This is a genomic window from Enterobacter genomosp. S (assembly GCF_001631805.1).
Taxonomy (GTDB): domain Bacteria; phylum Pseudomonadota; class Gammaproteobacteria; order Enterobacterales; family Enterobacteriaceae; genus Enterobacter; species Enterobacter quasihormaechei.
This window is the reverse complement of the sequence record NZ_LVVA01000022.1, coordinates 228756-284995: the sequence shown is the minus strand read 5'-3', so window position 1 is coordinate 284995 and position 56240 is coordinate 228756. Positions and strand designations below refer to the sequence as shown.

Genomic DNA, 56240 nt, shown 5'->3' with positions numbered 1-56240 from the left:
ACTATCCCGACGGGGAGATTTTCTCTTACCGCTGCGACGTGCTGAATGCCGACGAGGTGCAGGCCTTCGCGGATGCGGTGCAGGCGCGCTTTGGCGCGGCGGATATGCTGATCAACAACGCCGGTCAGGGCTACGTGGCGCACTTCAGCGACACGCCGCGCGAGGCGTGGCTGCACGAAGCCGAACTTAAACTGTTTGGCGTCATTAACCCGGTACAGGCGTTTCAGCCGCTGCTGGAACGGTCCGATATCGCCTCCATCACCTGCGTGAACTCCCTGCTGGCGCTTCAGCCGGAAGAGCACATGATCGCCACGTCGGCAGCCCGCGCCGCGCTGCTGAACATGACGCTGACGCTCTCGAAAGAGCTGGTAGGCAAAGGCATTCGCGTCAATTCCATACTGCTCGGTATGGTCGAGTCCGGCCAGTGGCAGCGCCGCTTTGAAAGCCGGGCGGATAAAAGCCAGAGCTGGCCGGATTGGACGGCGGAGATCGCGCGCAAGCGCGGCATTCCGATGGCGCGCCTCGGCAAGCCGCAGGAGCCCGCGCAGGCGCTGCTGTTTCTCGCCTCGCCGCTTGCCTCGTTTACCACCGGCGCGGCGCTGGACGTTTCCGGCGGCTTTTGCCGTCATCTGTAAGGACGCATCATGAAAAAGGTCATGTTAATTGGTTACGGCGCGATGGCGCAGGCGGTGATCGAACGCCTGCCTGCCGGGGTGACGATCGGCTGGATCGTCGCGCGCGAGTCTCACCACGCGGCGATCGCGGAACGGTTTAGCGATACGGCGGTGGCGCTGGGCTCGCCGATGGACTGCACGGAAACGCCCGATCTGGTGCTGGAGTGCGCCAGCCAGCAGGCGGTGGCGCAGTACGGTGAAGCGATTCTGCGTCGCGGCTGGCATCTGGCGGTCATTTCTACCGGCGCGCTGGCGGACAGCGCGCTGGAGCAGCGCCTGCTCGCGGCGGGCGGAAAACTGACGCTGCTTTCCGGGGCGGTGGCGGGCATCGACGGGCTGGCGGCGGCGAAGGAGGGCGGGCTTGAGCGCGTCACCTATCAGTCGCGTAAAAGCCCGGCCAGCTGGCGCGGCAGCTATGCCGAGCAGCTTATCGACCTTAACGCAGTGTCAGAAGCGAAAGTCTTCTTCGAAGGGAGCGCCCGCGAGGCGGCGCGGCTGTTTCCGGCGAATGCCAACGTGGCGGCGACCGTGGCGCTCGGCGGCGTCGGGATGGATGAAACCCGCGTGCAGCTGATGGTTGACCCGGCAACGAAACGTAACACCCACACGCTGCACGTAGAAGGGCTGTTTGGCGAATTCCATCTGGAGCTGAGCGGGCTGCCGCTGGCGTCTAACCCTAAAACCTCCACCCTGGCGGCACTCAGCGCGGTGCGCGCCTGCCGCGAGCTGGCCCTGAGCTGAGGAGTGACGATGGACGATCTGAATATTTTTATCGGCGGCCAGTGGCGACGCGGCGGTGGCAACCCGATGCAGAGCCACTTCCCGGCTGACGGGTCGATCAATGCGACGCTGAACGCGGCAAACCTTGACGATCTGCACGACGCGATCGAGGCCGGCGAGCGCGCGTGGCGCGATCCCGCCTGGCGCAACAGCCTGCCGCACGTGCGGGCGAAGATCCTGCACAAGGTGGCGGATCTGATTGAGTCCCGCGCTGACGAGCTGGCGCAGATGCAGAGCCGGGATAACGGCAAGCCGCTGGCGGAGGCGCGCGGGCTGGTGATGAGCGCGGCGGGAACGGCCCGCTACTTCGCCGCCGCCTGCGAGCTGCTGGAAGGGGAGTTGCCCACGCCGCGCCAGCCGGATCTGCTGACGCTAAGCCGCTATGAGCCGCTCGGCGTGGTGGCGGCCATCACGCCGTGGAACTCGCCCATTGCCAGCGAGATGCAGAAGGTCGCCCCGGCCATCGCCGCCGGGAACGCGGTGATCCTCAAGCCTGCCGAAGCCACGCCGCTGATGGCGCTTGAGCTGGCGCGCATTTTTGAACAGGCCGGGCTGCCCGCCGGGCTGCTGAGCGTGCTGCCGGGCAAAGGCTCGGTGATTGGCGACGCGCTGGCGCGCCATCCCCGCGTGCGAAAAATTTCCTTTACCGGCGGCACCAATACGGGCCGCCATCTGGCGCACGTGGCCGCGGAAAAGCTGATCCCGGCGTCGCTGGAGCTGGGCGGTAAATCCCCGACCATCGTGCTGGAGGATGCCGACGTTGAGCAGGCCGCGCGCGGGATCTGCTACGGCATTTTCAGCTCAGCAGGGCAGGCGTGCATCGCCGGGTCCCGGCTGTTTATCCACGAAAGCCTGTACGCGCCGCTGATGGCGCGGCTGCTGGAATTAACTCGCGGGCTGCGCGTTGGGCACCCCTTCACCGACGGCGTTCACGTTGGGCCGCTGATCAATGAGAAACATCGCCAGAGCGTGCAGGAATACGTCGAGCTGGCGAAGCGCGAGGGGGGCCGGGTGCTGTGCGGCGGGGAGATCCCGGCAGATCCGGCGCTCGCAAACGGCAGCTTCTTCCAGCCGACCATTATTGAAGGGCTGTCGAACGGCGCCCGCGCCTGCCAGGAGGAAATTTTCGGCCCGGTGCTGGTGGCGATGCCGTTTGGCGATGAAGCGGCGTTGATCCGCGAGGCGAACGACTCGGTCTACGGCCTGGCGGCAGGGATCTGGACCCGCGACACCGGGCGGGCGCTGCGCCTGAGCGAGCAGCTGGAGGCCGGTACGGTGTGGATCAACACCTACAAAGTTTTTGCGATTTCGACCCCGTTCGGGGGCTTTAAAGAGAGCGGTCTGGGCCGCGAAAAGGGCATTCAGGGGCTGAAAGCCTGGATGCAGCAAAAGAGCATTTATCTGGCGACGGGTAACAGCGTCAACCACTGGTGCGACTGAGAAAGGGTGAGCAATGAGCGAAATGATAACCGTCGGCGACGCCATCGCCAGAACGCTGGAGCAGTATCAGGTAGAGGCCATCTACGGCGTCATCTCCATTCACAACCTGCCGATCGCGGATGCGGTAGGGCAGCGGGGCAAAATCCGCTTTGTGCCCGCGCGCGGCGAAGCAGGTTCCGTCACCATGGCCGACGCCCACGGGCGGTTTTCCGGTCTCGGCGTGGCGCTGACCAGCACCGGCGCGGGGGCGGGGAACGGGGTAGGCGCGCTGGTGGAGGCGATGAACGCCTGCACGCCGCTGCTGCATTTAACCGGACAGGTTGAAAAGGCCTGGCTGGACGCTGACACCGGGTTTATCCATGAAACCCGCGACCAGCTGACCTTCCTGAAGGCCAGTTCAAAACGGGCGTACCGCATCAGCAATGCCAGCCAGGCGATAGCCATCCTGCATAAAGCGATTCAGGAGGCGCAGGCCCCGCCGTGCGGACCGGTCTCCGTAGAAATCCCGATTGATATTCAGGGGGCTAAAATTCCTCTGTCTCTGGTGACCACACCGGTGAAACCGGCTCCGGGTGTGAGCGTAGATGCGAGCGCTGTCGATACGCTGTGGGCGCAGCTTAAGCAGGTTAAACAGCCGCTGCTGTGGCTGGGCGGCGGGGCGCTGGGAAGCGCTGACGCGGTGAAAAAACTGGCGGATGCGGGCGTAACGGTGATCTCCAGCACCCACGCGCGCGGCGTGCTGCCGGACGGCCATCGTGCCAGCCTGCGCGCGTTCCACAACTCGCCGTCGGTTGAGGCGCTGATTGCGCAATGTGATTTTACGCTGGTGGCCGGTTCTCGCCTGCGCAGCAACGAAACCCGCTCCTGGACGCTGGAGTTGCCGTCTCCGCGTGTGCAGATAGATATCGACCCGGCGGCGGCGAGCCGTAACTACCTGATGGATAATACGCTGATAGCCGACTGTTCAGCGCTGCTTGGCGCGCTGGCTGAAAAAGCGCAGGGCCGCGAGTGGGGCAACGCCCTGTGGGACGCGCAGGTGCAGCAGGCGGTGTTGCAGGCTGAACAGGGCCTGCGCGAGCAGTGCGGCGCCTATGCGAAGCTCAACGACGCCATAGAAAAAGCCCTGCCGAAGGACGGCCTGCTGGTGCGCGATATCACCGTGTCCGGCAGCCTGTGGGGCAGCCGCCTGTTCAGGGCTAACGGCCCGTTGATGAACATTCACTCTCTGGCCGGGGCGATTGGCATGGGGCTGCCGATGGCCATCGGTACCGCCATTGCCAATCCGCAGCGTAAAGTCGTGGGGCTGGTGGGCGACGGCGGCCTGAGCCTGAATTTAGGCGAGCTGGCGACGCTGGCGCAGGAGAAAGCCAACGTGACGCTGCTGATCATGAACGACGGGGGCTACGGCGTCATGCGCGGCATTCAGGATAAGTATTTCGGTGGGCGACAGTATTACAACGAATTGCACACGCCGGACTTTACCCTGCTGGCGCAGGCGATTGGCTTACAGGCCTGGCGCGTTGAGCGGGCCGAGGACTTTGATGCGGTCATGACGGAGGCGCTGGCTATGCCGGGGCCGTCGGTGGTGGAAGTGCGGATGGAGCAGATAGGCGCCCTGAAGTTTGCCGGGCCGCCGCAGAAAACGCTGTACTGATTTGGTCTTGTTGCCCGGCGGCGCAGCGCGCACCGGGCAGATGTGCCGTTATTTAATACCGTCAGCCGCCATGCGGTCGCGGATATGCTGCGCGCGTTCAACGGAGGCCGGGTGGTCGTCAAACATGGAGCTCTGACGGCCTTCTTCCAGCTTCGCCAATTTTTCGAAGCTGGTGGCTAAACCCGATGGATTGATGCCGCGTTTGCGCAACAGATCGTAAGAGTAGTCATCCGCTTCAGACTCCTGACGCTGGGAGAATTGCGAGTTCACCAGTTTCTCGCCCACGTCGCCAAGCTGGGATTGAGACAGGCTGCCGACAATACCGCCCGCAGAGGCTGCCGCGGCGCGCACGGCGTTGGTGCCCAGCGCAACCTGCATCCCTTTCTTCACGTGGCCCAGTGCTACGTGGCCCATTTCATGGCCGATCACCGCTTCCACTTCGTTGTCGGTCATCATGTCCATCAGGCCGCTGTAAACGCGGATACAGCCGTTGGCCATCGCGAAGGCGTTCACGTCTTTCGCCATGTACACCTTGTAGTTCACCGGCTGGCCATTAATGTTGTCGCCCAGCGCGGAAGCAATCTTGTTTAGACGCTGCGTGTAGGTGCTGTTTGCCGGGGCAAGCGTAGCTTTTCCATCCATATCCTTACAGGCCTCGTCGCTCAGCGCTTTGACCTGCGCATCGCTCAGAGAGTAGGCCTGAAAAGCTTCTGCGCCTGAGGTCATCAGGCCGTTAGAATCCATATTCTGACAGCCGCTTAGCAGGAGCGTTGTTCCCACAGCCAGCCCAATTGCACGCATTTTCATGATGTCGCTTCCGTACTCGTTAATCTGAATTAATTCTGAAAAATGCACCGTCAAGGAAGCCGGTGTCGGGCTAAGTATAAGGAATATCTACAGGGGCGGGCGAGCAGATTGCGCAACATGCGAGCATGATCCAGAGATTTCTTAAGCTGCAAAAGAATGGTCCATGTACATGCCCTGCGGCTTGGGTTACATTGTTGGCACTTTTTTCCGGCGTAGCCCAAAACGCGCTGTCGTCAAGGGCATGGCCTTTAACAGTCCGATCTGGAGTTAAAATGTCCTCACGTAAAGAGCTTGCTAATGCTATTCGTGCGCTGAGCATGGACGCAGTACAGAAAGCCAAATCCGGCCACCCGGGTGCCCCAATGGGCATGGCTGACATCGCCGAAGTCCTGTGGCGTGATTTCCTTAACCACAACCCACAGAATCCGGCATGGGCAGACCGCGACCGTTTCGTGCTGTCTAACGGCCATGGCTCTATGCTGATCTACAGCCTGCTGCACCTCACCGGCTACGATCTGCCAATCGAAGAGCTGAAAAACTTCCGTCAGCTGCACTCTAAAACTCCAGGTCACCCGGAAGTGGGCTACACCGCAGGCGTTGAAACCACCACCGGCCCGCTGGGTCAGGGCATTGCGAACGCAGTGGGTATGGCTATTGCTGAGAAGACCCTGGCGGCACAGTTCAACCGTCCTGGCCACGACATCGTTGACCACTTCACCTACGCGTTCCTGGGTGACGGCTGCATGATGGAAGGCATTTCTCACGAAGTGTGCTCCCTGGCAGGTACCCTGAAACTGGGTAAACTGGTTGCGTTCTACGACGACAACGGTATCTCCATCGACGGTCACGTTGAAGGCTGGTTCACTGACGACACTGCTGCACGTTTCGAAGCCTACGGCTGGCACGTTGTGCGTGGCGTTGATGGCCACGATGCTGACTCGATTAAACGTGCAGTAGAAGAAGCGCGCGCCGTGACCGACAAACCGTCCCTGCTGATGTGCAAAACCATCATCGGCTTCGGCTCTCCGAACAAAGCGGGCACCCATGACTCCCACGGCGCACCGCTGGGCGACGCGGAAATCGCACTGACCCGTGAAGCGCTTGGCTGGAAACACCCTGCCTTCGAAATCCCGTCTGAGATCTATGCTCAGTGGGATGCGAAAGAAGTGGGCCAGGCGAAAGAAGCGGCCTGGAACGAGAAGTTTGCGGCTTACGCAAAAGCCTTCCCGCAGGAAGCAGCCGAGTTCACCCGTCGTATGAAAGGCGACATGCCGTCTGACTTCGACGCGAAAGCGAACGAATTCATTGCGAAATTGCAGGCGAACCCGTCTAAAATCGCCAGCCGTAAAGCGTCTCAGAATGCGATCGAAGCGTTTGGTCCATGGCTTCCAGAATTCCTCGGCGGTTCCGCTGACCTGGCGCCATCTAACCTGACCCTGTGGTCTGGATCCAAGCCAATCAACGAAGATGCTGCCGGTAACTACATCCATTACGGTGTACGTGAATTCGGTATGACCGCTATCGCGAACGGTATCGCTCTGCACGGTGGTTTCCTGCCGTACACCTCTACCTTCCTGATGTTCGTGGAATATGCACGTAACGCCGTGCGTATGGCAGCGCTGATGAAACAGCGTCAGGTGATGGTCTATACCCACGACTCCATTGGTCTGGGCGAAGATGGTCCAACTCACCAGCCGGTAGAGCAGGTAGCTTCCCTGCGCGTGACCCCGAACATGAGCACATGGCGTCCATGTGACCAGGTTGAATCTGCGGTGGCGTGGAAATACGGCGTTGAACGTCAGGACGGCCCGACCGCGCTGATCCTCTCCCGTCAGAACCTGGCGCAGCAGGAGCGTTCCCCTGAGCAGCTGGCAAACATCGCCCGCGGTGGCTACGTGCTGAAAGATTGCGCAGGTCAGCCTGAGCTGATCTTCATCGCGACCGGTTCTGAAGTTGAACTGGCTGTAGCAGCATGGGAAAAACTCACTGCCGAAGGCGTGAAGGCGCGCGTGGTTTCTATGCCGTCTACCGATACGTTCGACAAGCAGGATGCCGCTTACCGTGAATCCGTACTGCCTAAAGCGGTTTCCGCTCGCGTGGCGGTGGAAGCGGGTATCGCTGACTACTGGTTCAAATACGTGGGCCTGAACGGCGCTATCGTCGGTATGACCACCTTCGGTGAGTCTGCTCCGGCAGAACAGCTGTTCGAAGAGTTCGGCTTCACCGTTGAGAACGTTGTCGCGAAGGCGAAAGAACTGCTGTAATTGCTGTTTTGCCCGGTGGCGCTTACGCTTACCGGGCCTACAAATGGCACAAAACGTAGGCCGGGTACGCGTAAGCATCACCCGGCTTTTTTGTAGGCATTATTCCACCAGAAATGTGACGCAAGTCATATAGCTCGCTTATTCATCTGGACAACCATTCCTTTTATTCCGCGATTCGCTTATTCTTGCTGAAGCGTTTCAGTCGATTAAATGTTCGACAATTAACCAATCAATCGCAGTTTGTGACAGCAAGGATTCCCCTTCGGGCGTCGCTGGATTACTCTTTCAGCCACCTCAAACTCAGGGATAGCTTTGCAGGAGATTTATGACCGTACGCGTAGCGATTAATGGCTTCGGTCGCATCGGGCGCAACGTGGTTCGTGCATTATATGAATCCGGGCGTCGTGCGGAAATCACCGTGGTGGCAATCAATGAACTGGCGGATGCTGCGGGCATGGCGCATTTATTGAAATATGACACCAGCCACGGCCGCTTTGCCTGGGACGTTCGCCAGGAAAGGGAACAGCTATTCGTCGGTGACGATGCGATCCGCGTGCTGCATGAGAACAGTATTGAAGGGCTGCCCTGGCGCGAACTGGGTGTGGATGTGGTTCTGGACTGTACCGGCGTGTACGGTAACCGCGAACATGGCGAAGCGCATCTGAAGGCCGGTGCGAAAAAAGTCCTGTTCTCCCATCCCGGCAGTCACGACCTCGACGCCACCGTCGTGTTTGGCGTCAACCAGCACGAGCTGCACGCTGAACACCGTATTGTCTCCAACGCCTCCTGCACCACCAACTGCATAATTCCGGTCATTAAACTGTTAGACGATGCGTACGGCATTGAATCCGGCACCGTGACCACGATTCACTCCGCCATGCACGATCAGCAGGTTATCGACGCCTATCATCCGGATTTACGACGCACTCGCGCGGCGAGCCAGTCCATTATTCCGGTGGATACGAAACTGGCTGCGGGGATCACCCGTATTTTCCCGCAGTTTAATGACCGTTTCGAAGCGATTGCCGTGCGTGTTCCGACGATAAACGTCACCGCAATCGATCTTAGCGTGACGGTAAAAAAACCGGTAAAAGCCTGTGAAGTCAACCTGTTGCTGCAAAAAGCGGCACAGGGAGCATTTCATGGTATAGTTGACTATACGGAATTACCGTTGGTCTCAGTAGATTTTAACCACGACCCGCACAGCGCCATCGTGGATGGCACGCAGACGCGAGTCAGTGGTGCGCACCTTATCAAGACGCTGGTCTGGTGTGATAACGAATGGGGCTTTGCTAACCGAATGCTCGACACCACGTTAGCCATGGCCGCAAAAGGTTTCAGGTAGAGCGCACCTTGCGCTTGCAAAACTTTAAGAATCAACGAGAGGATTCACCATGTCTGTAATTAAGATGACCGATCTGGATCTGGCAGGTAAACGCGTTTTCATCCGTGCCGATCTGAACGTACCGGTTAAAGATGGCAAAGTGACCAGCGACGCGCGTATCCGTGCATCTCTGCCAACCATTGAACTGGCTCTGAAGCAGGGCGCTAAAGTGATGGTCACCTCCCACCTGGGCCGTCCAACTGAAGGCGAGTACAACGAAGAGTTCTCTCTGCTGCCGGTTGTTAATTACCTGAAAGACAAACTGTCCAACCCGGTTCGCCTGGTAAAAGATTACCTGGACGGCGTAGACGTTGCCGAAGGTGAGCTGGTTGTTCTGGAAAACGTTCGCTTCAACAAAGGCGAAAAGAAAGACGACGAAACCCTGTCCAAAAAATACGCTGCACTGTGCGACGTGTTCGTGATGGATGCATTCGGTACGGCTCACCGTGCGCAGGCATCTACCCACGGTATCGGTAAATTTGCAGACGTTGCGTGTGCAGGTCCGCTGCTGGCTGACGAACTGGAAGCACTGGGTAAAGCACTGAAAGAACCTGCTCGTCCAATGGTTGCTATCGTTGGTGGTTCTAAAGTGTCTACCAAACTGACCGTACTGGACTCCCTGTCCAAAATCGCTGACCAGCTGATCGTTGGCGGTGGTATCGCGAACACCTTCGTTGCCGCTCAGGGCCACAACGTGGGTAAATCCCTGTACGAAGCAGACCTGGTTGACGAAGCCAAACGCCTGCTGGGCACCTGCGATATCCCGGTTCCAACTGACGTTCGCGTGGCAACCGAGTTCTCCGAAACCGCTACCGCGACCCTGAAATCTGTTAACGACATCAAAGATGAAGAGCAGATTCTGGATCTGGGCGACGTTTCTGCACAGAAACTGGCTGAAATCCTGAAAAACGCAAAAACTATCCTGTGGAACGGTCCAGTCGGCGTGTTCGAATTCCCGAACTTCCGCAAAGGGACTGAAATCGTTGCTAACGCTATCGCAGACAGCGAAGCGTTCTCTATCGCAGGCGGTGGTGACACCCTGGCAGCTATCGACCTGTTCGGTATCGCTGACAAGATCTCCTACATCTCCACTGGTGGCGGCGCATTCCTCGAATTCGTGGAAGGCAAAGTACTGCCAGCAGTAGCAATGCTCGAAGAGCGCGCTAAGAAGTAAGCCATTCAGGGGCAGGGAAACCTGCCCAATTTTCAGCGCGCTTATCAGAGCTCGCACCTTTTCTAACGGCCGAAGATACAGGACTAAGCAACATGTCTAAAATTTTTGATTTCGTAAAACCTGGCGTTATCACTGGTGATGACGTACAGAAAGTGTTCCAGGTAGCTAAAGAAAACAACTTCGCTCTGCCAGCAGTTAACTGCGTAGGTACCGACTCCATCAACGCCGTACTGGAAACTGCTGCAAAAGTTAAAGCACCGGTTATCGTTCAGTTCTCCAACGGCGGCGCTGCCTTCATCGCGGGTAAAGGCGTGAAAACTGACGTTCCTCAGGGTGCTGCTATCCTGGGCGCTATCTCTGGTGCGCACCACGTTCACCAGATGGCTGAGCACTACGGTGTTCCAGTTATCCTGCACACTGACCACTGCGCGAAGAAACTGCTGCCGTGGATCGACGGTCTGCTGGACGCAGGTGAAAAACACTTCGCGGCAACCGGTAAGCCACTGTTCTCTTCTCACATGATCGACCTGTCCGAAGAGTCTCTGGAAGAAAACATCGAGATCTGCTCTAAGTACCTGGCGCGTATGTCCAAAATGGGCATGACCCTGGAAATCGAACTGGGCTGCACCGGCGGTGAAGAAGACGGCGTGGACAACAGCCACATGGACGCTTCTGCCCTGTACACCCAGCCAGAAGACGTTGATTACGCTTACACCGAGCTGAGCAAAATCAGCCCGCGCTTCACCATCGCGGCGTCCTTCGGTAACGTGCACGGCGTTTATAAGCCAGGTAACGTGGTTCTGACCCCGACCATCCTGCGCGATTCTCAGGAATACGTTTCCAGGAAACACAACCTGCCGCACAACAGCCTGAACTTCGTCTTCCACGGCGGTTCCGGTTCTTCTGCTCAGGAAATCAAAGATTCCGTAAGCTACGGCGTAGTGAAAATGAACATCGATACTGACACCCAATGGGCAACCTGGGACGGTATCCTGCAATACTACAAAACCAACGAAGCTTACCTGCAAGGCCAGCTGGGCAACCCGAAAGGCGAAGACCAGCCGAACAAGAAATACTACGATCCACGCGTATGGCTGCGCGCTGCGCAGACGTCCATGGTGACGCGTCTGGAGCAGGCATTCAAAGAACTGAACGCGATCGACGTTCTGTAATTTGACCCGCTAACAGCATCAGAAGGCCCGCAAACGCGGGCCTTTTTTTATGTTTTTTCAATATCCTGCAATACCTGTTTTTGTGATCTGCTTGGCAATACCTGCGCTTTTTGTTTACCCTTTACTGACCTGCCTGTCCCCTCAAGGGATAGATTTTGTGTTTTGGTTTAGCAAAAGGAAGAATAAATGGAACAACTTGATGTTGTAGACAGCATCAATAACGCGGGTAACTGGCTGGTGCGTAACCAGGCGCTACTGCTGAGCTACGCCGTGAATATTGTTGCCGCTATTGCCATTATCATCGTCGGGATGATCGTGGCGCGTATCGTCTCGAACGCTGTCAACCGGGTGATGGTCTCTCGACACATTGACGCCACGGTCGCCGATTTCCTCTCCGCGCTGGTGCGCTACGGCATCATCGCCTTTACGCTGATTGCCGCGCTGGGGCGCGTAGGCGTGCAGACGGCATCCGTCATCGCCGTACTCGGTGCTGCCGGTCTGGCCATTGGTCTGGCATTGCAGGGTTCGCTTTCAAACCTGGCGGCGGGCGTACTGCTGGTGACCTTCCGTCCGTTCCGTTCCGGTGAATATGTAGATTTAGGCGGCATCGCCGGTACCGTGTTGCAGGTACAGATTTTCTCTACCACCCTGCGTACCGTCGACGGTCGTATTGTGGTGGTACCGAACGGGAAAATCATTGCGGGCAATATCATTAACTTTTCCCGCGAGCCGGTGCGTCGTAACGAGCTGATCATCAGCGTGGCGTACGATTCTGATATCGACCAGGTGAAATCGCTGATCGCTAACATCATTGATTCTGACGACCGCATTCTGAAGGACCGCGAGCAGACCGTTCGTCTGAACGAGCTGGGCGCGTCATCCATTAATTTTGTGGTACGCATCTGGAGCAAAAGCAGCGATCTGCAAAACGTTTACTGGGACGTGCTGGAGCGCATCAAGCGCGATTTCGATGCCAACGGCATCAGCTTCCCGTACCCGCAGATGGACGTAAACGTCAAAAAAGTTAAAGAAGCAGAATAACGTCACCGTAGGCCCGGTAAGCGCTAGCGCCACCGGGCTTTACTTTTATAAGCTCCGCTAATACCCAATTAATATTATCCATTTCCGCTAATGTAATTCACGCAGTATAGTCAGCCTCCAGAACAACACTGCGAGAAAGTCATCATGCTATCTTATTATTTTCAAGGGCTTGCCCTAGGTGCGGCCATGATCCTCCCCCTCGGCCCGCAAAATGCGTTCGTGATGAACCAGGGCATCCGCCGCCAGTACCACCTTATGATTGCACTGCTGTGCGCGGTGAGCGATCTGCTGCTGATTTGCGCCGGAATTTTTGGCGGCAGCGCGCTGCTGATGCAGTCGCCGTGGCTGCTGGCGCTGGTCACCTGGGGCGGCGTAGCGTTTCTGCTGTGGTACGGGTTGGGTGCCCTGAAAACGGCGATGAGCAGCAACATTGAGCTGGCAAGCGCCGAAATGATGAAGCAGGGCCGCTGGAAGATTATCGTCACCATGCTGGCGGTCACCTGGCTAAATCCGCATGTCTACCTCGACACCTTCGTAGTGCTGGGCAGCCTGGGCGGACAGCTGGACGTTGAGCCGAAACGCTGGTTTGCGCTCGGCACGGTCAGCGCCTCTTTCCTCTGGTTCTTCGGTCTTGCGATCCTGGCGGCGTGGCTGGCGCCAAGACTGCGTACCGCCAAAGCGCAGCGCATTATTAACACGCTGGTGGGGCTGGTGATGTGGTTTATTGCCTTCCAGCTGGCGAAAGAGGGCATTCATCATGTACAGGGATTGTTCAACTAAGCGTTTGTCTTATGGACATCTGAGCAGGAGCCGCTAAGCTTGCTGGCATGAGCCCTGTTGATAGGGCGCTCTTCGCAACATGGAGGAATGACAGTGAAGTTTAAGGTGATGGCCCTGGCGGCATTAGTAAGTTTAGGTTCGGTGTCGGTGCAGGCGAATGAACTGCCAAACGGCCCGCACATTGTCACTTCAGGCACCGCAAGCGTGGATGCGGTTCCGGATGTTGCAACCCTGGCAATTGAAGTGAACGTCGCGGCGAAGGATGCGGCTTCCGCCAAGAAACAGGCAGACGATCGTGTTGCGCAATACCTCTCTTTCCTGGAACAGAGCGGTATCGCGAAAAAAGATATCAGCTCTGCGAACCTGCGTACTCAACCGGATTACGACTATCAGAACGGTAAAAGCATCCTGAAAGGCTATCGCGCCGTGCGTACTGTGGAAGTGACGTTGCGCCAGCTCGATAAGCTCAACTCGCTGCTGGATGGTGCGCTGAAGGCAGGCCTGAACGAAATTCGTTCCGTCTCGCTGGGCGTTGCGCAACCGGAGAAATATAAAGACGAAGCGCGTAAAGCGGCAATTAATGATGCCATTCATCAGGCGGAACAGCTGGCATCTGGCTTCAAGACCAAGCTCGGCCCGGTTTACAGCGTGCGTTACCACGTCTCTAACTACCAGCCAAGCCCGATGGTGCGGATGATGAAGGCAGACGCCGCGCCGGTTTCTGCTCAGGAAACCTACGAGCAGCCAACCATTCAGTTCGACGATCAGGTTGATGTGGTGTTCCAGCTGGAACCCGTTGCAGCACAGCCGAAACCTGCACAATAATCAATAGGCCGGGTAAGGCGTAGCCGCCACCCGGCTTTTCATTTTAATCCTGTCTCAACACCTTATGTCCAAACGCCAGCAGCGCATCAGTCACGTTGCGCATCATGCGGCTTTCCGGCGCAAAACGGTGCCAGTAGAGCATCCGGCGCTGATACAGTCCCGGCGTCAGGTCAATCAGCTCACCGCTTTTCAACTCTTTCTCAATCTGTAAATGCGGGATCATGCAGCAGGTGGTGCCCTGACGCGCCAGCTGCACAAAGGCTTCGGACGAGTTAACGATATGACACGGCACGCTGCCCGGCGGCAGGTCGAAGTTTTGTTGCAGGAAGGCCTGATGCATATCATCCAGATGGTCGAACGCCACGGCAGGGGCTTTCAGCAGCGCGGCGCGAGTCACACCGTTTGGGAAGTAGCGCTCCGCGAAGGCTTTTGAACCGACAAACAGGTAGTCGAGCGCGCCCAGCTGATCCACCAGACAGCTTGGCAGGGCCTGAGGCTGGATACTGACCGCCCCAACCACTTCGCCACGGCGCAGGCGTTCCTGAGTGCGGGTCTCGTCTTCAACCTGAAGGTTCAGGCGGATTGGGGAGTCGGCCAGCACCGGCGCAAGGGCCGGCAGCAGCCACGTTGCCAGACTGTCGGCGTTCACTGCCAGTGACAGCAGCAGCGGCGTAGAGCCGGTCTGTTCATCGCCCAGCCACTCATCTTCCAGCAGTTCAACCTGGCGCAGCAGGGCGAGAAGCTTTTGCCCTTGCTCCGTGGGGCGCGGCGGCACGGTACGCACCAGCAGCGGCTGCCCGAACATGTTTTCAAGCTGTTTGATACGTTGTGATACGGCGGACTGGGTGATGCACAGCTTTTGCGCCGCGCGTTCAAAACCGCGTTCACGAATAACTGCATCAAGTGCCTGTAGTGTTCTGTAGTCCGGACGTTTCATTGCTCTGGCTGACTCCTTAATTTTGCTTAATCTGCACTATGACACAATTTTCCCTTCGTGGCAGACGAAATCCATTCGACGTGTTCTATAATGCGCCCTGAGTTTTCACACCACAGGCAAAACGATCATGACGCAGGATGAACTGAAAAAAGCAGTAGGATGGGCCGCTCTCCAGTACGTACAGCCAGGGACCATTGTCGGTGTTGGTACGGGGTCAACGGCGGCGCACTTTATCGATGCACTGGGCACGATGAAGGGGCAGATCGAGGGCGCGGTTTCCAGCTCCGATGCGTCCACGGAAAAGCTGAAAAGCCTCGGCATTACCGTTTTCGATCTCAACGAAGTGGATCGTCTGGGCATTTACGTTGATGGCGCGGATGAAATCAACGGCCATATGCAGATGATCAAAGGCGGCGGCGCGGCGCTGACGCGTGAAAAGATCATCGCCTCCGTGGCGGACAAGTTTATCTGCATCGCGGACGCCTCCAAGCAGGTCGACATTCTGGGGAATTTCCCGCTGCCGGTTGAAGTGATCCCGATGGCGCGCAGCGCCGTAGCGCGTCAGCTGGTTAAGCTGGGTGGTCGTCCGGAATACCGTCAGGGTGTGGTGACCGATAACGGCAACGTCATCCTCGACGTTCACGGTCTCGAAATCCTCGACGCGGTTGCGCTGGAAAATGCGATTAACGGCATTCCGGGCGTCGTGACCGTAGGGTTGTTTGCCAACCGCGGCGCGGACGTGGCGCTGATCGGTACGGCTGACGGCGTGAAAACCATCGTAAAATGATCTGACGGGGGGAGCGCTCCCCCCGCTAAAAAATTTTGAAGCGCTAAATTCGGTGACTTGTGTCACGTTTTTACCGCTCATTTGCCGATCCTTCCGCGTTCACAATCATCCGCAGTATTTTCCTCTGTCATTTTGCCCTGTATGACTTTTCTTCAGAGTGCCGACGCAAACGTTCATATTGCTGCAATAGTTTTTTTTGATATGTTGGCTGCACGGGATTTATATCCAGCACAACATCAGTTCAGATAAAAAACAGGGTCGGGTAAATGGCAAAGGTATCACTGGAGAAAGACAAGATTAAATTCCTGCTGGTCGAGGGCGTGCACCAGAAAGCGCTTGATAGCCTTCGTGCGGCAGGTTACACCAACATCGAATTTCACAAAGGCGCGCTGGACTCCGAAGAGCTGAAAGCGTCCATCCGTGATGCCCATTTTATAGGCCTGCGATCCCGTACCCAACTCACTGAAGACGTTATTGCTGCGGCGGAAAAGCTGGTGGCGATCGGTTGTTTCTGCATCGGCACCAACCAGGTTGATTTGAACGCTGCCGCTAAGCGCGGTATTCCGGTCTTTAACGCGCCGTTCTCGAACACCCGTTCCGTAGCGGAGCTGGTGATCGGCGAGCTGCTGCTGCTCCTTCGCGGCATTCCGGAAGCCAACGCCAAAGCGCACCGCGGCGTGTGGAACAAGCTGGCCGCGGGCTCCTTCGAAGCGCGTGGTAAAAAGCTGGGGATTATCGGTTACGGCCATATCGGTACGCAGCTCGGTATTCTGGCGGAATCCCTCGGTATGCACGTATTTTTCTACGATATCGAAAGCAAGCTGCCGCTGGGTAACGCGACGCAGGTGCAGCATCTTTCTGACCTGCTGAACATGAGCGACGTGGTCAGCCTGCACGTGCCGGAAAACGCCTCGACTAAAAACATGATGGGCGCGGAAGAGCTGGCGCTGATGAAGCCGGGCTCGCTGCTGATCAACGCCGCGCGCGGTACGGTGGTCGATATCCCTGCGCTGTGCGACGCGCTGAAGCGTAAGCATCTGGCGGGGGCGGCTATCGACGTATTCCCGACGGAGCCGGCCACCAACAGCGATCCGTTTACCTCTCCGCTGTGCGAGTTCGACAACGTGATCCTGACGCCGCACATCGGCGGCTCGACCCAGGAAGCGCAGGAGAACATCGGCCTCGAAGTGGCGGGTAAGCTGAGCAAATACTCCGACAACGGTTCCACGCTCTCTGCGGTGAACTTCCCGGAAGTCTCGCTGCCGCTGCACGGCGGTCGCCGTCTGCTGCACATCCACGAGAACCGTCCGGGCGTGCTGACTGCCATCAACCAGATCTTTGCCGAACAGGGCGTTAACATCGCCGCGCAGTACCTGCAAACTAACTCGCAGATGGGCTACGTGGTGATTGATATTGAAGCGGATGAAGACATCGCCGAGAAAGCGTTGCAGAGCATGAAGACCATTCCGGGGACGATTCGCGCGCGTCTGCTGTACTGATTGTGCGGTCTGTGGTGTCGGGTGGCGCTTACGCTTACCCGACCGACAATGTCCGAGGTTTTATGTAGGCCGGGTAAGGCGTAGCCGCCACCCGGCTTTATGCTACCAAAGCCACGTTTTGCTGGGCGTCACTACCGCCGGCAGCGGAATATCCCATTTCTCTACAGGCAACGCTTCTACCGCCTGGCAATCATGCGCATACCCTACCGGCTGCAACCCGTAGCGCTGCCAGTTTTGCAACGTTCTGTCGTAGAAACCCCCGCCCATGCCTAATCGCTGGCCCTGTTCATCAAACGCCACCAGCGGCGTAATCAGCACATCCAGCTCAGAAAGCGGCAGCACGTCGCGCACGTCGAGTTTAGGTTCGGTGATTTTCAGACGATTCACCACCAGCTCGCTGTGCGGATGGTAGTGCAGAAACAGCAGATTGCCCCGGCTGAACGGATGCAGTACCGGCAGGTACACTTTTTTCCCGGCGCGCCAGAGCTGGTCGATAAGCGGCTGGGTGTCCAGCTCGCCGTCAAACGAGAGAAACAGCGCGACGGTGTTTGCCATCACCACGGGCGGATAGGCCATCATACGGGCGGCGGCCTGCTGGGCAAAGTGTGCCTGTTGTTCGGCGCTTAAGGCGCGACGACGCTGGCGAATGAGCTGACGGATGTCCTGGCGTGAGGCAGAAACTTCAGGGAATTGAGTCATGGTAGTCGGTAGAAGAAGAGAGAGGGAATCTCCGAGATGCCGCCGCAGGCTGTAACCCTTGAACCCTTGGTTCAAGGTGAATGTGTCGTCATAGTTTTAAGGCTTCTCGGACGAACCGAGCATGCTCACCAACCATGGAGCGCCACATTCTTGTGGTATGAAATATCGGCTCAGGGGACTGGCCCGCTTGCAAACATCTCAGAGAAATTTTGTCTTCACAGTTACTCTACCATAGTCAACTGCGAAGTGTTATTCAAACTTTGGTCCCGGTCTTTCGGGATTGCGACCTTGATCAAGCAACGCCTGTTCTATGGTCTGCTGGAGCATTTTAATGCGCTGCTCCATGCTGGCCGCGTAATCGCGGGTCTTCGCTTTTTCCTGAGTCAGTTCATAGCTGATGTTCAACGCGGCGATGAAAACCAGCTGCTCAGTATTTGTGACTCTAGTGCGTTCTTTTAGATCTTGCAACCGCTGATTCAAATCGTCCGCAGCCTGATTCAGGGCATCCCTTTGTTCAGGTGGACAATTCACTCGCAGTGAACGGCCAAAAATCTGGAGATCGACGGGTTGTGCAGACATGCCACCTTCCTGCTGATTGACTGCGCTGCCTTCGCTTACTGCCCCGGGGGCTGCGAAGGGGCGACACTATAGCTACCCTGATGTGAAGATACAAGCCCTTTTCTGGTATCACCAGGGTCCAAAGTGGTAGCATATCATGAATATCCTCCCTTTGATGATGAATGCGTATGTCTATACAGAACGAAATGCCTGGTTACAAGGATTTAAACCAGTTACTGAACCAGCAGGGAGTCGGTTTAACCCCTGCCGAAATGCACGGTCTGATCAGCGGCATACTGTGCGGCGGAAACAGCGACAGCTCCTGGCAGCCGCTGATCCACGACCTCACCAACGAAGGGCTGGCGTTTGGCCACGAGCTGGCGGAAGCGCTGCGCAAAATGCATGCGGCAACCAGCGATTCCCTGGAAGACGATGGCTTTCTTTTTCAGCTTTATCTGCCTGAAGGCGATGATGTCAGCGTCTTCGATCGCGCCGACGCGCTCGCGGGCTGGGTAAATCACTATCTGCTCGGCCTCGGCGTCACTCAGCCTAAACTGGATAAAGTGACCGGCGAAGCGGGTGAAGCGATCGACGATCTGCGTAACATTGCGCAGCTTGGCTACGACGAAGACGAAGATCAGGAAGAGCTGGAGATGTCTCTCGAAGAGATCATCGAATACGTTCGCGTGGCGTCTCTGCTGTGTCACGACAACTTCACGCGTTCGCAGCCGACCGCGCCGGAAGTTCGCAAGCCAACCTTACATTAAGAAAAATAACGCACAGGAGGGTGTCATGGTTATCTCGAATCAAGAGTATTCTCGCCGTCGTCAGGCGCTGCTGGCAAAAATGCAGCCGGGAAGCGCTGCCCTGATTTTTGCCGCGCCGGAAGTGACGCGCAGCGCTGACAGCGAATACCCCTATCGACAGAGCAGCGATTTCTGGTACTTCACCGGCTTCAACGAGCCGGAAGCGGTGCTGGTGCTGATTAAAAGCGATGACACCCACAACCACAGCGTGATCTTCAACCGCGTGCGCGATTTAACCGCGGAAACTTGGTTTGGCCGCCGCCTGGGGCAAGAGGCAGCGCCGGAAAAGCTGGGCGTAGACCGCGCGCTGGCCTTCAGCGAAATCAACCAGCAGCTTTACCAGCTGCTTAACGGTCTCGACGTGCTCTACCACGCGCAGGGCGAATACGCCTATGCGGATGAGATTGTGTTTACCGCGCTGGACAAGCTGCGCAAAGGCTCCAGGCAGAACCTCTCCGCGCCCGCCACGCTAACGGACTGGCGTCCGGTGGTGCACGAGATGCGTCTGTTCAAGTCAGAAGAAGAACTCAACGTGATGCGCCGCGCGGGCGAAATCAGCGCCCTGGCGCATACTCGCGCCATGGAAAAGTGCCGTCCCGGTATGTTCGAGTACCAGCTGGAAGGCGAAATTCACCATGAATTTAATCGCCACGGCGCGCGCTTCCCGTCCTACAACACCATCGTTGGCGGCGGGGAAAACGGCTGCATTCTGCACTACACCGAAAACGAAAGTGAGCTGCGCGATGGCGATCTGGTGCTGATTGACGCCGGCTGTGAATATCAGGGATATGCGGGCGACATCACGCGCACCTTCCCGGTGAACGGCAAATTCACGCCCGCGCAGCGTGAAATCTATGACATCGTGCTGGAGTCGCTTGAAACCGCGCTGACGCTGTTCCGTCCGGGCACCTCTATCCAGGACGTGACGGGCGAGGTGGTGCGCATCATGATCAGCGGGCTGGTTAAGCTTGGTATTCTGAAAGGCGAAGTGGACACCCTTATCGCTGAAAATGCCCATCGCCCGTACTTTATGCACGGTCTGAGTCACTGGCTGGGGCTCGACGTACATGACGTGGGCGCATACGGTACGGATCGTTCGCGCGTGCTGGAGCCTGGCATGGTGCTGACCGTTGAGCCGGGGCTGTACATCGCGCCGGATGCGGACGTGCCGGACCAGTACCGCGGAATCGGCATTCGTATTGAAGACGACATCGTCATCACCGAAACCGGCAACGAAAACCTCACCGCGACCGTGGTGAAAAACGCCGACGATATCGAGGCGCTGATGGCGGCGGCACGCGTATGAGCGTGATCATCGTTGGCGGAGGCATGACCGGCGCTACCCTGGCGCTGGCCATTTCGCAGTTAACCAAAGGTCAGCTTCCGGTGCATCTTGTTGAGGCGGTTGCGCCGCAGGCGGCCGATCATCCCGGCTTCGACGCCCGCGCCATCGCGCTGGCCCAGGGAACCTGCCAGCAGCTTGCGCGCATTGGCATCTGGCAGGCGATAGCGGACTGCGCGACGGCCATCGGCACCGTTCATGTCAGCGATCGCGGCCACGCCGGGTTTGTGACGCTGGATGCCCACGATTACCGAATTGAGGCGCTGGGGCAGGTCGTCGAGCTGCATGACGTAGGGCTGCGGCTGTTCCGTCTGTTACAGGATGCCCCTGGCGTCACGCTGCACTGTCCGGCGCGCGTCGCCAGCTTTAGCCGCAGCGACGAGGCCGTCAGCGTGACGCTGGACAATGGCACCACGCTGGAGGGTCAGTTGCTGGTGGCGGCGGATGGTTCACGCTCGTCGATCGCCACGCAGTGCGGCGTAGAGTGGCACACTCAACCCTATGGTCAGGTGGCGGTTATCGCTAACGTTTCCACGGCAGGCGCGCATAACGGCAGGGCATTTGAGCGCTTCACCGAGCACGGCCCGCTGGCCATGCTGCCGATGACGAAAGGGCGCTGCTCGCTGGTGTGGTGCCATGCGCAGGATCGCGCCGACGAGGTGCTCTCCTGGTCCGATGAACGTTTTTGTTCCGAGCTGCAAAAGGCCTTCGGCTGGCGGCTTGGACGTATCACCCACGCCGGTAAGCGCGTGGCCTATCCGCTCTCGCTGACGACCGCATCGCAGACGGTTTCCCACCGCGTCGCGCTGGTCGGTAACGCCGCGCAGACGCTGCACCCCATCGCCGGGCAAGGCTTCAACCTTGGCCTGCGCGACGTGATGAGTCTGGCCGAGCTCCTGGCCCGGACGTGGAGCGAACAACAGGATTGTGGCGCATACTCAGTGCTGAGCCATTACCAGAAACGACGTCAGGCGGACAAGGCGGCGACCATTGGCGTTACCGACGGTTTAGTCCACCTGTTTGCCAATCGCTGGGCGCCGCTGGTTGCGGGTCGCAACCTCGGGCTGATGGCGATGGAACTGTTCATTCCGGCACGTGACGTGCTGGCGCAGCGGACCCTGGGTTGGGTCGCGCGTTAAGGAGTAATCACCGTGCAAAATGTTGATGTCGCCATTGTCGGCGGCGGAATGGTAGGACTGGCGCTGGCCTGTGGTTTACAGGGCAGCGGCCTGCGCGTGGCCGTGCTTGAGCAAAACGCGCCGCAGCCCGTGGCGCAGGATGCCCCGCCGGAGCTGCGCGTCTCAGCTATCAACGCAGCCAGCGAAAAATTACTGACGCACCTCGGCGTCTGGTCAGAGATCGTGGCGCAGCGCGCAAGCTGCTACCACGGAATGGAGGTGTGGGATAAAGACAGCTTTGGCCATATCGCCTTTGACGATGAAAGCATGGGCTACAGCCACCTTGGACACATCGTTGAAAACGCGGTGATCCATTACGCGCTGTGGCAGAAAGCACAGCAGTGCAGCGACGTCACCCTCATCGCGCCGGCGAAACTTCAGCAGGTGGCATGGGGCGAGAACGACGCGTTTATCACCCTTGAAAGCGGCGACATGCTGACCGCGCGTCTGGTGGTGGGTGCCGACGGCGCGAATTCCTGGCTGCGTAACAAAGCGGATATTCCGCTGACCTTCTGGGATTACCGTCATCACGCCCTGGTTGCCACAATCCGCACCGAAGAGCCGCACGGCGGCGTCGCACGCCAGATTTTCCACAACGACGGCATTCTGGCCTTCCTGCCGCTTGCCGATCCGCATCTGTGCTCCATCGTCTGGTCCTTAGAGCCGGAGAAAGCGCAGCAGATGCAGGAGGCGACGCCGGACGCCTTCAGTCAGGCGCTGTGCGTGGCGTTTGATAACCGTCTGGGCCTGTGCACGCTTGAAAGCGAGCGCCGGGCGTTTCCGTTAACGGGCCGCTACGCGCGGCAGTTCGCGGCGCACCGTCTGGCGCTGGTGGGGGATGCGGCGCATACCATTCATCCGCTGGCCGGGCAGGGGGTTAACCTCGGCTTTATGGATGCGGCTGAGCTGGTTGAAGAGCTGCGTCGTCTGCATCGTGAAGGCAAAGACATTGGTCAGCATCTCTATCTGCGTCGCTACGAGCGCAGCCGCAAACACAGCGCGGCGATGATGCTGGCGGGCATGCAGGGCTTCCGCGAGCTGTTTGCCGGGACGAACCCGGCGAAAAAGCTGCTGCGCGATATCGGTCTCAAGCTTGCCGATACCCTTCCCGGCGTGAAGCCTCAGCTTCTCCGTCAGGCAATGGGCCTCAACGATCTTCCCGACTGGTTACGTTAATCTCGATCCCCGTCACACTTTATTTTCCCGGCCTCTGCGCCGGGGAAAATTCCTCGTTTGAAATAATCTAATTTCACGCCATTTTTCGCATTAGAAAATCTAATCTTACAATTTTTATGTTACGGAAATTCGGCCCGTTTTTCCGCACGAAATATCATCATCCGCTAAATCCTGTTAGATTATTGTTAATATTATGCGGGCTTAATCGCATTTTCCCAGTCAAATACTCTGTACGCTTTCCTTCGTTTTTTAACCATAAGCTAATGTGATGACCCGCTTTATCTTATGGTTAACCGCCGGTTTCGGTGGTAAGTTCAGGTAAAAGAGAACGTTTGCGTCGGCTACCGATTGCGAGGCCGACACCGGGTTTCACGGTGAATTTTCAACGAGGAAAAGATGGCTCAACAGACTCCTTTGTACGAACAGCACGTGTTATGCGGCGCCCGCATGGTGGACTTCCACGGCTGGATGATGCCGCTGCACTACGGCTCGCAAATTGATGAGCACCACGCGGTGCGCACCGATGCCGGTATGTTCGACGTGTCACACATGACGATTGTCGACCTGCGCGGAAGCCGCACCCGGGAGTTTTTGCGTTATCTGCTGGCAAACGACGTCGCCAAACTCAAGACGCCGGGCAAAGCGCTTTATACCGGCATGCTGAATGCCTCGGGCGGCGTGATTGACGACCTCATCGTCTACTACTTCACCGAAGATTTCTTCCGCCTCGTTGTAAACTCCGCCACCCGCGAAAAAGACCTCTCCTGGATTTCCCAACACGCTGAACCTTACGCCATCGATATCACCGTTCGTGACGATCTGTCGCTGATTGCCGTGCAGGGACCCCATGCCCAGGCGAAAGCCGCGTCTCTGTTCAGCGACGAGCAGCGCAACGCCACCGAAGGGATGAAGCCGTTCTTCGGCGTGCAGGCGGGGGATCTCTTTATCGCGACCACCGGCTACACCGGTGAAGCGGGCTATGAAATTGCCATGCCGAACGAGAAAGCCGCCGATTTCTGGCGTGCCCTGGTCGAGGCGGGCGTGAAGCCTGCGGGTCTGGGCGCGCGCGATACGCTGCGTCTGGAAGCGGGCATGAACCTCTACGGCCAGGAGATGGACGAAGGCGTCTCTCCGCTGGCGGCCAACATGGGCTGGACCATCGCGTGGGAACCGGCTGACCGCGATTTTATAGGTCGCGAAGCGCTGGAGATGCAGCGTGAGAAGGGCACTGAACAGCTAGTGGGCCTGGTGATGAAGGAAAAAGGCGTTCTGCGCGGCGAGCTGCCGGTGCGCTTCACCGATGCTGACGGCAATCATCGCGAAGGCGTGATCACCAGCGGAACCTTCTCCCCGACGCTCGGCTACAGTATTGCCCAGGCGCGCGTGCCGGCGGGCATTGGCGAAACGGCGGTGGTGCAGATCCGCAACCGCGAAATGCCGGTCAACGTGACCAAACCGATTTTTGTTCGCGCCGGTAAGCCGGTCGCCTAATTATTTTTATCAGGAGAACTTCAATGAGCAATGTGCCAGCAGAACTGAAATACAGCAAAGAACACGAGTGGCTGCGCAAAGAGGCGGACGGCACTTACACCGTTGGGATCACCGAGCACGCGCAGGAGCTGCTGGGCGACATGGTGTTTGTTGACCTGCCGGAAGTGGGCGCAACCGTGAGCGCAGGCGACGACTGTGCGGTGGCGGAATCCGTCAAAGCGGCGTCTGACATCTACGCGCCTGTGAGCGGTGAAATTGTTGCCGTGAACGACGCGCTGAGCGACTCCCCGGAGCTGGTTAACAGCGAGCCGTATGAAGGCGGCTGGATCTTCAAGATCAAAGCCAGCGACGAAGCGCAGGTTGCCGCGCTGCTGGATGCGACCGCGTACGAAGCATTACTGGAAGACGAATAACGTTGTGCCGGATGGCGCTGCGAATCCGGCCTACAGATCTGCGTAGGCCCGGTAAGCGTTAGCGCCACCGGGCAACAGCGTTACAGATAACTACGATTCACTGCACGTTTCAGGAACCATCGCTCATGACACAGACTTTAAGCCAGCTTGAAAACCGTGGCGCCTTCATTGAACGTCACATTGGGCCGGATGCTCAGCAACAGCAGGAGATGCTGAAGACAGTTGGCGCGGATTCATTAAACGCACTGATCGGCCAGATCGTGCCAAAAGATATCCAGCTTGCCACGCCGCCGCAGGTTGGCGAGTCCACAACGGAGTTCGCCGCGCTGGCGGAGCTGAAGGCCATCGCTGGCCTCAACAAGCGCTATAAGTCTTACATCGGCATGGGCTACACCAACGTGCAGTTACCGCCGGTTATCCTGCGCAACATGCTGGAAAACCCGGGCTGGTACACCGCTTATACCCCCTATCAGCCAGAAGTCTCCCAGGGCCGTCTGGAAGCGCTTCTGAACTTCCAGCAGGTGACCCTGGATCTGACCGGTATGGATATCGCTTCCGCCTCTCTGCTGGATGAAGCCACCGCCGCCGCCGAAGCGATGGCGATGGCGAAGCGCGTGAGCAAGCTGAAAAACGCTAACCGCTTCTTCGTAGCGGCAGATGTGCATCCCCAGACGCTGGACGTGGTGCGCACCCGTGCGGAAACCTTCGGCTTTGAGGTGATTGTCGACGACGCTGACAAAGTGCTGGATCACCAGGACGTCTTCGGCGTGCTGTTACAGCAGGTGGGCACCACCGGCGAAGTGCATGATTACAGCGCGCTGATCGCTGAGCTCAAATCCCGTAAGGTGATTGTGAGCGTCGCCGCTGATTTTATGGCGCTGGTGCTGCTGACCGCACCGGGCAAACAGGGCGCAGACATTGTCTTTGGCTCGGCGCAACGCTTCGGCGTGCCGATGGGCTATGGTGGTCCGCACGCTGCATTCTTTGGCGCAAAAGATGAATTTAAACGCTCCATGCCGGGCCGTATTATCGGCGTATCGAAAGATGCCGCCGGTAACACCGCGCTGCGCATGGCGATGCAGACCCGCGAGCAGCATATCCGCCGCGAGAAAGCGAACTCCAACATCTGTACCTCGCAGGTGCTGCTGGCAAACATTGCCAGCCTGTACGCGGTGTTCCACGGTCCGGCTGGGCTGAAACGTATTGCCAGCCGCATCCACCGTCTGGCCGACATTCTGGCCTGCGGCCTGCAACAGAAAGGCCTCAGGCTGCGTCATGAGCACTATTTCGACACCCTGTGCGTCGACGTGGCAGACAAAGCCGCCGTGCTGGCGCGCGCCGAGGCCGCGCAAATCAACCTGCGCAGCGATATTCATCACGCGGTAGGGATCACCCTTGATGAATCGACGACTCGTGACGATATCGCAACGCTGTTTGACGTGCTGCTGGGCGACGCACACGGTCTTGACGTTGATACGCTCGACAAAGAGGTCGCGCTCGACAGCCGCTCCATTCAGGAAAGCATGCTGCGCGACGACGCGATCCTGACTCACCCGGTGTTTAACCGCTACCACAGCGAAACCGAGATGATGCGCTACATGCACTCTCTGGAGCGCAAGGATCTGGCGCTGAACCAGGCGATGATCCCGCTGGGCTCCTGCACCATGAAGCTGAACGCTGCGGCAGAGATGATCCCTATTACCTGGCCTGAGTTCTCCGAGCTGCACCCGTTCTGCCCGGCCGAGCAGGCGGAAGGTTATCACATGATGATCAACCAGCTTTCCGACTGGCTGGTGAAGCTGACCGGGTACGACGCGCTCTGCATGCAGCCGAACTCCGGCGCGCAGGGTGAATACGCCGGTCTGCTGGCGATCCGTCACTATCACGAGAGCCGCAATGAAGGCCACCGTGATATCTGCCTGATCCCAAGCTCTGCCCACGGCACCAACCCGGCCTCAGCACAGATGGCGGGCATGGAAGTGGTGGTCGTGGCGTGTGACAAAAACGGCAACATCGATTTGGCCGACCTGCGCGCGAAAGCCGGGCAGGCGGGCGACAAACTTTCGTGCATCATGGTGACCTACCCGTCTACCCACGGCGTGTACGAAGAGACCATCCGTGAAGTGTGCGAAGTGGTGCACCAGTTTGGCGGTCAGGTTTACCTCGACGGCGCGAACATGAACGCCCAGGTGGGCATCACCTCTCCGGGCTTCATTGGCGCGGACGTGTCGCACCTGAACCTGCACAAAACGTTCTGCATTCCACACGGCGGTGGCGGCCCAGGCATGGGGCCAATTGGCGTCAAAGCGCACCTGGCGCCGTTTGTGCCAGGGCACAGCGTGGTGCAGATTGAAGGCATGCTGACCCGTCAGGGCGCGGTCTCTGCGGCCCCGTTCGGCAGCGCCTCTATCCTGCCTATCAGCTGGATGTACATCCGCATGATGGGCGCGGAAGGGCTGAAGCAGGCCAGCCAGGTGGCGATCCTGAACGCCAACTATATCGCAACGCGCCTGAAGGACGCCTATCCGGTGCTCTACACCGGCCGCGACGGTCGCGTGGCGCACGAATGCATCCTCGATATTCGTCCTTTGAAGGAAGAGACGGGCATCAGCGAGCTGGATATCGCCAAGCGCCTGATCGACTACGGTTTCCACGCGCCAACCATGTCCTTCCCGGTGGCGGGTACGCTGATGGTTGAGCCGACCGAGTCTGAAAGCAAGGTGGAGCTGGACCGCTTTATCGATGCGATGCTGGCCATTCGTAGCGAAATCGACCGCGTGAAGGGCGGAGAGTGGACGCTGGAAGATAACCCGCTGGTTAACGCGCCGCATACCCAGAACGAACTGGTGGCAGAGTGGAATCACGGTTACACCCGCGAGCTGGCCGTCTTCCCGGCGGGCGTGGCAAACAAATACTGGCCGACCGTGAAGCGTCTTGATGACGTCTACGGCGACCGTAACCTGTTCTGCTCCTGCGTACCGATGAGCGAATACCAGTAATTATTTGCCATACTGTAGGCCGGGTAAGCGTAAGCGCCACCCGGTTTTTTTTATCTGGAGGTTGTGAATGGCAATTGCACTGGTCACCGGCGCCAGCCGCGGCATTGGTAAAGCCACCGCGCTACAGCTGGCAAGCGAAGGCTACACCGTAGCGGTGAATTTTCATCACAACATCACCGCTGCGACGGACGTTATTAATCAGATCGTGGACGCGGGCGGTCAGGCCTTTGCCGTGCGCGCGGATATCAGCGATGAAGCGCAGGTGATGGCGATGTTCGACAGCATCGATCGCGAAGGTGAGCCGCTCGCCGCGCTGGTGAACAACGCCGGCATTCTGTTTGAACAATCCACCCTCGAAAACCTCTCCGCTGAGCGTATTAACCGCGTGCTGGCCACCAACGTCACCGGCTATTTTCTCTGCTGCCGTGAGGCGGTAAAGCGTATGTCGCATAAACACGGCGGCAAGGGCGGCGCGATTGTGAACGTCTCTTCGGCGGCGTCACGCTTGGGCGCGCCGGGGGAATATGTGGATTATGCCGCCTCTAAAGGGGCAGTGGATTCCCTGACGACCGGCCTCGCGCTGGAGGTAGCGGCGCAGGGCATTCGCGTGAACTGCGTGCGGCCTGGCCTGATTTATACCGATATTCACGCCTCCGGCGGTGAGCCGGGGCGTGTGGATCGGGTGAAGTCTCTGTTACCCATGCAGCGTGGCGGACAGCCGGAGGAGGTCGCCCAGGCCATTGCCTGGCTGCTGAGCGACAAAGCCTCCTATGTCACCGGCAGCTTCCTGGAGCTGGCCGGCGGGAAGTAACGCTACGACGCCAGCCACAGCCGCAGGCGCATCCCCCAGCTGCTGGTCCAGCCGGTGGTGATCGACGTCACTTCACCGTGAGAGATCACCACCAGCGTGGGCGTCACCTGAACGTCCCACTGACTTGCCAGCTCTCCGCTGGCGTCGTTGACCGTGGGCATCGTCGCCTTCTTCTTCCTCATCCATGTTTCGAGTGTCGCGTTATCGCCTGAGCGCAGCGCAACCGACATCACGTTACCCCCGTCCGCGGCCAGCGCCGCTACCGACGGCGTGGTGTAGCGGCAGAAGCCGCACCACGTCGCCCAGACGTAGACCAGCAGCGGACGCTCCTCACTCATGGCGATAAGATCGGCGGTCTCGCCGTTGAGGGTTTGCAGCGTGGTGGATGCGAAGTTCTGCGGCAGGGCGGGCTGGCGGAAATAGTCCACCGCCAGGGTCACGGCTACGCCAATCAGCAGCCACACGGCCAGCTCGCGCAGCAGGCGCGGAAGCTTACCTGCCACGGGCGTTTGCCAGCTGTTCTTTGACCAGCCCCTCCAGATCGTCATAAGGAATGGCGCCCGCGACCATCTGGTCACCGATGATGGTTGCCGGCGTACCCTGAATATTCAGTACCTGCGCCAGGATCAGGTTCATCTTTAGGCTGTCCATGGTTTTATCATCCGTTTTAATGCCGTCCGTTCCGGTTTTGGCCCGCGCGGCGGCGATGCTGGCGTCATCGTGATAGCCTTTTTTCATCATCAGCCGCTGGTGGAGCGCCCAGAATTTGTCCGGCGCCTGCTGCCACGTCGAAAGCGCCGCCTTAGCGGCATTCACCGAGCTTTGCCCCTTAAACGGCAGCAGTTTAACGATGAGCTGTACGTCGGGATTATCACGTACGATTTTCTCCAGCATCGGGTCGAACTGCTTGCAGTAAGGGCAGTTGTAGTCCGTGAAGGAGACGATGGTGAGCTTCGGCGATGTCGCGCCGGTTCGCGGGCTGGCCGGATCGTTGAACAGCAGCGCCGCCAGCTGGTCATCGGAAGCGTCCTCTGTCGGCGCGGCAAAACTGAACGCCGATAAAGAGAGCAACAGTAAGGCGATAAACGAGCGCATATTATTTTCCTTTCGCATCGGACAGGGTACTCAGCACCGCGTCACGGCTTAACAGCGGGGGCAGCACGTGGCCCTGCGGTAACCCTGGTCCGTAAATCTGGTTAAACGGTACGGCGGCGCTGCCGCGCGTGGTTAAGAACTGGCTGATGGTATCGGAGGGGCGACTCCAGTCGCCGCGCAGGGCAACCACGTCCGGGGCGGAGAGCGCATCCTGTACGTCGTCGCGCAGCAGCACGTTGTATTTATTGGCTTTACAGGTCACGCACCAGTCAGCGGTCACGTCGATGAACACCCGTTTGTTCTCCGCCAGCGCCTGGGTGATGGCCTGCTCGCTGAGCGGCTGCCAGTGAATGCGATCGCGTCGGGCCCCCTCGCTGCCAGAGCCGGAAACAAACGCAACCGCCCCGGCCACGACGATGGCAAACGCTCCGGCGCGCAGCGCCGTTTGCCAGCGGTAGCGCCAGGCGGTGACCAGCAGCAGCGCAAGGATGAGGAGCACGCCCAGCGTGATAACGGGCTGGGTGCCAATATGCACCGTCAGCAGGCTCAGCAGCCACAGCGATGAGCCGAGCATCATCATCCCCAGCACGACGCGCACGACGTTCATCCAGCGTCCCGGACGCGGCAACCGCTGGGCCAGCCCCGGCCAGGCCGCCACCAGCAGCCACGGCAGGCTCATGCCGATGCCCATTGCCAGGAAGATCCCCCACAGCAGAGGAAGCGGCGACGCCAGCGCGACCGATACCGCTGTGCCAAGGAACGGAGCGGTGCAGGGCGTTGCCAGCAGCGTCGCAAACGCGCCCTGCCAGAAATGGCCTGCCAGACCGTTTCCTCCGCGCGTGGCGAGGAACGTGCTGGCCCCGGAAGGGAGGCGGATTTCAAACAGCCCCAGCAGGCTGGCGCTGAAAAGCACCATCACCAGCGCCATCGCGCCAATAAACCACGGATTCTGGAACTGGATCCCCCAGCCAAGCGCCTGATTGCCTAAGCGTAAAACCGTCATCATCAGCGCCAGCGCGAGGAACGACATCACGATCCCGGACACCGAAGCAAGAAACTGCCTGCGCACCTGACCGCGCGCCTGCCGTTCGGTTTGCATCAGCGTGCCCAGCTTCATGGCCAGCACCGGCAGCACGCAGGGCATAACGTTGAGGATCAGGCCACCAGCCAGCGCCATCAGCAGCACCCAGCCTAACGAGAACGCGAGGGCGGCGCTGCCCGGCTGGATCTCCACGCGGGACTCCTGCGCCTGGCCGCTGTCGGCGAGCACCAGCGACAGCGTTTTCCCGCTGAGGCTGGGCGCGGCCTCGCCCCAGCTGTCCGTCACGGGCACGGTGGCCACCAGCGAATCACCGCGCACGGCGAGGGTCGGCTTGCCGAAATCTACGTCGTCCATGCCGTCAATAAACAGCGACGGCGCCTGCCAGCCAGCCTCACGCTGCGCTGTTACGGTCAGCTTGCCGGGGGCGTAGGTGGCGTTAAGCGTTGAGGTCAACCCGCCGCTGAGCGGAAGGGTGCCCATGGCCCGACTGAAATCGTAATCAAAACCGGCGCCTGCGGATGCGGTCATGTTCAGCGAGAACGGGTAGTCAGTAAGAATACAGACGTTGCTACAGGTGGAGAGCGTCAGCACGCCGCTCAGGATCTTCGGGACGTCGCCCCGCAGGGTGATGGGAAAGCTCACATCGCCGTGATAGCCCTGCGTGGTGATGCCCGCGACGTCGAAACGCTGCGGCGTAGGCCAGCGCCAGATCGCCTCAACGGGTTGATGCCAGATAATGGCGGGTGCGACGCCGCCTTCGCCCGGCGAGCGCCAGTAGGTTTTCCACCCTTTTTGCAGGGCGACGTCCAGCAGCAGGCGGGTTTCGCCAGTGCTTTCGGGTTGCGCACGCAGCCTGACGCTGGCGTGCTGATTATCGGCGGCGCGCAGCCAGCCGCTGTCGGCAGCCTGGCTGAGGGGCAGCCATAGCCAAAGCAGGCAGACCAGCAGTCGCCTGAATACAGTAAACATAAATTTTCTCCGTAAATGATAAATTAACCTGAAGTGACAGGCGAAGACTCATTCACGGAAGACGCATAATCGCAGATGCACCCGTAACCGGGGCGGGGAGATAACGCGGGGAGGCCACTGCCGCTCGCGGCGCGGCGGAATGGCTGCCAGTAACGCCAGCAGCAGGGTAACGGCAAACAGGGCGCCTTCAAACAACACCGGCGGGACCGACATCAGCGATTTGGCGCTAAGCTCACACGGGGTGACCGGTGCGTCGGAACTTTCCTGCCCCTGCTGGACAGACTGGCTTACGGCGGTGACGTTCATGACAAGCGCGTGCATCCCGGCCATCCGCTGGGCGGTGCATATCAGCACCACCAGGCAGGCCAGGGCTACAAGCAGGATAGCGTTGCGTTGTCGCTTAATCATGTTCGCCTCTAATATTCAGGACGCCTATATTATCGGGCGAACATCTTTTGGCAACGCAAATGCTGTAAAGAAGTGTCTGGAAGATAAGCGGTTTGCCCTCTCCGGTTGCAGAGAGGGCGAGCGATTACAGCGTTTCGCCGTTGCTGGCAATGACGGTTTTATACCACTCGAAGCTCTTTTTGCGGGAGCGGGACATGTCGCCTGTGCCGTCGTCGTGCTTGTTAACGTAGATAAAGCCGTAGCGCTTGCTGTACTGGCCGGTGGTGAAGGAGACGCAGTCGATGCAGCCCCACGGGGTGTAGCCCATCAGATCCACGCCGTCCCAGGTCACGGCCTTCATCATCTCTTCCACGTGAGCGCGCAGGTAGTCGATGCGGTAGTCATCGTTGATGCTGCCGTCCGCTTCCACTTTGTCGTAGGCACCGAAACCATTTTCCACGATAAACAGCGGCTTCTGGTAGCGCTCGTACAGCTCGCACAGCGAATAGCGCAGGCCCACAGGGTCAATCTGCCAGCCCCAGTCGGACGCCTTCACGTGCGGGTTCGGCACGCTGCCCTCGAAGCCTGAAATGGCGTCGCCGGTGCCGCCTTCCGCTTTCACCGCGTTGGTCATGTAGTAGCTGAAACCCAGGTAGTCGCAGGTGCCTTCACGCAGGATTTGTTCGTCGCCCGCTTCCATTTTGATGGAGAAGCCACGGCGCTCCCACTCGTTCAGCACGTAAGACGGGTAGTAGCCGCGCAGCTGAACGTCGGTAAAGACGTAGCGCTCGCGCATGGATTCCTGAGCGAACATCACATCTTCTGGCTTGCAGGAGTAAGGATAGAGCGCCACCATCGCCAGCATGCAGCCGACCTTCATCTCCGGGTTGATGCGGCGTGCGGCCTTCACCGCCATCGCGCTGGCCACGAACTGGTGGTGCAGCACCTGGTACATGGTCTCTTCAGGGTTATCATGCTCGGTATACACCACGCCGGAGCAGCAGTAGCCGAACAGCGGCGCGCGCCAGTTGCGCTGGTTGTTGATTTCGTTGAAGGTCATCCAGTATTTGACCTTATTTTTGTAGCGCTCAAACACCACTTCCGAGAAGCGCACGAAGAAATCCACCACTTTACGGTTGGTCCAGCCGCCGTATTCCTGAACGAGGTGCAGCGGCATTTCAAAGTGGGAGAGGGTGATCACCGGCTCGATGTTGTACTTCAGCAGTTCGTCGAACATGTCGTCGTAGAACTTCAGCCCCTCTTCGTTTGGCTGAGCTTCATCCCCTTTCGGGAAGATGCGCGTCCAGGCGATGGAGGTACGGAAGCATTTGAAACCCATCTCGGCAAACAGCTTGATGTCTTCTTTGTAATGGCCGTAGAAGTCGACGGCCTCGTGGTTCGGGTAATATTTGCCTTCAATCACTTCCTGAGTGATTTCACGCGGAACGCCGTGGGCGCCGCCGGTGAGGACGTCGCAGATGCTGGGGCCTTTGCCGCCTTTGTTCCAGCCGCCTTCAACCTGGTGCGCCGCCACCGCGCCGCCCCATAAAAAATCTTTCGGTAAGGTGAGTTTTTTCATCTTTGCTATTCTCAATTCAGGACTTATTGATTTCGAGTCTAGCAAAGCGGAATTAAATGTCACGATATAACAATTTGCGGAAATTGTAATTTGTCACATCAAAAAAACAGGGTGTTTTATTCTGTTAATTTCTTCGCCAGCTTCCGGCCTAATGATTCCAGAATATAGATCACAGGAATTTGAGTGGTGATATCGTAAACGCCGCCGATTCGCGTTTGCGGAACGTGCCAGGAGAGATTGAAGTCTGCCAGCTTCGCGAGACGAGAGTGTTCATGGCTGGTGATGGAGAGTACCTTGCAGCGGTGCAGGCTGAACTGGCTGGCAAAGCGTAAGATCTCTTCGGTTTCGCCGGAGACGGAGAGCACAATAGCCAGCGCATTTTTAGCCATATCGTTCGTGACCGGGAAATAGGGATCGTCAATATGGTTGCTGAATTTGCCGATATTTGAAAAGAAACGTGCGCCATATTTTGCCAGCGATCCGGACGTGCCTGCGCCGACGAAAATAATTCGCTCGGAGGATAAAATAATATCGACGGCCTCATCTAATAACGTATCGAACTCTTCGTTATTTACGCTTTTAAAGAAGCTGATAATTTCGCTGGCGCCAAAATTTGCCTGCTGCGGCTCGTTCTGCTCCAGGTAGAGCTTAAAGCGCACGCGGAACTCAGAGTAGCCATCGCAGTTGAGCTTGCGGCAAAAGCGCAGGATGGTGGTAGTGGAAACGCCCGCCGCATCCGCCAGTTCGCGGATGGTCATGTACATCACTTTGTCACGGTTCTTAATGACGTAGTTGTAGACCATCATTTCCAGATTGTTGAGGCTGGCAATGGCGGAATGGGTGAACATACTCACAATGGCTAAACTCGCTGTCGGACACTATCCCTGAATCATACCATGCCGCCCGGCGGCGGGAGACGGTTTTATCTCATTGATTACTCAGGTGTTAATGAAATAATTTACATCTGTACGGTGGATTGTTTTTTCATTGCATTGAATTATAAGGATAAATCTTTATTGTGGATTTATTTTAGCTAACAGGTGTTCACTGGAATCATTCTCAGTTAGCATAGACTGGCGATGAATAATCATCTTTTGTTTTCCCGGAGTTAAGTATGGTGAGCAGACCATTAATCGCACAGGGATATTCGCTGGCTGAGGAAGTAGCCAACAGTATAAGCCATGGCATTGGCCTGGTGTTTGGGATTGTCGGTTTAGTATTGCTGCTGGTGCAGGCGGTGGATACCAACGCCAGCGCGATGGCCATCACCAGCTACAGCCTGTATGGCGGGAGTATGATCCTGCTATTTCTGGCCTCAACGCTGTATCACGCTATTCCGCACCAGCGGGCGAAGATATGGCTCAAGAAATTTGACCACTGCGCTATCTATCTTCTTATTGCAGGCACCTACACGCCGTTTTTGCTGGTGGGGCTCAACTCACCGCTGTCGCGTGGCCTGATGATTGTGATCTGGAGCCTGGCGCTGCTGGGGATCCTGTTTAAGCTGACCATCGCGCACCGGTTCAAAGTGCTGTCGCTGGTCACCTATCTGACAATGGGCTGGCTCTCGCTGATTGTGGTGTATCAGTTAGCCATTAAGCTTGCGGTCGGGGGCGTGACGCTGCTGGCGGTGGGCGGTGTGGTCTACTCGCTGGGCGTGATTTTCTACGTCTGTAAGCGCATCCCGTACAACCATGCGATCTGGCACGGCTTTGTGCTGGGCGGCAGCGTGTGCCACTTCCTGGCAATTTATTTGTATGTGGGGCAGGTGTAGCTTTGGGCAGGGTGCGGTCTGATGCCCTCACCCCGACCCTCTCCCACGGGGAGAGGGGGAATATAAAAGCGTAGGCCCGGTAAGCGGAGCGCCACCGGGCGCTATTACTTCACTCTTCCAGTGAATACGGCAGCGGCTCAATGCTGAGCGTGTTCGCATCATCCCGCACGCGGAACACGCTGTCGGGCTCCATATCATTATTCATGACAACCTGCACCAGCAGGCGGCCATCATCGAGCTGTACGGCGGCTAACACGGTGCCGGTACGACGCCAGTTTTCACCCATCTTCATCTCGAGATCTTCACCCGCTTCCGGCACGCGGCTGGCATGGCCCGCCAGCGTCCACAGGGCACGTTTGTTCGCACCGCGGAATTTCGCCCGCGCCACCATCTCCTGACCGGTGTAGCAGCCTTTCTTAAAGCTGATACCGCCCAGCGCCTGAATATTGGTCGCCTGCGGGATAAACTGCGCGCTGTTTGCCGCGTCAATCACCGGCAGGCCCGCTTCGATGTTCAGCGCCAGCCACTGCTGGCTGTTGTTGAGCTGTGCTTCACCGCGAAGGGCGTCAGTGACGCGTTCCGCCGTTGCTACGTCTGTTACCAGCAGGAAGCGCTCCGCCGGGTGCTCGAACCACAGAATGGAGGTCGCTCCCTCGCTGACCAGCTGTTTTTCGGCATCCGGTAGCTCGGCAAACAGGTTTTTCAGCGCTGCACGCGCCTGGAAACCCGCAACCCCCAGCAGGACGTGTTCATCGTCCGGGGCGATAGTGACTTTAGAAAAGACTGCATATTTTTTCAGCTCTTTGAGCTGGGCGTCACGCAGGCTGCGGCGCTCAATGAAGGCGAACCCGTCCTGACGGCGGAACAGACGCAGGTTGCTCCACATTTTGCCTTTTGGATCGCAATGAGCGACCAGCAGATGCTGGTGTTCAGTCAACTGCGCCACGTCCGCTGTGACCTGGCCTTGCAGGTATTTTTCGCTGTCCGCACCGGTCAGTGTCGCCAGTGCCCAGTCATCAAGAGTAATCAGCGTCAGCGGCAGACGCGCAGAGGCGGCGGGCTGGCGAGGAGAAAATGGTGAAAATGCCATAGTGATGTCCTGAATTGCTTAACGCTTTGATAATACCTAATGGTAAAAGAGACTGTATTCATTGCAAGCGCTTTCAGCAGGCCATTCGTGCCATTACCTGGTTATGTGTAGCGCTACGCAAAATAGTGTAATCCACTGTCTTAATAGGGATTATTCTGGAAGCCTGCCCGTAGTTCGCAATATTCCAGTAAAGAAACGGCTAAAAACACGTTACACTACCAGGTGTCCCGGAAAGCAATAATCAATACCGAGCGGGATACCGACTGTGCCAAACGTAATGCAGGAAACAGAACATGGATATTAACAACAAGGCCCGTATTCACTGGGCGTGCCGTCGCGGCATGCGTGAACTTGATATCTCCATCATGCCTTTCTTTGAGTATGAGTACGATAGCTTAAGCGATGACGATAAGCGTCTGTTTGTCCGCCTGCTTGAGTCTGACGATCCGGATTTATTCAACTGGCTGATGAATCACGGCAAGCCCGCCGACACCGAGTTGCAACGGATGGTGCAATTAATTCAAACACGGAATCAGGAACGTGGTCCTGTGGCAATCTGATCTTCGCGTCTCGTGGCGCTCACAGTGGATGTCGTTACTGCTCCACGGTCTGGTCGCGGCATTGGTGTTACTGGTGCCATGGCCGCTTAGCTACACCCCTCTGTGGTTGCTTTTGCTGTCGTTTGTGGTGTTTGACAGCGTGCGAAGCCAACGTCGAATCAACGCCCGTCAGGGTGAAATTAAGCTGCTGATGGATTCTCGCCTGCGCTGGCAGGGAAAAGAGTGGGAGATGATAGGGACGCCGTGGATGCTCAACACCGGGATGATGCTACGGCTGCGTCGGGTTGAGGACAATCGACGCCAGCACCTGTGGCTGGCAGCTGACAGTATGGATGCCGCGGAGTGGCGGGATCTGCGCCGGCTAATCGTGCAACAGCCGACGCAGGAGTAAATCAGCTAAACTGCTCGGCCATCTCACCCAGAATTTGCTCGCACCAGGTCTGGAGGCGCTCGTCGCTGAGATCGTACTGGTTGGTTTCATCCAGCGCGAGCCCGACAAACAGCTGGCCGTCGGCAATGACGGGTTTTGGGCTGGTGAACTCATAGCCTTCCGTAGGCCAGTAGCCGATAAACGTCGCGCCCTTTGGCGCCAGTTTGTCATGCAGCATGCCGAGCGCGTCGAGGAACCACTCCCCGTAGCCCAACTGGTCGCCCATGCCGTACATCGCAATGATTTTGCCCTCGAAATTGACCGTATCGAGCCGATCCCAGATGGCTTCCCAGTCTTCCTGAATCTCACCAAAGTCCCAGGTTGGGATGCCCAGGATCAGCACATCGTACTGCTCCATCAAGGCGACCGAGTCATCTTTCAGGTTATGCAACGTCACCAGTTCCGGGCCAATGATGTCGCGAATTTTCTCCGCCGCCATTTCGGTGTAACAGGTGCTGGAACCATAGAACAGACCAATATTCATCGCGTAACAATCTCAATTCTTGCTATGACTTTGCGCGTAGTGTACCAGAAACAGATGGCAATCAGGCATAATGGCCGGATTGCAGAACCAAAGGGGCTGATGTGGAAAAGGATCTCGCACTCATCGAACAGTTTCTCGACGCGCTGTGGCTGGAAAAAAACCTCGCCGAAAATACGCTCAGCGCTTACCGCCGTGATCTTACCCTGCTGGTGGAGTGGCTGGCGCACCGGGGGCTGACGCTTGAAAGCGCGCAAAGCGATGACCTGCAAGGGTTACTGGCCGAGCGGATGGAAGGGGGGTACAAAGCCACCAGCTCCGCGCGTCTGCTGAGCGCCATGCGCCGCCTGTTCCAGCACCTTTACCGCGAGAAGATCCGCGCGGACGATCCCAGCGCACTGCTGGCATCGCCTAAACTGCCTCAGCGGCTGCCAAAAGATCTCAGCGAAGCACAAGTTGAGAGATTATTACAGTCGCCCGCAGTTGACCTTCCGCTGGAGTTACGCGATAAAGCCATGCTTGAACTATTGTATGCCACGGGCCTGCGCGTTTCCGAACTGGTTGGCCTGACGATGAGCGATGTCAGCCTGCGTCAGGGCGTGGTGCGCGTCATCGGTAAAGGGAACAAAGAACGGCTGGTGCCGCTGGGTGAAGAGGCGGTCTACTGGCTGGAGACGTATCTGGAACACGGGCGTCCGTGGCTGCTGAACGGCGTCTCCATTGATGTATTATTCCCGAGCCAGCGCGCGCAGCAGATGACGCGACAAACGTTCTGGCATCGCATTAAACATTACGCCACACTGGCGGGTATTGACAGTGAAAAGCTGTCGCCGCACGTTTTGCGTCACGCCTTCGCGACGCATCTGTTAAACCACGGCGCTGATTTACGCGTGGTGCAGATGTTGCTTGGACACAGCGATCTTTCAACGACGCAGATTTACACCCATGTCGCGACGGAACGCCTGCGGCAGCTACACCAACAGCACCACCCTCGCGCGTGAGTGCCGACGAATTGTTACAGGATCATATATGAAAAAGTCTTTAGCGCTGTTCACCCTGCTGGCAGCTTCAGTTTCCGGATTTGCCCATGCGGACGATGCCGCCATTAAACAGTCTCTGACGAAACTCGGCGTCGCCAGCAGCGAGATCCAGCCATCGCCGGTGGCTGGCATGAAAACGGTGCTGACCAACAGCGGCGTGCTGTATGTGACCGAAGACGGTAAGCACATCATTCAGGGGCCAATGTACGACGTAAGCGGCGCGCAGCCGGTGAACGTCACTAACCAGCTGCTGATGAAAAACCTGAACGCGCTCGAAAAAGAGATGATCGTCTACAAAGCGGCGCAGGAAAAACACGTCATTACCGTCTTCACCGACATCACCTGTGGCTACTGCCACAAGCTGCATGAAGAGATGAAAGACTACAATGCACTGGGTATTACCGTGCGTTACCTGGCCTTCCCACGCGCGGGCGTGCAGAGCCAGCCCGAGCAGGATATGAAGGCGATCTGGTGTGCGAAAGATCGCAATAAGGCCTTTGATGACGCGATGAACGGCAAAGGCGTGAAGCCTGCGTCCTGCGACATCGACATCGCTAACCACTACGCGCTGGGCGTCCAGTTTGGCGTGAGCGGGACGCCAGCCATTGTCCTGAGCAACGGTTACGTGGTGCCGGGCTATCAGGGTCCAAAAGAGATGAAAGCGTTCCTTGACGCGCATCAGAAACAGACGGGCGGTAAGTAATTCGCGTGAAAGCCCCGATAAAACTGCGCCGCCGTGAAGCGGTTGATACGGCCGATTTACCCGCCGACCTTCCTCCGCTGCTAAAGCGGCTGTATGCCAGCCGCGGCGTGAGAACGGCAAGCGATCTTGAGCGCAGCGTCAAAGGCATGCTGCCCTGGCAGGCGCTAAGCGGCATCGAAAAAGCGACCGACATGCTCTACGACGCGTTCCGTGAAGGGACGCGGATTGTCGTGGTGGGCGATTTCGATGCCGACGGCGCAACCAGTACCGCGCTGAGCGTGCTCAGCCTGCGTGCCCTGGGCTGCGATAACGTGACTTATCTGGTGCCGAACCGGTTTGAAGATGGCTACGGCCTCAGCCCGGAAGTGGTCGATCAGGCCCACGCCCGTGGCGCACAGATGATCATGACCGTGGATAACGGGATCTCCTCTCATGCGGGGGTCGATCATGCCCATGCGCTGGGGATCCCGGTTCTGGTCACCGATCACCACCTGCCAGGAGAAACCCTGCCGGCCGCCGAAGCCATCATTAACCCCAACCTGCGCGACTGTGATTTCCCGTCGAAATCGCTGGCTGGGGTAGGGGTGGCGTTTTATCTGATGCTGGCGCTACGCACGTTGCTGCGCGATAAGGGCTGGTTTGAATCGCGCGGGATAGCCGTGCCGAACCTGGCCGAATATCTCGATCTGGTGGCGCTGGGAACCGTAGCGGACGTGGTGCCGCTCGATACCAATAACCGGATTCTCACCTGGCAGGGCTTAAGCCGTATTCGCGCAGGTAAATGCCGTCCGGGGATCAAGGCGCTGCTGGAAATTGCCAACCGCGATCCGCTTAAGCTCGTGGCAAGCGATTTGGGCTTTGCCCTCGGCCCGCGCCTGAACGCGGCGGGGCGGCTGGACGATATGTCGGTTGGCGTCGCGCTGCTGCTGTGCGACAACATCGGCGAAGCGCGCGTGCTGGCCAACGAGCTGGACGCGCTCAACCAGACCCGTAAAGAGATTGAGCAGGGGATGCAGGCCGAAGCGCTGACCCTGTGCGAAAAGCTGGAGCGCAGCGGCGATACCCTGCCGGGCGGGCTGGCGATGTATCACCCCGAATGGCACCAGGGCGTGGTGGGCATTCTGGCCTCACGCATTAAGGAGCGCTTCCACCGTCCGGTGATCGCGTTTGCGCCTGCCGGGGACGGCACGCTGAAAGGCTCCGGACGCTCGATTCAGGGGCTGCACATGCGCGACGCGCTGGAGCGTCTCGACACGCTTCATCCGAACCTGATGATTAAGTTCGGCGGCCACGCGATGGCCGCGGGCCTGTCGCTCGAAGAGGCGAAGTTCGACGAATTCCAGCGTCTGTTTGGCGAACTGGTCACCGACTGGATCGATCCGTCGCTGTTGCAGGGGGAAGTGGTTTCTGACGGTGAGCTTTCCCCGGCTGAAATGACCATGGACGTGGCGCAGATGCTGCGCGATGCGGGCCCGTGGGGGCAGATGTTCCCTGAGCCGCTTTTCGACGGGCGTTTTCGTTTGCTGCAACAGCGTATTGTCGGCGAACGCCACCTCAAAGTGATGGTGGAACCGGTCGGCGGCGGGCCGCTGCTGGACGGCATTGCCTTTAACGTTGATACCTCCGTCTGGCCGGACAACGGCGTGCGCGAGGTTGAGCTGGCCTATAAGCTGGATATTAACGAGTTTCGCGGTAATCGCTCCCTTCAGATCATCATCGACAATATCTGGCCAATTTAGCGTCAGTAATCTCTATAAAAAAGGGCGTGGATTCGGTACAATCCCGCTCTTATCACCGCATTTTGACAAGCTCATAAAAGAAAACAGACCATGTTTGAAATTAATCCGGTAAAAAACCGCATTCAGGACCTCACAGAGCGCTCTGACGTTCTTAGGGGGTATCTTTGACTACGATGCCAAGAAAGAACGTCTCGAAGAAGTAAACGCCGAGCTGGAACAGCCGGACGTCTGGAACGAACCTGAACGCGCTCAGGCGCTGGGTAAAGAGCGTTCCTCCCTCGAAGCTATCGTAGATACGCTGGATCAGATGTCGCAGGGTCTGGAAGATGTTTCTGGGCTGCTGGAGCTGGCCGTCGAAGCCGACGACGAAGAAACCTTTAACGAAGCCGTGGCAGAACTCGACGTGCTGGAAGAGAAGCTGGCGCAGCTGGAATTCCGTCGTATGTTCTCCGGCGAATACGACAGCGCGGACTGCTATCTCGATATTCAGGCAGGTTCTGGCGGTACCGAAGCGCAGGACTGGGCCAGCATGCTGATGCGCATGTATCTGCGCTGGGCGGAAGCGCGCGGTTTCAAAACCGAGATTATCGAAGAGTCTGAAGGTGAAGTTGCCGGCATTAAGTCCGTCACCATCAAGATCATCGGTGACTACGCCTACGGCTGGCTGCGTACTGAAACCGGCGTTCACCGCCTGGTGCGTAAGAGTCCGTTTGACTCCGGTGGCCGTCGCCACACCTCCTTCAGCTCCGCGTTTGTCTACCCGGAAGTGGATGAAGATATTGATATCGACATCAACCCGGCGGATCTGCGTATTGACGTGTACCGCGCATCCGGCGCGGGTGGTCAGCACGTTAACCGTACGGAATCTGCGGTGCGTATTACCCACATTCCAACCGGGCTGGTCACACAGTGCCAGAACGACCGTTCCCAGCATAAGAACAAAGACCAGGCCATGAAGCAGATGAAAGCGAAGCTTTATGAGCTGGAGATGCAGAAGAAAAATGCTGAGAAGCAGGCGATGGAAGACAACAAGTCCGACATCGGCTGGGGCAGCCAGATCCGTTCTTACGTCCTTGATGACTCCCGCATCAAAGACCTGCGTACCGGGGTTGAAACCCGTAACACGCAGGCGGTGCTGGACGGCAGCCTGGACCAATTTATCGAAGCAAGTTTGAAAGCAGGGTTATGAGGAACCAACATGTCTGAACAACAAGCACAGGGCGCTGACGCGGTAGTCGATCTTAACAACGAACTGAAAACCCGCCGCGAGAAGCTGGCAGCGCTGCGCGAGCAGGGCGTGCCGTTCCCGAACGATTTTCGTCGTGACCATACCTCAGACCAACTGCACGCTGACTTCGACGGTAAAGAGAACGAAGAGCTTGAAGCGCTGAACGTTGAAGTGTCCGTGGCTGGCCGTATGATGACCCGTCGTATCATGGGTAAGGCGTCCTTCGTGACCTTACAGGACGTTGGCGGCCGCATTCAGCTGTACGTCTCCCGTGACGACCTGCCGGAAGGCATCTACAACGAGCAGTTCAAGAAGTGGGACCTGGGCGATATCCTGGGCGCAAAAGGTAAACTGTTCAAAACCAAGACCGGTGAACTGTCTATCCACTGCACCGAGCTGCGTCTGCTGACCAAAGCCCTGCGCCCGCTGCCGGACAAGTTCCACGGTTTGCAGGATCAGGAAGCGCGCTATCGTCAGCGCTACCTGGACCTCATCTCTAACGATGAATCCCGTAAGACCTTCAAAATTCGCTCCCAGATCATGGCCGGTATTCGCCAGTTCATGGTTAACCGCGACTTTATGGAAGTGGAAACCCCGATGATGCAGGTGATCCCTGGCGGCGCATCTGCCCGTCCGTTCATCACCCATCACAACGCCCTGGATCTCGACATGTACCTGCGTATCGCGCCGGAACTGTACCTGAAGCGTCTGGTGGTAGGTGGTTTCGACCGCGTGTTTGAGATCAACCGTAACTTCCGAAACGAAGGCATCTCCGTGCGCCATAACCCAGAGTTCACCATGATGGAACTCTACATGGCGTATGCGGATTACAAAGATCTGATCGAGCTGACCGAATCCCTGTTCCGCACCCTGGCGCAGGATATTCTGGGCACCACAGAAGTGCCTTACGGTGAAGAAGTGTTCGACTTCGGCAAGCCATTCGAAAAACTGACCATGCGCGAAGCGATCAAGAAATATCGTCCGGAAACCGAGATGGCGGATCTGGACAACTTTGACTCTGCAAAAGCGATCGCCGAAAGCATCGGTATCAAGGTGGAGAAGAGCTGGGGTCTGGGCCGTATCGTGACCGAGATCTTCGAAGAAGTGGCAGAAGCGCACCTGATTCAGCCGACCTTCATCACCGAATACCCGGCGGAAGTGTCTCCGCTGGCGCGTCGTAATGACGAGAACCCGGAAATCACTGACCGCTTCGAATTCTTTATCGGTGGCCGCGAAATCGGCAACGGCTTCAGCGAGCTGAACGATGCAGAAGATCAGGCGCAGCGCTTCCAGGATCAGGTTAATGCGAAAGCGGCAGGCGACGACGAAGCGATGTTCTTCGACGAAGACTACGTAACCGCGCTGGAACACGGCCTGCCGCCGACGGCTGGCCTGGGTATTGGTATCGACCGTATGGTTATGCTGTTCACCAACAGCCACACCATCCGCGACGTGATCCTGTTCCCGGCGATGCGTCCGGTGAAATAAGCCGTTAAGATGTAAAAAAGCCCCGCGCGAATTTCGCCGGGGCTTTTTTATTGCGCGGCGAATGCGCTGAGTTCTTCGCGCGCGGCCGTCGCTTCCAGCACCATCCACGGGCTGAACGCCCACGGCGTGGCGTCCAGCGCGCGGAATAGCGCGTCCAGCTCCACCCACTGGTAATCCATCACTTCGTCGCTATTGATTGCGAGGGTATTCGTGACGCGGGCCGCGTAGACCGGGCAAATCTCATTTTCAACGATCCCGGATGGGTCGGCTTCGCGGTAGCGGAACGCCGGGGCAACGGGAGTGATGTCGGTGATTTCGGCGCCGATTTCAAAGCGGCAGCGGCGGATAATCGCCTGCTCCGTCGCTTCGTCGGTCTGTGGATGACCGCAAACGGAGTTCGTCCACACGCCAGGCCAGGCTTTTTTACTTAAGGCGCGCCGGGTAATCAGACATTCTCCGTTAGCGTTAAACAGCCACGAAGAGAAAGCCAGGTGTAGCGGGGTGTGTGTCGTGTGCGCGGCGTACTTCTCCTGAGTGCCAATCACCTTTCCCTGGTCATTTACCAAAATAACATGTTCTTGAATACTCATTGATGCTCCAGTGCCAAAATGCCAAATGGTTCAGCACCATCAGCAGAATTATTATACTGCATTCTTGTGCGAACGGTTTGGCCCACAGAGCGGAAAAGGGCATGACCGGCATCAGTTTGGGCTGCTATCATAGTGCGCCATTCACGCTGACCGAGGAGCTGTTTTGTTTGCAGGAAGCCTGACGAGAAACCCGATCATTGCCGTTTTCTGCCTGACGCTGACGCTACTTGTAGCCGGATGCTCGGGGAGTAAATCGTCAGATATGGGCAGTTATTCCGGTGCCGTCTATACCGTTAAGCGCGGAGACACACTCTACCGCATCTCACGCGCCACGGGGACCAGCGTGAAGGAACTGGCGCGCCTGAATAACATCTCTCCACCGTATACCATTGAGATAGGGCAGAAGCTCAAGGTTAACGGCGGTTCCTCCTCAGGGAAAAAATCCTCAACGCGCAAAACGGCCAAAGTCACACCATCCTACCAGGTACCAAAATCCTCCTGGCCGCCGGTCGGTCAGCGCTGCTGGATCTGGCCTGCCAGCGGAAAAGTGGTGGCGCCGTACTCGCTCTCGGAAGGGGGCAACAAAGGCATTGATATCGCAGCCGCGCGCGGCACGCCGGTTTACGCGTCGGGAGCCGGGAAGGTGGTTTATGTCGGTAATCAGCTGCGCGGTTATGGCAACCTGATCATGATTAAGCATGGTGAGGACTACATTACGGCCTATGCGCATAACGACACGATGCTGGTCAACAACGGTCAGAACGTAAAGGCGGGGCAGAAGATTGCGACCATGGGCAGTACCGGGACGGATACGGTGAAGCTGCATTTCCAGATTCGCTATAAGGCCACGGCCATCGATCCGCAGCGTTATCTTCCGGCGCAGGGCAGTAAACCGAAGTGCTAAGTGATTAGATTATCGCCAGTTAGCTGTGAAGAGGCTTGTATGCAGAAGCGTAAGGTCTATAATGCCTTACGCACCTCAAAGCGGGCGTAGTTCAATGGTAGAACGAGAGCTTCCCAAGCTCTATACGAGGGTTCGATTCCCTTCGCCCGCTCCAGATCTCTCCCCTTGTGGAGAAGCGTTAAAAGCCTTCTCTATCAGCAACTTAAATAGTTACCTATTTTAGTCGCCTATGGGTTCTACCATTGTGATCCGCCCTTGGTAACTGTCACGCTAAGTTACATGGTGAGATGACAGTATAACTCAGCGTTGGCGGCAGTTGCATCCTCACACCGCGATAGTAAAACGTGAAGAAAAAGCTCACCCAGGCATCGTTATGTCATCGACAGACTGATCACACACATTTTAAGCCCGATGTGCGGCCTTGTGGCTGCGTAAACAGGTGAATAGTGGTAAACGTACCTGCACACGACATGCAGGCTCTGCCAGCGCTTCGCTCACGCTCCGAAAGGTACACGAGCACCCTGATAGGGTGTGATCCTTCTGACAATATGATGAAGTCGCTACGCTCCGCTTGTTGCTTGTACCACTAACGGGGCTTTATGGCTTCTATTGTCTTAAACCTGATACATTGGACAAACATCATGTGGATTGCTGTAAAGTTCATCAGTATGATTGCTTGCACAATCAGCGATTGGGAAAACACTTCTGGAAGATAAGGGACGAGACGATATGAAAGTGACTGATGAGGCTTTGTTACGTTCAGGGTTTACACCATCGGATTTGCAGAAGATAAAAAACAACGTTGAAAGCTACGGCGGAACCTTGGGGGAAGCGATTCAGGATCTGGCTAATCGATTCAGGGTTGTTTTATGGATAACATCGGCATGTCTGATGGTTTTTATCCTTTTAGTGTTGTTTACCGCGAAAGAAACTGTCGTGGGTGGTGGGATATCAATTCTGATCGCAATAGTCATCGTTGCATTTATTCAGCCGCCAGTCCTTTCTTACAAATCCTGGCGGTTCTGGAGAAAATTCAGAGGCTAATGGTTCGATGTGTCAGTAGAAAGCAGGTCAAATATTACTTTGGCCTTAAGTCCATAACCTACTATTTTCATTGTTAATTTTGGGCGGCTCATCGTATCGACCTTGCGATAGAAATCACGGGGCATCCATTTAAATAGCCTCCATGCTTCGGGTCTTCTGGCTAATCCAAAGATGCTATATACATTTGCAGTTAACGTAATAGCGTTATAAATCGCAAGTCCTGTTTCAGGCTTGAAACCCATAAACTGGGCCGCTTCCATAGTGCCATCAGCCACAAATCCCTCTGTTTTATATTGTTTTCCATATATTCCAGGAATGATTTCTTTTGACAGACCGTTAATGCCATCTGTTACAAGGATAGCCCCTGCCAGCATACCTAAAGGTGTCATCGTGGCGACCATCAACGCACCGCCAGCAATTGCCATTCCAGAAACCACAATGTGAATAGCTGAAATCATGTAGCCGACGATTTTATTATTTTCCTTAACAAATTCGACCTTCGCGTAAAGCTGTGCGGCTCTGGTTCTTAACAGGCGTTCTTGTTCTTGTAGATTATCTGTTTCGGCACGCAGATTTTTGATGCATGCAATGCATTCTTCATCGGTTTTGGCCCGTCGTGCAGTTTCAAATCCTTTCTCTACGACCTGCCTTATCTCTTCGACAAACTTGATACGTGTTATCCCATCTTGCAAATAGAATGCTGATAGCCGATTTGCAGTTTCGACGAGTTTCCGGGCTTCCAGATTTACCATGGTATCTGACCATGTTCTGTTCCAGCCCCTGTTGAGCAGCGCGATATCCATTAAAGACTCCTTTCCAAAATGGGTCTGTTCATTTTACGTGCAATAAGGTCGAAGACAACAGGAAATACTTTCACAACCCGCCCCCGTGGGTGTCCCGTTGCTTTATTTTTCCAGTTTACATTCTCCTGCTCAAAATTTCCCCGGTTCTGTTGGAGCACTGCCAGACAACTGATTAGTCCGCTAACTATTTTGCTGGAATCTGCATGAACTATCCAGGTGTTGTCACTGCGTCACACGACTTTGCTTGCGTTGCAATTTGCCTCGCTTTATTACAACAGGCGAAACGTTGTCTTTTTGTAGTAAAAAGCCTTACTTTAAAGTAATACATTGTTGTAATTTAATCTCTATATGTATTTTGCAACATAACGGTAAGGGGATGAGATGGCGACCATCTCCTCTGGGCTTCCAGCCGAAGTCTGAAAAGTCGAACGATGAGTAAAACGGATAGTCCGCAAAAAGTTTCACCAGGATTCCAGTTGCCATCTCGTTGAAGCTGTCTTTACCTTGAATGATGTCCATGTTGTTTCCTTATGCTCACTGATGGAGCGAAATTACTCACTTACGGCGGGAAGTAACTCTCACACTTTCAAGCAGGATGTTGATGTATTCCGCTTCCTGTCCTGCGTTGTTGATCTTGTACCATTTGAACTCAGCAGATTTAAGCGTCTGACCAGTAGCAACGGCTTTATAAAGATAAGTTTCCTGTACTGGCGTACCTGCTTCCCCCTTTCGTTCATTGTTATGATCGGTTGTCGACGTTACACGGTGAGTTGCACATTTCCTGCACCCTGGATACCCTGAGATTAATCCTAATAACTCAAGGGTGAGTATGGCTAGCGGGAAGAGAAAGAATCAAAAGGAATCGCCTGAAGAAGAGTTAGATCGCCTGCTGGATGAGCTTGAACTCACACCGGAGCAACGGGAGTTTATCGAATCCATGCGAGAGAATAAGAGCGATCCAAGTAGTGAGTAACGCTTGTCTTAAGCCGAACGAATACAAACAGCATTGTAAGAAATTCTTCTCCAGGTGCATGCAGAATCGCGGTGCCTTTGTTCCGGCTGTCGCTGGAGTGTCATAAATATAAAGACGCGCGCGCATAATTTAAAATTAAACCCTCTTCCTTTTTACGTCATCAGGCGCCCCTGTTATATCTGTCGGCAAATTTTTTATTTCCCGGATCGCAGATGAATACACGACTCCTCCTGTGCGCTGGCGTATTAGCCGCCTCCAGTGCCCATGCCAGCGCCCTCTATTTTTATGAAGCAGGCACCGAAGATACCGCGCTTGCCGGCGCAGGGCAGGCCGCTTGTGCGCAGGATGCCTCGACAATTATGACCAACCCTGCCGGCATGACGCGGTTACCGAATCATATGGTCACCGGTGGGTTACAGGTTATGGACGGCTCCATCGATAACCAGCTGGATAACGATAACGATCAAAGCCCCGGCGACGTGATGAAAACCATCCCAAATGCCAGCGCCTTTTATAGCCAGAAGGTGACCGATAATCTCTATGCCGGAGCCGGGCTTTACGGTAATTACGGCCTGGGGATCGACTACGGCAGCTGGGCGGGCGACAGGTTGATCAAAAAGAGCACCATGGTGGCCATGACGCTCAGCCCCTCGCTGGCCTATAAGCTTAACGACCGTCTCTCGATTGGTGCGTCTGTCAACGTTAACTATGGTTACTTCTCGCTGACCCGCAACGTTAATGATGATGACTATCGACAACGCGATGAAGACCTGGCCATGAGCTATCGGCTTGGGCTGCTGATGCAGCTGACTGACCAGACGCGAGCCGGTATGACCTGGAACAGCGAAACGGACTACAGCTACAATATTGATGGCAAAGCGCGTATACAGAACGACACCTACGACCTGCCGGTGTCGGCGCAAATCAGCGCGCCGCAGCAAATCATGCTCAGCCTGGTGCATGATATAAATCCGCGGTGGTCGGTAATGGGCGATCTCGGCTGGCAGGACTGGAGCCGGTTCGGCGCGCCGCAAATTGTCGTCGGGGACCAGCAGCTGCACAATGTCAGCCGCCTCAAGGACACGTGGCATGGCGCGGTGGGCGTGCAGTATCGTCCAACGCCTCAGTGGCGACTGAATGCCGGCGTGGCGTTCGACAGCTCGCCGTATGAAAGCCAGAGTGATGTGGCCTTAACCTTACCTACCGGCGATGAGTGGCGATTCGGCACGGGAGCCCAGTATCAGATCACCCCGGCCAGCAATATGGGTATTGCCGTTTCGTATCTTCATATGCAGTCGTCGCAGGTGAAATCGCCGGAGGCGTTTGCCGGAGGTTACGACCATCCTTATCTTTGGTTTGCCAGCGTCAACTACAGCTATCAGTTTTGATCGGCTAACCGCTTAAAATATATGGTCTATACTCGCAGATATTCAATGTCAGAAGGTTGTACCATGCACATTTTACCGCCTGTTCGACCCGAAAAATCCATCGAACGACTGACCGCTATCCTTGAGCCGATAGCGGAGAAAGTGCAGGTTGTCCCGCGCAAGCGACTCACGTGGTTACGGAAAGGAAAGCAGCAGATGTATCTCTTTCTGGAAGGGGAGCTGTCCCTGCTGCGGGCCTCGGATGGACTGGTGGTAGTAACCGTTTACGAGCCGCATTTGTTTGGTATCGCAGAGATGATCCAGCCTACCCAGGGGCATTTTCTGCGGGCCGAGAGGACGTCGACGATTTTACGTCTCGATGCGGATAAGGCGGCAGCGTTGTTTCGTGCCGAGGGCGTCTGGGAGGATGTTGCGGCGCTGCTCTCATACCACACGGCCTATTTGATATTCCGTGATGCGCAGGTGCTACAGCAGCGTACCTATTCGGTTATTCGTAACCACCTTCAGGAAATGATTTTATTACCTGAAGAGACGCGTTTACGAACCACGATTCTGGAGTATATTCAGGATAGAACGCTGCTCTCTCGCAGCAGTATACTCAATGTATTATCCGCCCTTAAGCAAGGAGAGTATATTTCTTTCAAGCGCGGTGGATATCTGCTGGAGGTCAGGCATTTACCTGAATCATTCTAGCGAAAGTTTAAAATTAAACAGAAACAGAATTAACGAAGCTGTTCATTTTCTATATCGTTTGCTTTCTAAGTTTATTTTATCACGTAAACGGTATATTTATGAAAAAGACAGTTGTCGCATTGATTATGGTAAATGCGTTTACCGCCACTTCAGCGTTAGCCGCCGCGGATGCGGGCACCTGGTACGGCGGAGCGAAATTCGGCTGGTCTCACTATTTTGATACCAGTACGGGTTCAAAAGCATTTGGTAACAATAATTACGACCACTTTGATTTTGACCATGATAATGTCGGTGGAGGTGTTTATACGGGTTATCAGATTACCCCATGGCTTGCGGTAGAAGGCGGTTATGATTATTTAGGAAATATGCAGATCAAGGGTCAACATAGCGCAGGGGCGCAAATGAAGGCTCAGGGTCTGCAAATGTCGCTGAAGGCGAGCTACGCCCTGACCAATGACTGGGATATTTATGGCCGTGCCGGTGCGATGGGCTATCGCGCTGAATCCGATGTAAGTGGTCACAATCGCTTTGAAACCGGCGTGCGCCCGCTTGCAGCCGTAGGTACTGAATACGCCTTCAACAAAAACTGGGCGGGTCGCCTGGAGTATCAGTGGGTTAGCAACGTGGGAAATGTTAATCAGATCGGTGTGAGCAGCGACCTGAGTTCCGTCACCGCAGGGCTTAGCTATCGCTTCGGTCAGTACGACTGATGCCTGTGTCATTACTCATAATAAAAACCCAGCTACCGTGTAGCCGGGTTTTTTGCATTCAGCTGGATAATAACGGTTCAAGAATAAGGTGGATATTTTGCAGGCCCGTTAAGTTTTTATCTTTTAGGTACTGCTGATTAACCATATCTAATTGTTCCAGTTTGGTCAGCGAGGCATAGACGCGTTGAACCGCACTGTCAGAAACAAATATTTCTTTGGCGGTTGCATCCTGAAGATACTGCGATTTTACGCTGCGCGTTAAGTTATCAATCTGCTGTTTATTTTCCTGATAGAGAGACGCGATATGAGAAATCTGTGCCTGCGGCGGTTTCTCTCCCGGCAATACCAGCGGAATTTGCAGATGATTAATCTTTTCAACCTTATCGGGTGGGGAAGAACGACATGCTGTTAATATGCTCAGGCTTAAGACAGCGAAAAAGAACGGCAGGCTCTTCATCGAATCACTCCGGAAAATAATGGGACTCAGCATTATCCCTGAAGGCCACAGCGACGAAAGGTTAACCTTGTTTATTTATAAACGTTATTTCCTTGGGTAAAAGAAAAGTCTGGTGGTAGCCTCCTTTTCTCCCTGTACCGACAGCCCGGATGCGGTCCGCGCCATGTCGACGGAGATGATTTTCGATTATTTCGGCGTGCATCTTAACGGCATCAGGGCGGCAGGTATAAGCTTGAGCTGGATAATGGCGTGCTAAACCATAGCACCAACGCTCAGGCAGAAGATCCTGATGCGACCATAACGCTCAGCCGGGAAACGCTGAACAAAATCATCCTTAAAGAAACCCCTTGAACGTAAAAAAGGCTGCTTTCGCAGCCTTTTAGCATTCGCATGCAACAATTTGCCGGGTGGCGGCTTCGCCTTGATGGTTAAATGACGCCATCCCCGCCGTCTGAACACCATACCTGGCCGGATGTGTATGAACACTCATCCGAGGCAAGCGTGACGTACAGCGGCGCGATTTCGACGGGCTGACCCGGACGCCCCAGTGGGGTGCTCTCACCAAAGTGTTTCACTTTTTCCTGCGGCTGACCGCCGCTGGGCTGGAGCACGGTCCAGTAAGGACCGGGCGCTACCGCATTAACGCGTATCCCTTTCGGCCCCAGCTGCTTCGCCAGCGCTTTGGTGAACACCGCGAGACAGGCTTTGGTCTGTGCATAGTCAAGCAGTACGGCGCTCGGTTTTACCGCCTGTACGGATGAGGTGTTGATAATGGACGCGGGGGCCTTCAGGTGGCGTAGCGCCGCCTTGGTGATCCAGAAAGGCGCGTAAACGTTGGTTTTAAAGGTCGCGTCAAAATCTTCCGTGGTCAGCTCTTCGAGCGACTCACGGTACTGCTGGCGGCCAGCGTTATTCACCAGAATATCCAGCCCACCCAGCTTGCTGACGGCCTGCTCCACGAGGTTCTGACAGAAGGTTTCGTCCCGTACGTCGCCAGGCAACGCGACGGCGGTGCGCCCTTCGGCTTTAATCAGGGCAATGACCTCGGCTGCGTCTTCTTCCTCTTCCGGCAGGTAGTTGATCGCCACGTCTGCCCCTTCGCGGGCATAGGCAATGGCAACCGCGCGCCCGATGCCGGAGTCGCCACCGGTGATAAGCGCTTTCTTACCGGTAAGCCGGCCATGCCCTTTGTAGCTGGTCTCACCGTGATCGGGAACAGGATCCATTTCAGAGGCCAGGCCCGGTGGCGTCTGGGGCTGTTCCGGGAAAGGGGGCGTTGGGTAAGCGTTCGTACGTTGTTCATTATCACTCATAGCTAACTCCTTGTTAGGGGTGAGATTTGATGGATAGGTACAGCGTTAACGCTTCGCTGAATTATTTTTGCAGGTGGCTGACCCGCACGACGGGTGGTGATGATTTTTTATCGAGCGAGCCGCTAATACTAATCATGTTGTCAGGCTCCACGGTTCGGTCATCAAATATGGCTTTCGGAATAACAACATCTATTTTCCCGGTTTTATCCTGGAAGACGTATTTATCATCCTTCCCGTCAATAAGGTTACCGCGCAGAGAAATAGAGGCGCCGTCATGCATCTCTTTTGCCTGAGTTATCGTCATAATGCGCGCATCATCAGTACCACGATAACCGCTGTCCAGCGCATGTGGTGGTGGGGGCGCTTCACCCTTTTGTAACCCGCCGTTATTATCTGCCCATGCAGAAGGTATAATTAATATTAACAAAGCTGTAATGGCTGATAATTTCATCTGATATCCTTCATTTTGCATGTCTTGACTTATTAAGTATTGTTGCTATTCCTTTATGTGGCAAATGTGATAAGTCTTAAAAGCATTTGCGTAGAAAAATCATAAATTTCGGCAATTAAGCGAAACGGTGACGAAAGCCATGGAACCTGAAAATGAAAAAGTGCCCGGGATAAAAGAGAGTAATCGTTTACTGACGTTTGAGTATGCATTTCGTCAGGTTGGTTTTATTGTTCTGTTAGCTATTATCGTGGCCGCGATCGCCGGCCTGTTTTCCAGCGGTGCGCTCAGCGACGTGGAGAAAACAAACGAAGCAAAATCCCTGAATCTGGGCTACGAGCGCTTCGGCCGCCGCCAAACCGAATCGCGGATGGCGCTCACCTTCCCGGTAATAGCTGAGGGCAAATACACCCTCAGCCTGACCAGCGAAAGCAGCGATGTGTATGAACCTGGCAGCGTCTGGCCGCAGCCGGACAGCATGTACAGCCGTGGGAATACCCTGTTTCTTGTCTACGATAACTTAAAACAGAGCGATAAGTTCACCGTCTTGCTGTTCATCACGCCGACAAAAGCAGGGAAATGGACAAACAGTATCCGCGTAAACAACGAGCCAGAAATCCGCTTCTGGCAGTTTATTTACCCCTAGGAGTCGAATATGGACATGGTTTTTCGTGCCCTGGCAATATACCTGTTTCTGGTTATCGTGTTTAAAGTCGCCGGGCGGCGCGCCCTGCTGCAAATGACCAGCTTTGACCTTATTTTGCTCTTAATTATCAGTGAGGCGACACAGCAGGCGCTGCTGGGAGAAGATTTTTCCGTTACCGGGGCGATGATTACAATAACAACGCTGGTGGTGGTAGATATTATTTTTGGCCTGATGAAAAAATATTCTTCCTCCGTTGAGAATGTTCTCGATGGCACGCCGGTGATATTGGTAGAGAATGGTGTTCCCATCGCGGATAAGCTGAAAAAAGTCGATGTTTCCTGCGATGATATATTGGTTTCAGCACGCCAGAATCACGGCATAACAGAATTAAAAGATATTAAATACGCGATCCTTGAGCGTAACGGCCATATTTCGATTATTCCTGAAGAAAATTAATTAAGGGGCACATCCATGAGCAACCTTATTCACGATAACAACACGACCATCAGCGAGCTGACGAAAAAGCTCGCCACAACGCTCACAGACAGAGGGCTGCGTATGACCACGGCGGAGTCCTGTACCGGCGGTAATCTGGCGGTGGCGCTCTGTGCAGAAGAAAATACCGCAGAGTTTTATGACGTGGGCATGGTGGTATTCAGCGACGAAGCGAAGGAGCGGATCCTGGGCGTTAACCACGACACGATTGAACGGTTCACCGCCGTCAGCGAGCAGACGGTGACCGAGATGGCTGCGAAAATTCGCGATATTGCCGAGGCGGATATCGGCGTTGCCATCAGCGGCTATGCGGGGCCGGAAGGCGGAGACGATGGCACCGCAGCCGGTACGGTCTGCTTCGGCTGGAATATTTGCGGGCAGACGGAAACCCGCACCGTGCTGTTCTCCGGGGAATGTCAGGATGTGGTGGAAAAAGCGGTGCGTTATTCGCTGTCTGAACTGATCGAAATACTTTCCGGCTGGGATAACGTCTGAAACAAGGGGAAAGGCTATGGCTGTCATCGTAATTACCGGCGGTACGGCGGGCGTGGGGAAAGCCACGGCGCTGCACTTTGCTAAAGCGGGCTACGACGTGGGCATTATTGCCCGCGATGAGCAGAGCCTGCGCTCTACGGAAGAGGAGTTACGCCGTTTCGGGATCAACGCGTATGCCGTTCAGGCCGACGTGGCGGACAGCAAGGCGGTGACGGAGGCTGCCAACGAGATTGAATACCGGCTAGGGGCCATTGACGTGTGGGTGAATAACGCCATGGGCGGGATGCTGGCGCCCTTTCGTACCATGTCCCCTGAGGAGTTTCGCCGCGTTACCGAGGTGACCTATCTGGGCTATGTTAACGGCACCCGCGCCGCGCTGGAGTTAATGACTCCTCGTGACCGGGGGACGATTATTCAGGTTGGCTCCGCGCTGGCCTACCGCTCCATTCCCTTGCAGTCAGCCTACTGTGGGGCGAAGGCCGCGATCCGCGGGTTTACCGACGCCGTGCGCACCGAGCTGATGCATGAAAACAGCCGGGTGCAGATCGCCATGGTACAGATGCCGGGCCTCAACACGCCGCAGTTCGAGTGGGCGAGGAATAAATTTGCCTGGGCAATGCGACCGGTTCCCCCCGTATTTCAGCCGGAAGTGGCTGCCAGCGCGATTTTTAAGGTAGCGCAAAAACCCGTGCGGGAGCTATGGGTGGGCAGCAGCACGATCCAGTCGATTGTCGGGCAATTCCTTTTCCCCGGTTTTCTGGACCGGCTGATGGTCAAAAAAGCCTGGGAAGGGCAGATGACCGATACGCTGAATGCGGACGATCGCCAGGACTATCTGGATCGGCCGGTTAACGATCTGCATAAAATCCACGGGCACTTCACCAACGAAGCAAAAGAGCGCGCCACCAGCGTCACCTCCGGTATGCCTGGGAAAGTGCTGCTCGGATCCCTTGCCGTCACGAGCGCAATCGTGGCTCGTCTGCTG

At 56.5% G+C, this 56240-nt stretch carries 57 protein-coding genes, 1 tRNA gene, 1 other RNA gene and 2 pseudogenes (2 of these 61 cut by a window edge); 41 read left to right on the top strand and 20 right to left on the bottom strand.

Annotated features, from left to right (window positions below; genetic code table 11):
• The 4 genes in view from A3466_RS19695 to A3466_RS19680 are tightly spaced (at most 13 nt apart) and all read left to right on the top strand, a layout consistent with a single transcriptional unit that may run on beyond the window.
• Positions 1 to 635, top strand: partial view of an SDR family oxidoreductase gene (locus A3466_RS19695; protein ID WP_063452012.1) — the 3' portion only. 160 nt of this gene lie to the left of the window's left edge; only the last 635 of its 795 coding nucleotides appear in the window; the start codon falls outside the window, past its left edge; it ends in the stop codon at positions 633 to 635.
• 9 nt (positions 636 to 644) lie between these two features.
• Positions 645 to 1415: an aspartate dehydrogenase gene (locus A3466_RS19690; protein WP_063452011.1), complete on the top strand. Its 771-nt coding sequence runs from the start codon at positions 645 to 647 to the stop codon at positions 1413 to 1415.
• Positions 1416 to 1424: 9 nt separating this feature from the next.
• Positions 1425 to 2894 (top strand): aldehyde dehydrogenase, encoded by a 1470-nt coding sequence (locus A3466_RS19685; RefSeq protein ID WP_063452010.1) that lies wholly within the window; start codon positions 1425 to 1427, stop codon positions 2892 to 2894.
• 13 nt (positions 2895 to 2907) lie between these two features.
• Positions 2908 to 4548 carry a thiamine pyrophosphate-binding protein gene (locus A3466_RS19680; protein WP_063452009.1) on the top strand — a complete coding sequence of 547 codons (1641 nt, stop codon included), beginning with the start codon at positions 2908 to 2910 and terminating at the stop codon, positions 4546 to 4548.
• A 48-nt stretch (positions 4549 to 4596) separates the two neighbouring features.
• On the opposite strand, the gene A3466_RS19675 is transcribed toward A3466_RS19680, so the two are convergent.
• On the bottom strand, positions 4597 to 5355 hold the full coding sequence (locus A3466_RS19675) for a M48 family metallopeptidase (RefSeq protein WP_003860073.1): 759 nt from the start codon (positions 5353 to 5355) through the stop codon (positions 4597 to 4599).
• Between the two features lie 272 nt (positions 5356 to 5627).
• Between A3466_RS19675 and tkt the strand changes: the two genes are divergently transcribed.
• From tkt to A3466_RS19640, 7 genes are all read left to right on the top strand, one after another.
• Entirely contained in the window at positions 5628 to 7619 is a 1992-nt protein-coding gene (gene tkt, locus A3466_RS19670; RefSeq protein WP_063452008.1) for a transketolase, read from the top strand.
• Positions 7620 to 7944: 325 nt separating this feature from the next.
• Positions 7945 to 8964, top strand: coding sequence for an erythrose-4-phosphate dehydrogenase (epd, locus tag A3466_RS19665; protein ID WP_063452007.1), 1020 nt, complete (start codon positions 7945 to 7947; stop codon positions 8962 to 8964).
• A 49-nt stretch (positions 8965 to 9013) separates the two neighbouring features.
• Complete coding sequence (gene pgk / locus A3466_RS19660; protein WP_028014337.1) at positions 9014 to 10177, top strand: phosphoglycerate kinase; 1164 nt, start codon at positions 9014 to 9016, stop codon at positions 10175 to 10177.
• A 92-nt stretch (positions 10178 to 10269) separates the two neighbouring features.
• A complete protein-coding gene (gene fbaA, locus A3466_RS19655) occupies positions 10270 to 11349 on the top strand; it encodes a class II fructose-bisphosphate aldolase (RefSeq protein ID WP_063452006.1) in 1080 nt (359 codons plus the stop codon).
• A 186-nt stretch (positions 11350 to 11535) separates the two neighbouring features.
• Positions 11536 to 12390 (top strand): small-conductance mechanosensitive channel MscS, encoded by an 855-nt coding sequence (mscS, locus tag A3466_RS19650; RefSeq protein WP_063452005.1) that lies wholly within the window; start codon positions 11536 to 11538, stop codon positions 12388 to 12390.
• Between the two features lie 144 nt (positions 12391 to 12534).
• Positions 12535 to 13170: an arginine exporter ArgO gene (gene argO / locus A3466_RS19645; protein WP_063452004.1), complete on the top strand. Its 636-nt coding sequence runs from the start codon at positions 12535 to 12537 to the stop codon at positions 13168 to 13170.
• Between the two features lie 93 nt (positions 13171 to 13263).
• Complete coding sequence (locus tag A3466_RS19640) at positions 13264 to 13995, top strand: oxidative stress defense protein (RefSeq protein ID WP_063452003.1); 732 nt, start codon at positions 13264 to 13266, stop codon at positions 13993 to 13995.
• 43 nt (positions 13996 to 14038) lie between these two features.
• On the opposite strand, the gene argP is transcribed toward A3466_RS19640, so the two are convergent.
• Positions 14039 to 14932: a DNA-binding transcriptional regulator ArgP gene (gene argP, locus A3466_RS19635; protein WP_003860089.1), complete on the bottom strand. Its 894-nt coding sequence runs from the start codon at positions 14930 to 14932 to the stop codon at positions 14039 to 14041.
• Between the two features lie 127 nt (positions 14933 to 15059).
• On the opposite strand from argP, the gene rpiA reads away from it, so the two are divergent.
• Both rpiA and serA read left to right on the top strand, forming a co-directional pair.
• Positions 15060 to 15719: a ribose-5-phosphate isomerase RpiA gene (rpiA, locus tag A3466_RS19630; RefSeq protein WP_047355196.1), complete on the top strand. Its 660-nt coding sequence runs from the start codon at positions 15060 to 15062 to the stop codon at positions 15717 to 15719.
• A gap of 266 nt (positions 15720 to 15985) precedes the next feature.
• Positions 15986 to 17218 (top strand): phosphoglycerate dehydrogenase, encoded by a 1233-nt coding sequence (gene serA, locus A3466_RS19625; protein ID WP_063452002.1) that lies wholly within the window; start codon positions 15986 to 15988, stop codon positions 17216 to 17218.
• A gap of 102 nt (positions 17219 to 17320) precedes the next feature.
• On the opposite strand, the gene A3466_RS19620 is transcribed toward serA, so the two are convergent.
• The 3 genes from A3466_RS19620 to zapA all read right to left on the bottom strand — a co-directional run bounded on the left by A3466_RS19620 (position 17321) and on the right by zapA (position 18496).
• A complete protein-coding gene (locus tag A3466_RS19620) occupies positions 17321 to 17917 on the bottom strand; it encodes a 5-formyltetrahydrofolate cyclo-ligase (protein ID WP_063452001.1) in 597 nt (198 codons plus the stop codon).
• Between the two features lie 24 nt (positions 17918 to 17941).
• A non-coding RNA gene (gene ssrS, locus A3466_RS19615) (6S RNA) lies at positions 17942 to 18125 on the bottom strand.
• Between the two features lie 41 nt (positions 18126 to 18166).
• Positions 18167 to 18496 (bottom strand): cell division protein ZapA, encoded by a 330-nt coding sequence (zapA, locus tag A3466_RS19610; protein WP_006811891.1) that lies wholly within the window; start codon positions 18494 to 18496, stop codon positions 18167 to 18169.
• A 167-nt stretch (positions 18497 to 18663) separates the two neighbouring features.
• On the opposite strand from zapA, the gene A3466_RS19605 reads away from it, so the two are divergent.
• From A3466_RS19605 to A3466_RS19570, 8 genes are all read left to right on the top strand, one after another.
• Positions 18664 to 19242 (top strand): YecA family protein, encoded by a 579-nt coding sequence (locus tag A3466_RS19605; RefSeq protein WP_003860099.1) that lies wholly within the window; start codon positions 18664 to 18666, stop codon positions 19240 to 19242.
• 31 nt (positions 19243 to 19273) lie between these two features.
• A complete protein-coding gene (pepP, locus tag A3466_RS19600; RefSeq protein ID WP_120286604.1) occupies positions 19274 to 20587 on the top strand; it encodes a Xaa-Pro aminopeptidase in 1314 nt (437 codons plus the stop codon).
• The gene (gene ubiH, locus A3466_RS19595; protein ID WP_063451999.1) at positions 20584 to 21762 is read left to right on the top strand and encodes a 2-octaprenyl-6-methoxyphenyl hydroxylase; all 1179 of its coding nucleotides are present in this window, start codon (positions 20584 to 20586) and stop codon (positions 21760 to 21762) included. Before pepP ends, ubiH begins: the two co-directional genes overlap by 4 nt.
• Positions 21763 to 21774: 12 nt before the next feature.
• Entirely contained in the window at positions 21775 to 22977 is a 1203-nt protein-coding gene (ubiI, locus tag A3466_RS19590; RefSeq protein WP_063451998.1) for an FAD-dependent 2-octaprenylphenol hydroxylase, read from the top strand.
• Positions 22978 to 23373: 396 nt separating this feature from the next.
• A complete protein-coding gene (gcvT, locus tag A3466_RS19585) occupies positions 23374 to 24468 on the top strand; it encodes a glycine cleavage system aminomethyltransferase GcvT (protein ID WP_063451997.1) in 1095 nt (364 codons plus the stop codon).
• A gap of 23 nt (positions 24469 to 24491) precedes the next feature.
• Positions 24492 to 24881 (top strand): glycine cleavage system protein GcvH, encoded by a 390-nt coding sequence (gene gcvH / locus A3466_RS19580; protein ID WP_006811885.1) that lies wholly within the window; start codon positions 24492 to 24494, stop codon positions 24879 to 24881.
• A gap of 125 nt (positions 24882 to 25006) precedes the next feature.
• Positions 25007 to 27880, top strand: a complete 2874-nt coding sequence (gcvP, locus tag A3466_RS19575) for an aminomethyl-transferring glycine dehydrogenase (protein WP_063451996.1) — start codon at positions 25007 to 25009, stop codon at positions 27878 to 27880.
• A gap of 67 nt (positions 27881 to 27947) precedes the next feature.
• On the top strand, positions 27948 to 28691 hold the full coding sequence (locus A3466_RS19570) for an SDR family oxidoreductase (RefSeq protein WP_063451995.1): 744 nt from the start codon (positions 27948 to 27950) through the stop codon (positions 28689 to 28691).
• Positions 28692 to 28693: 2 nt separating this feature from the next.
• On the opposite strand, the gene A3466_RS19565 is transcribed toward A3466_RS19570, so the two are convergent.
• The 6 genes from A3466_RS19565 to A3466_RS19540 all read right to left on the bottom strand — a co-directional run bounded on the left by A3466_RS19565 (position 28694) and on the right by A3466_RS19540 (position 34611).
• A complete protein-coding gene (locus A3466_RS19565; protein WP_063451994.1) occupies positions 28694 to 29194 on the bottom strand; it encodes a protein disulfide oxidoreductase in 501 nt (166 codons plus the stop codon).
• Entirely contained in the window at positions 29184 to 29786 is a 603-nt protein-coding gene (locus A3466_RS19560; protein ID WP_063451993.1) for a DsbA family protein, read from the bottom strand. The genes A3466_RS19565 and A3466_RS19560 overlap by 11 nt, the downstream gene beginning before the upstream one ends.
• A gap of 1 nt (position 29787) precedes the next feature.
• Entirely contained in the window at positions 29788 to 31797 is a 2010-nt protein-coding gene (locus A3466_RS19555) for a protein-disulfide reductase DsbD family protein (protein WP_063451992.1), read from the bottom strand.
• Between the two features lie 48 nt (positions 31798 to 31845).
• Entirely contained in the window at positions 31846 to 32205 is a 360-nt protein-coding gene (locus A3466_RS19550; RefSeq protein ID WP_063451991.1) for a hypothetical protein, read from the bottom strand.
• Positions 32206 to 32329: 124 nt separating this feature from the next.
• Complete coding sequence (bglA, locus tag A3466_RS19545) at positions 32330 to 33763, bottom strand: 6-phospho-beta-glucosidase BglA (RefSeq protein ID WP_063451990.1); 1434 nt, start codon at positions 33761 to 33763, stop codon at positions 32330 to 32332.
• Positions 33764 to 33879: 116 nt separating this feature from the next.
• Complete coding sequence (locus A3466_RS19540) at positions 33880 to 34611, bottom strand: MurR/RpiR family transcriptional regulator (protein WP_063451989.1); 732 nt, start codon at positions 34609 to 34611, stop codon at positions 33880 to 33882.
• Between the two features lie 266 nt (positions 34612 to 34877).
• On the opposite strand from A3466_RS19540, the gene trhA reads away from it, so the two are divergent.
• Positions 34878 to 35537 (top strand): PAQR family membrane homeostasis protein TrhA, encoded by a 660-nt coding sequence (gene trhA, locus A3466_RS19535; RefSeq protein ID WP_003863433.1) that lies wholly within the window; start codon positions 34878 to 34880, stop codon positions 35535 to 35537.
• Between the two features lie 109 nt (positions 35538 to 35646).
• Here trhA and ygfZ read toward each other — a convergent pair whose 3' ends face one another.
• Entirely contained in the window at positions 35647 to 36627 is a 981-nt protein-coding gene (gene ygfZ / locus A3466_RS19530; protein WP_063451988.1) for a tRNA-modifying protein YgfZ, read from the bottom strand.
• Positions 36628 to 36920: 293 nt separating this feature from the next.
• Here ygfZ and sdhE point away from each other — a divergent pair, with 293 nt between their 5' ends.
• Both sdhE and A3466_RS19520 read left to right on the top strand, forming a co-directional pair.
• Positions 36921 to 37187, top strand: coding sequence for an FAD assembly factor SdhE (gene sdhE / locus A3466_RS19525; RefSeq protein WP_003863437.1), 267 nt, complete (start codon positions 36921 to 36923; stop codon positions 37185 to 37187).
• Complete coding sequence (locus A3466_RS19520) at positions 37168 to 37578, top strand: protein YgfX (protein WP_063451987.1); 411 nt, start codon at positions 37168 to 37170, stop codon at positions 37576 to 37578. The genes sdhE and A3466_RS19520 overlap by 20 nt, the downstream gene beginning before the upstream one ends.
• A gap of 1 nt (position 37579) precedes the next feature.
• Here the strand turns inward: A3466_RS19520 and fldB are convergent, their stop codons facing one another.
• Positions 37580 to 38101 carry a flavodoxin FldB gene (gene fldB / locus A3466_RS19515; RefSeq protein ID WP_063451986.1) on the bottom strand — a complete coding sequence of 174 codons (522 nt, stop codon included), beginning with the start codon at positions 38099 to 38101 and terminating at the stop codon, positions 37580 to 37582.
• Between the two features lie 101 nt (positions 38102 to 38202).
• Between fldB and xerD the strand changes: the two genes are divergently transcribed.
• From xerD to lysS, 5 genes are all read left to right on the top strand, one after another.
• Positions 38203 to 39099, top strand: a complete 897-nt coding sequence (gene xerD, locus A3466_RS19510) for a site-specific tyrosine recombinase XerD (RefSeq protein ID WP_063451985.1) — start codon at positions 38203 to 38205, stop codon at positions 39097 to 39099.
• Between the two features lie 28 nt (positions 39100 to 39127).
• A complete protein-coding gene (gene dsbC, locus A3466_RS19505; protein ID WP_063451984.1) occupies positions 39128 to 39841 on the top strand; it encodes a bifunctional protein-disulfide isomerase/oxidoreductase DsbC in 714 nt (237 codons plus the stop codon).
• A gap of 5 nt (positions 39842 to 39846) precedes the next feature.
• Positions 39847 to 41580, top strand: a complete 1734-nt coding sequence (gene recJ, locus A3466_RS19500; protein WP_063451983.1) for a single-stranded-DNA-specific exonuclease RecJ — start codon at positions 39847 to 39849, stop codon at positions 41578 to 41580.
• A gap of 90 nt (positions 41581 to 41670) precedes the next feature.
• Positions 41671 to 42769 (top strand): peptide chain release factor 2 gene (prfB, locus tag A3466_RS19495; protein ID WP_102750013.1). Its coding sequence is split into 2 segments (ribosomal slippage): positions 41671 to 41745 and positions 41747 to 42769, totalling 1098 coding nucleotides; the frame shifts between segments, so codons are not numbered across the junction.
• 9 nt (positions 42770 to 42778) lie between these two features.
• The gene (gene lysS, locus A3466_RS19490) at positions 42779 to 44296 is read left to right on the top strand and encodes a lysine--tRNA ligase (protein ID WP_006811868.1); all 1518 of its coding nucleotides are present in this window, start codon (positions 42779 to 42781) and stop codon (positions 44294 to 44296) included.
• 47 nt (positions 44297 to 44343) lie between these two features.
• On the opposite strand, the gene idi is transcribed toward lysS, so the two are convergent.
• Positions 44344 to 44886: an isopentenyl-diphosphate Delta-isomerase gene (gene idi, locus A3466_RS19485; RefSeq protein ID WP_063451981.1), complete on the bottom strand. Its 543-nt coding sequence runs from the start codon at positions 44884 to 44886 to the stop codon at positions 44344 to 44346.
• 163 nt (positions 44887 to 45049) lie between these two features.
• On the opposite strand from idi, the gene actS reads away from it, so the two are divergent.
• From actS to A3466_RS19470, 3 genes are all read left to right on the top strand, one after another.
• Entirely contained in the window at positions 45050 to 45790 is a 741-nt protein-coding gene (gene actS / locus A3466_RS19480; RefSeq protein ID WP_038416673.1) for an amidase activator ActS, read from the top strand.
• A gap of 80 nt (positions 45791 to 45870) precedes the next feature.
• Positions 45871 to 45944: transfer RNA gene (locus tag A3466_RS19475), tRNA-Gly, on the top strand.
• Between the two features lie 575 nt (positions 45945 to 46519).
• On the top strand, positions 46520 to 46834 hold the full coding sequence (locus A3466_RS19470) for a hypothetical protein (protein ID WP_032678921.1): 315 nt from the start codon (positions 46520 to 46522) through the stop codon (positions 46832 to 46834).
• On the opposite strand, the gene A3466_RS19465 is transcribed toward A3466_RS19470, so the two are convergent.
• From A3466_RS19465 to A3466_RS23750, 3 genes and pseudogenes are all read right to left on the bottom strand, one after another.
• Complete coding sequence (locus tag A3466_RS19465) at positions 46831 to 47637, bottom strand: DUF4225 domain-containing protein (protein WP_063451980.1); 807 nt, start codon at positions 47635 to 47637, stop codon at positions 46831 to 46833. The genes A3466_RS19470 and A3466_RS19465 overlap by 4 nt on opposite strands.
• 309 nt (positions 47638 to 47946) lie before the next feature.
• On the bottom strand, positions 47947 to 48156 hold the full coding sequence (locus tag A3466_RS19460) for a hypothetical protein (protein ID WP_063451979.1): 210 nt from the start codon (positions 48154 to 48156) through the stop codon (positions 47947 to 47949).
• Positions 48157 to 48204: 48 nt separating this feature from the next.
• Positions 48205 to 48333 (bottom strand): annotated as a pseudogene (locus tag A3466_RS23750) (type VI secretion system tube protein Hcp); the annotation flags it as partial.
• A gap of 133 nt (positions 48334 to 48466) precedes the next feature.
• On the opposite strand from A3466_RS23750, the gene A3466_RS23485 reads away from it, so the two are divergent.
• From A3466_RS23485 to A3466_RS19440, 4 genes are all read left to right on the top strand, one after another.
• Positions 48467 to 48610 carry a hypothetical protein gene (locus A3466_RS23485; protein WP_063451978.1) on the top strand — a complete coding sequence of 48 codons (144 nt, stop codon included), beginning with the start codon at positions 48467 to 48469 and terminating at the stop codon, positions 48608 to 48610.
• Between the two features lie 212 nt (positions 48611 to 48822).
• Positions 48823 to 49998: an OmpP1/FadL family transporter gene (locus A3466_RS19450; RefSeq protein WP_063451977.1), complete on the top strand. Its 1176-nt coding sequence runs from the start codon at positions 48823 to 48825 to the stop codon at positions 49996 to 49998.
• A 63-nt stretch (positions 49999 to 50061) separates the two neighbouring features.
• On the top strand, positions 50062 to 50691 hold the full coding sequence (locus tag A3466_RS19445) for a winged helix-turn-helix transcriptional regulator (RefSeq protein WP_063451976.1): 630 nt from the start codon (positions 50062 to 50064) through the stop codon (positions 50689 to 50691).
• A gap of 98 nt (positions 50692 to 50789) precedes the next feature.
• Positions 50790 to 51401, top strand: a complete 612-nt coding sequence (locus A3466_RS19440; protein WP_063451975.1) for an outer membrane beta-barrel protein — start codon at positions 50790 to 50792, stop codon at positions 51399 to 51401.
• 58 nt (positions 51402 to 51459) lie between these two features.
• Here A3466_RS19440 and A3466_RS19435 read toward each other — a convergent pair whose 3' ends face one another.
• The gene (locus tag A3466_RS19435; RefSeq protein WP_063451974.1) at positions 51460 to 51858 is read right to left on the bottom strand and encodes a hypothetical protein; all 399 of its coding nucleotides are present in this window, start codon (positions 51856 to 51858) and stop codon (positions 51460 to 51462) included.
• A 163-nt stretch (positions 51859 to 52021) separates the two neighbouring features.
• On the opposite strand from A3466_RS19435, the pseudogene A3466_RS22920 reads away from it, so the two are divergent.
• Positions 52022 to 52209: pseudogene (locus A3466_RS22920) on the top strand (alkyl sulfatase C-terminal domain-containing protein).
• Positions 52210 to 52286: 77 nt separating this feature from the next.
• Here A3466_RS22920 and A3466_RS19430 read toward each other — a convergent pair.
• Together A3466_RS19430 and A3466_RS19425 are read right to left on the bottom strand one after the other, a co-directional pair.
• Positions 52287 to 53171, bottom strand: a complete 885-nt coding sequence (locus A3466_RS19430; protein WP_063451973.1) for an SDR family oxidoreductase — start codon at positions 53169 to 53171, stop codon at positions 52287 to 52289.
• Positions 53172 to 53232: 61 nt separating this feature from the next.
• A complete protein-coding gene (locus A3466_RS19425; RefSeq protein ID WP_063452025.1) occupies positions 53233 to 53622 on the bottom strand; it encodes a YdeI family stress tolerance OB fold protein in 390 nt (129 codons plus the stop codon).
• A gap of 139 nt (positions 53623 to 53761) precedes the next feature.
• Between A3466_RS19425 and A3466_RS19420 the strand changes: the two genes are divergently transcribed.
• The 4 genes in view from A3466_RS19420 to A3466_RS19405 are tightly spaced (at most 16 nt apart) and all read left to right on the top strand, a layout consistent with a single transcriptional unit that may run on beyond the window.
• Positions 53762 to 54265, top strand: coding sequence for a hypothetical protein (locus A3466_RS19420; RefSeq protein WP_063451972.1), 504 nt, complete (start codon positions 53762 to 53764; stop codon positions 54263 to 54265).
• 9 nt (positions 54266 to 54274) lie between these two features.
• On the top strand, positions 54275 to 54721 hold the full coding sequence (locus A3466_RS19415) for a DUF421 domain-containing protein (protein WP_063451971.1): 447 nt from the start codon (positions 54275 to 54277) through the stop codon (positions 54719 to 54721).
• A gap of 15 nt (positions 54722 to 54736) precedes the next feature.
• The gene (locus A3466_RS19410) at positions 54737 to 55255 is read left to right on the top strand and encodes a 2-oxo-tetronate isomerase (RefSeq protein WP_063451970.1); all 519 of its coding nucleotides are present in this window, start codon (positions 54737 to 54739) and stop codon (positions 55253 to 55255) included.
• A 16-nt stretch (positions 55256 to 55271) separates the two neighbouring features.
• A protein-coding gene (locus tag A3466_RS19405; RefSeq protein WP_063451969.1) for an SDR family oxidoreductase crosses the window boundary here: on the top strand, positions 55272 to 56240 show its 5' portion. The gene runs 18 nt beyond the window's last position; 969 of the gene's 987 nt are visible here — the first part of the coding sequence; it begins with the start codon at positions 55272 to 55274; its stop codon lies beyond the right edge, outside the window.

What these genes read in the sequence shown, in the direction of transcription:
- serA (WP_063452002.1), top strand. Translation starts at nt 15,986, where the DNA reads ATGGCAAAGGTATCACTGGAGAAAGACAAGATTAAATTCCTGCTGGTC.
- epd (WP_063452007.1), top strand. Translation starts at nt 7,945, where the DNA reads ATGACCGTACGCGTAGCGATTAATGGCTTCGGTCGCATCGGGCGCAAC.
- A3466_RS19465 (WP_063451980.1), bottom strand. Translation starts at nt 47,637, where the DNA reads ATGGATATCGCGCTGCTCAACAGGGGCTGGAACAGAACATGGTCAGAT.
- ubiH (WP_063451999.1), top strand. Translation starts at nt 20,584, where the DNA reads ATGAGCGTGATCATCGTTGGCGGAGGCATGACCGGCGCTACCCTGGCG.
- trhA (WP_003863433.1), top strand. Translation starts at nt 34,878, where the DNA reads ATGGTGAGCAGACCATTAATCGCACAGGGATATTCGCTGGCTGAGGAA.
- A3466_RS19675 (WP_003860073.1), bottom strand. Translation starts at nt 5,355, where the DNA reads ATGAAAATGCGTGCAATTGGGCTGGCTGTGGGAACAACGCTCCTGCTA.
- A3466_RS19460 (WP_063451979.1), bottom strand. Translation starts at nt 48,156, where the DNA reads ATGGACATCATTCAAGGTAAAGACAGCTTCAACGAGATGGCAACTGGA.
- A3466_RS19680 (WP_063452009.1), top strand. Translation starts at nt 2,908, where the DNA reads ATGAGCGAAATGATAACCGTCGGCGACGCCATCGCCAGAACGCTGGAG.
- A3466_RS19570 (WP_063451995.1), top strand. Translation starts at nt 27,948, where the DNA reads ATGGCAATTGCACTGGTCACCGGCGCCAGCCGCGGCATTGGTAAAGCC.
- A3466_RS19470 (WP_032678921.1), top strand. Translation starts at nt 46,520, where the DNA reads ATGAAAGTGACTGATGAGGCTTTGTTACGTTCAGGGTTTACACCATCG.
- A3466_RS19690 (WP_063452011.1), top strand. Translation starts at nt 645, where the DNA reads ATGAAAAAGGTCATGTTAATTGGTTACGGCGCGATGGCGCAGGCGGTG.
- gcvT (WP_063451997.1), top strand. Translation starts at nt 23,374, where the DNA reads ATGGCTCAACAGACTCCTTTGTACGAACAGCACGTGTTATGCGGCGCC.
- bglA (WP_063451990.1), bottom strand. Translation starts at nt 33,763, where the DNA reads ATGAAAAAACTCACCTTACCGAAAGATTTTTTATGGGGCGGCGCGGTG.
- mscS (WP_063452005.1), top strand. Translation starts at nt 11,536, where the DNA reads ATGGAACAACTTGATGTTGTAGACAGCATCAATAACGCGGGTAACTGG.
- fldB (WP_063451986.1), bottom strand. Translation starts at nt 38,101, where the DNA reads ATGAATATTGGTCTGTTCTATGGTTCCAGCACCTGTTACACCGAAATG.
- A3466_RS23485 (WP_063451978.1), top strand. Translation starts at nt 48,467, where the DNA reads ATGGCTAGCGGGAAGAGAAAGAATCAAAAGGAATCGCCTGAAGAAGAG.
- argO (WP_063452004.1), top strand. Translation starts at nt 12,535, where the DNA reads ATGCTATCTTATTATTTTCAAGGGCTTGCCCTAGGTGCGGCCATGATC.
- A3466_RS19450 (WP_063451977.1), top strand. Translation starts at nt 48,823, where the DNA reads ATGAATACACGACTCCTCCTGTGCGCTGGCGTATTAGCCGCCTCCAGT.
- rpiA (WP_047355196.1), top strand. Translation starts at nt 15,060, where the DNA reads ATGACGCAGGATGAACTGAAAAAAGCAGTAGGATGGGCCGCTCTCCAG.
- A3466_RS19605 (WP_003860099.1), top strand. Translation starts at nt 18,664, where the DNA reads ATGTCTATACAGAACGAAATGCCTGGTTACAAGGATTTAAACCAGTTA.
- zapA (WP_006811891.1), bottom strand. Translation starts at nt 18,496, where the DNA reads ATGTCTGCACAACCCGTCGATCTCCAGATTTTTGGCCGTTCACTGCGA.
- A3466_RS19425 (WP_063452025.1), bottom strand. Translation starts at nt 53,622, where the DNA reads ATGAAATTATCAGCCATTACAGCTTTGTTAATATTAATTATACCTTCT.
- pgk (WP_028014337.1), top strand. Translation starts at nt 9,014, where the DNA reads ATGTCTGTAATTAAGATGACCGATCTGGATCTGGCAGGTAAACGCGTT.
- A3466_RS19410 (WP_063451970.1), top strand. Translation starts at nt 54,737, where the DNA reads ATGAGCAACCTTATTCACGATAACAACACGACCATCAGCGAGCTGACG.
- A3466_RS19550 (WP_063451991.1), bottom strand. Translation starts at nt 32,205, where the DNA reads ATGATTAAGCGACAACGCAACGCTATCCTGCTTGTAGCCCTGGCCTGC.
- tkt (WP_063452008.1), top strand. Translation starts at nt 5,628, where the DNA reads ATGTCCTCACGTAAAGAGCTTGCTAATGCTATTCGTGCGCTGAGCATG.
- argP (WP_003860089.1), bottom strand. Translation starts at nt 14,932, where the DNA reads ATGAAACGTCCGGACTACAGAACACTACAGGCACTTGATGCAGTTATT.
- fbaA (WP_063452006.1), top strand. Translation starts at nt 10,270, where the DNA reads ATGTCTAAAATTTTTGATTTCGTAAAACCTGGCGTTATCACTGGTGAT.
- A3466_RS19415 (WP_063451971.1), top strand. Translation starts at nt 54,275, where the DNA reads ATGGACATGGTTTTTCGTGCCCTGGCAATATACCTGTTTCTGGTTATC.
- lysS (WP_006811868.1), top strand. Translation starts at nt 42,779, where the DNA reads ATGTCTGAACAACAAGCACAGGGCGCTGACGCGGTAGTCGATCTTAAC.
- idi (WP_063451981.1), bottom strand. Translation starts at nt 44,886, where the DNA reads ATGAGTATTCAAGAACATGTTATTTTGGTAAATGACCAGGGAAAGGTG.
- A3466_RS19440 (WP_063451975.1), top strand. Translation starts at nt 50,790, where the DNA reads ATGAAAAAGACAGTTGTCGCATTGATTATGGTAAATGCGTTTACCGCC.
- gcvH (WP_006811885.1), top strand. Translation starts at nt 24,492, where the DNA reads ATGAGCAATGTGCCAGCAGAACTGAAATACAGCAAAGAACACGAGTGG.
- A3466_RS19445 (WP_063451976.1), top strand. Translation starts at nt 50,062, where the DNA reads ATGCACATTTTACCGCCTGTTCGACCCGAAAAATCCATCGAACGACTG.
- A3466_RS19420 (WP_063451972.1), top strand. Translation starts at nt 53,762, where the DNA reads ATGGAACCTGAAAATGAAAAAGTGCCCGGGATAAAAGAGAGTAATCGT.
- gcvP (WP_063451996.1), top strand. Translation starts at nt 25,007, where the DNA reads ATGACACAGACTTTAAGCCAGCTTGAAAACCGTGGCGCCTTCATTGAA.
- ygfZ (WP_063451988.1), bottom strand. Translation starts at nt 36,627, where the DNA reads ATGGCATTTTCACCATTTTCTCCTCGCCAGCCCGCCGCCTCTGCGCGT.
- sdhE (WP_003863437.1), top strand. Translation starts at nt 36,921, where the DNA reads ATGGATATTAACAACAAGGCCCGTATTCACTGGGCGTGCCGTCGCGGC.
- A3466_RS19435 (WP_063451974.1), bottom strand. Translation starts at nt 51,858, where the DNA reads ATGAAGAGCCTGCCGTTCTTTTTCGCTGTCTTAAGCCTGAGCATATTA.
- A3466_RS19620 (WP_063452001.1), bottom strand. Translation starts at nt 17,917, where the DNA reads ATGACTCAATTCCCTGAAGTTTCTGCCTCACGCCAGGACATCCGTCAG.
- A3466_RS19685 (WP_063452010.1), top strand. Translation starts at nt 1,425, where the DNA reads ATGGACGATCTGAATATTTTTATCGGCGGCCAGTGGCGACGCGGCGGT.
- A3466_RS19430 (WP_063451973.1), bottom strand. Translation starts at nt 53,171, where the DNA reads ATGAGTGATAATGAACAACGTACGAACGCTTACCCAACGCCCCCTTTC.
- A3466_RS19555 (WP_063451992.1), bottom strand. Translation starts at nt 31,797, where the DNA reads ATGTTTACTGTATTCAGGCGACTGCTGGTCTGCCTGCTTTGGCTATGG.
- A3466_RS19540 (WP_063451989.1), bottom strand. Translation starts at nt 34,611, where the DNA reads ATGTTCACCCATTCCGCCATTGCCAGCCTCAACAATCTGGAAATGATG.
- A3466_RS19560 (WP_063451993.1), bottom strand. Translation starts at nt 29,786, where the DNA reads ATGCGCTCGTTTATCGCCTTACTGTTGCTCTCTTTATCGGCGTTCAGT.
- dsbC (WP_063451984.1), top strand. Translation starts at nt 39,128, where the DNA reads ATGAAAAAGTCTTTAGCGCTGTTCACCCTGCTGGCAGCTTCAGTTTCC.